This is a genomic window from Actinomadura kijaniata, assembly GCF_014138665.1.
GTDB lineage: Bacteria > Actinomycetota > Actinomycetes > Streptosporangiales > Streptosporangiaceae > Spirillospora > Spirillospora kijaniata.
The window spans coordinates 1-53,792 of sequence record NZ_JACJIA010000009.1; the positions used below are offsets into that span (position 1 = coordinate 1).

The following is a 53,792-nucleotide window of genomic DNA, read 5'->3' on the forward strand; positions in this document are numbered from 1 at the left end:
TCCAGCGACGGCATGTCCATCGAGATGCGCGACACCGACGAGGACGTCTTCCGCGCGGCGGAAGAGCTCGGCATCGACCTCTCCCGCCGCCCCAATGAGGGCGCGATGAGCGTCGACGAGGTCTGATCAACTCAAGGGGAAACAAGTTGCTTGACGTCAACTTCTTCGACGAGCTTCGCATCGGCCTCGCGACCGCCGACGACATCCGCCAGTGGTCGCACGGCGAGGTGAAGAAGCCGGAGACGATCAACTACCGGACCCTCAAGCCGGAGAAGGACGGGCTCTTCTGCGAGAAGATCTTCGGCCCGACCCGGGACTGGGAGTGCTACTGCGGTAAGTACAAGCGCGTCCGGTTCAAGGGCATCATCTGCGAGCGCTGCGGCGTCGAGGTGACCCGCGCCAAGGTGCGCCGTGAGCGGATGGGCCACATCGAGCTGGCCGCGCCGGTCACGCACATCTGGTACTTCAAGGGCGTTCCGTCGCGCCTGGGCTACCTGCTGGACCTGGCCCCGAAGGATCTCGAAAAGATCATCTACTTCGCGGCCTACATGATCACCAGCGTGGACGCCGAGCGTCGCGACCGCGACCTGCCGACGCTGGAGGCCCACATCTCCGTGGAGCGCCAGCAGATCGAGCAGGCCCGCGACGCGCAGATCGAGGCGCGCCAGCAGAAGCTGGAGGCCGACCTGGCCGAGCTGGAGGAGGCCGGGGCCAAGGCCGACCAGAAGCGCAAGATCCGCGACGGTGCCGAGCGCGAGATGAAGCAGCTGCGCGACCGCGCGCAGCGCGAGCTCGACCGGCTCGACGAGGTCTGGAGCCGTTTCAAGAACCTCAAGGTCCAGGACCTGGAGGGCGACGAGCTGCTGTACCGGGAGATGCGCGACCGGTTCGGCAAGTACTTCGAGGGCGGCATGGGCGCCGCGGCCATCCAGGCCCGGCTCCAGAACTTCGACCTCGACGCCGAGGCCGAGAAGCTCCGCGAGATCATCCGCACCGGCAAGGGCCAGAAGAAGGCCCGCGCCCTCAAGCGGCTCAAGGTCGTCTCGGCGTTCCTCAACACCCGCAACAGCCCGCTGGGCATGGTGCTGGACTGCATCCCGGTGATCCCGCCGGACCTGCGTCCGATGGTGCAGCTGGACGGTGGCCGCTTCGCGACCTCCGACCTGAACGACCTGTACCGCCGCGTGATCAACCGGAACAACCGGCTCAAGCGCCTCCTCGACCTCGGCGCCCCCGAGATCATCGTGAACAACGAGAAGCGCATGCTTCAGGAGGCCGTGGACGCCCTGTTCGACAACGGCCGTCGCGGCCGTCCCGTCACCGGTCCGGGCAACCGCCCCCTGAAGTCCCTCAGCGACATGCTGAAGGGCAAGCAGGGCCGGTTCCGCCAGAACCTGCTGGGCAAGCGCGTCGACTACTCCGGCCGTTCGGTCATCGTCGTCGGCCCGCAGCTGAAGCTGCACCAGTGCGGTCTGCCCAAGCAGATGGCGCTGGAGCTGTTCAAGCCGTTCGTGATGAAGCGCCTGGTCGACCTGAACCACGCGCAGAACATCAAGAGCGCCAAGCGCATGGTCGAGCGCGCCCGCCCGGTCGTGTGGGACGTGCTGGAAGAGGTCATCACCGAGCACCCGGTGCTGCTCAACCGCGCGCCCACGCTGCACCGTCTGGGCATCCAGGCGTTCGAGCCGCAGCTGGTCGAGGGCAAGGCCATCCAGATCCACCCGCTGGTCTGCACCGCGTTCAACGCGGACTTCGACGGCGACCAGATGGCGGTGCACCTGCCGCTGTCGGCCGAGGCCCAGGCCGAGGCCCGGATCCTGATGCTGTCCACCAACAACATCCTGAAGCCGTCGGACGGCAAGCCCGTCACCATGCCCACCCAGGACATGGTGATCGGCCTCTACTGGCTGACCACGCTGAAGGAGGGCGCTCCCGGCGAGGGCCGCGCGTTCGGCTCGATCGCCGAGGCGATCATGGCCTACGACCGCGGCGAGCTGACGCTCCAGGCCAAGGTGCAGCTCCGCCTGAAGGACGTCCCGCCGCCGCGCGGCTGGCAGGCGCCCGAGGGCTACGAGCCGGGCCAGCCGTACCGCCTGGAGACCACGCTCGGCCGGGCGCTGTTCAACGAGACCCTGCCCGCGGACTTCCCGTTCGTGGACGCGGAGATCGGCAAGAAGCAGCTCTCGGCGATCGTGAACGAGCTGGCCGAGACCTACCCCAAGGTCGAGGTCGCCAACGCGCTGGACGCCCTCAAGAGCGCCGGTTTCCACTGGGCCACCCGGTCCGGTGTGACCATCTCGATCGAGGACGTCGTGACCCCGCCCAACAAGGGCGAGATCATGCTCTCCTACGAGGCCCGCGCCGACAAGGTGCAGCGCGAGTTCAACCGCGGTCTGATCACCGATGACGAGCGCAAGCAGGAGCTCATCGAGATCTGGAACAAGGCCACCGCGGACGTCGCGATGGACATGGAGAAGGCGTTCCCGAAGGAGAACCCGATCTGGATGATGATCCAGTCGGGCGCCCGCGGTAACCCGCTCCAGCTCCGGCAGATCGCCGGTATGCGCGGTCTGGTGTCGAACCCGAAGGGTGAGACCATCCCGCGTCCGATCAAGTCGTCCTTCCGCGAGGGCCTGTCGGTCGTCGAGTACTTCATCTCGACGCACGGCGCCCGCAAGGGTCTGGCCGACACCGCGCTGCGGACCGCCGACTCGGGTTACCTGACCCGTCGTCTGGTGGACGTCGCGCAGGACGTCATCGTGCGCGAGGAGGACTGCGGCACCGACCGCACCATCCCGTTCGAGGTGGCCGAGCGGCTGCCCGACGGCACCCTGGCCAAGCAGGCCGACGGCTCCCTGGTCAAGCTGGCGACCAGCGAGACCAGCCTGGTGGGCCGCACCATCGCCGAGGACGTCGAGGTCGACGGCACGGTCATCTTCCCGGGCGGCACCGACCTGTCCGACTCGGTGATCACGCGGCTGGTCGAGGCCGGGGTGGAGAAGGTCCGCACCCGCAGCGCCCTGGTCTGCGAGGCCAAGATCGGTGTCTGCGCCGCCTGCTACGGCCGCTCGCTGGCCACCGGCAAGCGCGTGGACGTCGGCGAGGCCGTCGGCATCATCGCCGCCCAGTCCATCGGTGAGCCCGGTACGCAGCTGACCATGCGCACCTTCCACACCGGTGGTGTCGCGGGTGGTGACATCACCCACGGTCTGCCGCGTGTCCAGGAGCTGTTCGAGGCCCGCATCCCCAAGGGTGTGGCCCCGATCTCCGAGGTCGCCGGCCGCGTCAAGATCGACGAGACGGAGAAGACCCGCAAGGTCGTCATCGTCCCGGACGACGGCTCCGAGGAGATCGCCTACCAGGTCCCGATGCGGTCCCGGCTGGCGGACGGCGTCCGCGAGGGCGCGCACGTCGAGGTCGGCCAGCAGCTGATCTTCGGTGCCCAGAACCCGCACGAGGTCCTGCGCATCCTCGGCCCCCGCGCCGTGCAGCTGCACCTGGTCCACGAGGTCCAGGAGGTCTACCGCTCGCAGGGTGTGTCGATCCACGACAAGCACATCGAGATCATCGTTCGCCAGATGCTCAAGCGGGTGAACATCCTGGAGTCGGGCGACACCGACCTGCTCCCCGGCGACCTGGTCGAGCGTCCCCTCTTCGAGGAGACCAACCGCGCCGTGGTCGCCGAGGGCGGTCAGCCCGCGGCCGGCCGTCCGGTGCTGATGGGTATCACCAAGGCGTCGCTGGCGACCGAGTCCTGGCTGTCGGCGGCCTCCTTCCAGGAGACCACCCGGGTCCTCACCGAGGCGGCCATGCACGCCAAGAGCGACCCGCTGCTGGGCCTCAAGGAGAACGTCATCATCGGTAAGCTCATCCCGGCCGGTACCGGCATGCCGCAGTACCGCAACGTCCGGGTCGAGCCCACCGAGGAGGCGAAGGCCGCGGTGTACTCGGTCGGCTCCTACGACGACGGCGCCGACTACTCCTTCGGCCAGGGGTCCGGCGAGGCCGTGCCGCTGGAGGAGTACGACTTCGGTCAGTACAACCGCTGACGCGTGACCCGCTGGGACGCGTGACCGGCTGAAGGGCCCCCTCCGAGGGATCGGAGGGGGTCTTCGGCGTTCCGGGGCCGGAACGGGACGTGGCGTTCGTCATGGGGAGAGCAAGGATTTGTGGGGCGGAAGGTGGACCCGGACGGAGAAGATCGAGATCATGGGGCGAGTCGGCCGCTCCGTGCCGGCAGGTGGTGATTTGCGATACCACCGGCTATCGGGGCAGGCTGGTAGACCGGTGGAACCGCCGGGCGGTCGCGTCCGTCAGGTGAGGAGACCGGTGACAGGGCCTGGGGACGGCGTTACGCGCCACGCGTCCCCGGGCGCAGAGACAGGCACGACCCGGGGCGGACGCCCGGGGCGACGGCGCTGAAGGAGCCCGACGATGACCGAGCACGACGGCACGCAGGGACCGCAGTGGCCGCAGCCCGACGACAAGGAACAGGCCACCGAGGGTCCGGCGCCGGAGCAGCAGGACCAGCCGGGGCGGCCGATGCGGCCGGCCGGTGACCGGACCGTGGTGTTCGGCGCGCCGCAGCTGGGCGGCGCCCAGCAGCCGCCCGCCCCGCCGCAGCACCCGGGCCAGCAGCCCGGCGGCCAGCAGCCTCCCGCGCAGCACGACCCCTACGGCGGCCAGCAGGAGCACCAGGCGCCGCCGCCCGCGACGCGCGTCGAGCCGACGCCGTACGCCGGGCAGCAGGACCAGCCGCCCGCGCCGCCGGCCGAGCAGTTCGCGCCGCCGCAGCCGGAGCAGTCGCCGTTCGCCCAGCCGCCCGCCTACGGGCAGCCGCACGAGCAGTACGGGCAGCAGCACGGGCAGCAGTACGGCCAGCAGCCCGGACAGCCGCATGAGCAGTACGGGCAGCAGCCCGAGCAGTACGGCCAGCAGCCCGCCTACGGGCAGCCGGAGCAGTCGCAGTACCCGCAGCAGCCCTACGCCCAGCAGGGCTACGGGCAGCCCGACCCCTACGGCCAGGGCTACGGGCAGCAGCAGCCGCCGCAGCAGGACCAGTTCCCGCCCGCGTTCCAGCAGCCGCCCGGCCAGCACCAGCAGCACGCGCCGCAGCCGGAGGGCGGGCCGCAGCAGGGGTCCGACGAGCGCACGATGATCGTTCCGGGTCCGGGCGCGGAGCCCGAGCGGCCCCGGCCCGTGGTGGACGACGAGGCCACGCGGCACTGGTCGCCGGGCACCGACATCCCCGTCGCCTCCGGTCCCGCGCGCGAGCACGCCGACCACCAGCAGCAGGGCCAGCAGGGGCAGCAGGGCCAGCAGGGTGGCGACAACGAGCGCACCATGATGGTCCCGCCGCCCGAGTCGGGCTTCGGCGCCCAGCCCGCCCCGCCGCCGATGGGCGACGAGCCCTCGCCGTTCGGCGCGCCCGAGCAGCAGGGTGAGGACGCCCGGCCCACGCAGGCGTTCGACCCGTCGGCGCACCAGCCGGGCGGCCAGGCGCAGGGGCAGGGCCTCGGCGACCAGACCCGCATGGACGTGGGCCAGCAGCAGTGGGGCGCGCAGCAGCAGTACGGCCAGGGCGAGGGCCAGCCGCCGCAGGCGCAGTACGGGCAGCAGGGCTTCGGCCAGCAGGACCAGTACGGACAGCAGCAGGGGTTCGGCCAGCAGCAGTACGGCCAGCAGCCCTACGGGCAGCCCGACCAGCAGCAACAGCAGCAGCAGTGGGGCGCGCAGCAGCAGTACGGCCAGGGCGAGGGGCAGCCCCCGCAGGCGCAGTACGGACAGCAGGACCAGTACGGACAGCAGCAGGGCTTCGGCCAGCAGCAGGCGTTCGGGCAGCAGTCCTACCCCGGGTACGAGAACGCCGCCCAGGGCGGCGAGTCCGGCGGCAAGGGCAACAAGAAGCTCATCATGATCGTCGCCGCGGTCGTCGCGCTCGTGGTGATCCTGGTCGTGGCCTTCCTGGCGTTCGGCTAGCAAAGGAACGAAAGATCTTCCGCCCGGCGGGGCGTGATCACGGGACGCCGACGGGTTCTCCGGTCTCCGGACGGGAACATCCGTCGGCGTCCGGCCGTTGGGAGTGGCGTGAAGATGGTTCGCCAGGGCCCCGTCGGCTTGCGCCGGAGGGCCCCGACGCGATAGTGGACGCTCCGCTTTGACCTTTCGCGCGACGGTCGGTAACCTTTCTACTCGTGCCCGCAGTATGCGGGCCGCTCTGCGTGCGCGTGGGCAGGACGCCGATTTGACGGCCACGCCCGGCGCCGCAACTTACTCCCCGGCTTGATTCGGCCCTGCATGGGCCGGGCGGTCCGTGTCAGGTCCACGACAGGACGACACGCCCGACCGCGTGGGTCGGAGAGGTCGGGAAACCGGCAGGTCACAGCCTCAGACGAGGTGGTGATGACGGGTCTCACGCCGTGAGGCCCAGGCAGAACAAGACTTACCGGCTCGGTACGAGGAAGACGGAGACGCGGTGCCCACGATCCAGCAGCTGGTCCGAAAGGGCCGCCAGGACAAGGTGACCAAGAACAAGACGCCGGCGCTCAAGGGCAGCCCCCAGCGCCGGGGTGTCTGCACGCGCGTCTACACGACGACGCCCAAGAAGCCGAACTCCGCGCTTCGCAAGGTCGCTCGTGTCCGGCTGACCAGCGGGATCGAGGTCACGGCCTACATCCCCGGCGTCGGGCACAACCTGCAGGAGCACTCGATCGTGCTCGTGCGCGGCGGCCGTGTGAAGGACCTCCCGGGCGTTCGGTACAAGATCATCCGGGGTTCGCTCGACACCCAGGGTGTGCGGAACCGCAAGCAGGCGCGCAGCCGCTACGGCGCGAAGAAGGAGAAGTAATGCCGCGCAAGGGCCCGGCTGGCAAGCGCCAGCTCATCGCTGACCCGGTGTACAACTCGCCGCTGGTCACCGCGCTGATCAACAAGGTGCTCCTGGACGGCAAGCGCTCCATCGCGCAGTCCATCGTGTACGACGCCCTGGAGGGTTGCCGGGAGAAGACCGGCAACGACCCGGTCGTCACCCTGAAGCGCGCGCTGGACAACGTCAAGCCGACCCTGGAGGTCCGCAGCCGCCGTGTCGGTGGCGCGACCTACCAGGTCCCGGTCGAGGTGCGTCCGGCCCGCTCCACCACCCTCGCGCTGCGCTGGCTGGTGCTCTACGCCCGGCAGCGTCGCGAGAAGACCATGACCGAGCGCCTGATGAACGAGCTGCTCGACGCCTCCAACGGCCTCGGTGCGTCCGTTAAGAAGCGCGAGGACACGCACAAGATGGCGGAGTCCAACAAGGCTTTCGCCCACTACCGCTGGTAACCCGGCGGTTCCTGACTTACGACGAGACGACGCGAGGACACAGTGGCTACCAAAACCGGTGTAGACCTGAGCAAGGTCCGCAACATCGGCATCATGGCCCACATCGACGCGGGCAAGACCACGACGACCGAGCGCATCCTGTACTACACCGGGATGAGCTACAAGATCGGCGAGGTCCACGACGGCGCGGCCACCATGGACTGGATGGAGCAGGAGCAGGAGCGGGGGATCACCATCACCTCCGCGGCCACCACCTGCACCTGGCCGGTCGAGGACGTCAAGCACACCATCAACATCATCGACACTCCGGGCCACGTCGACTTCACGGTCGAGGTGGAGCGCTCGCTGCGCGTCCTGGACGGTGCCGTCGCGGTGTTCGACGGTGTGGCCGGTGTCGAGCCGCAGTCCGAGACCGTGTGGCGCCAGGCCGACCGGTACAACGTGCCGCGCATCTGCTTCGTCAACAAGCTGGACCGTGTCGGCGCGGAGTTCCACCGCTGCGTCGACATGATCAAGGACCGTCTGCAGGCCACCCCGCTGGTCATGCAGCTGCCGATCGGTGCCGAGGCCGACTTCAAGGGCGTCATCGACCTGGTCCGCATGAAGGCCCTGGTCTGGAACGAAGAGGCCAAGCTCGGTGAGATGTACGACATCGTCGACATCCCCGACACGCACGTCGAGGCCGCCCGCGAGGGCCGCGACAACCTGATCGAGACGCTCGCCGAGGGCGACGACGAGATCATGGAGATCTACCTGGAGGGCGGCGAGCCCACCATCGAGCAGATCTACCCGGCGGTCCGTCGCGCCACCATCGCCGGCAACCTGACTCCGGTGCTGTGCGGCACCGCGTTCAAGAACAAGGGCGTGCAGCCCCTGCTGGACGCGATCGTGCGCTACCTGCCGTCGCCGCTGGACGTCGAGGCCATCGAGGGCCACGCCGTCCGCGACGAGGAGAAGGCGCTCGTCCGCAAGCCGAGCGAGGACGAGCCGTTCTCCGCGCTGGCCTTCAAGATCGCCTCTGACCCGCACCTGGGCAAGCTGACCTTCGTGCGCGTCTACTCCGGCGTTCTGGAGTCCGGGTCGACCGTGATGAACTCCGTCAAGGAGCGCAAGGAGCGGATCGGCAAGATCTACCGGATGCACGCCAACAAGCGTGAGGAGATCGACCGCGTGGGCGCCGGCGACATCGTCGCCGTCATGGGTCTGAAGCAGACCACCACCGGTGAGACCCTCTGCGACGAGAAGGACCCCATCGTCCTCGAGTCGATGAACTTCCCGGCGCCGGTGATCCACGTCGCGATCGAGCCGAAGACCAAGGCCGACCAGCAGAAGCTGGGCACCGCGATCCAGCGCCTGGCCGAGGAGGACCCCTCCTTCCAGGTGCGCACCGACGAGGAGACCGGCCAGACCGTGATCTCCGGTATGGGCGAGCTCCACCTGGAGATCCTCGTCGACCGGATGAAGCGCGAGTTCAAGGTCGACGCCAACGTCGGCAAGCCGCAGGTGGCCTACCGCGAGACCATCACCAAGAAGGTCGAGAAGGTCGAGTACACCCACAAGAAGCAGACGGGTGGCTCCGGCCAGTTCGGCCGCGTGATCATCGACCTCGAGCCGCTGGGCGAGGGGAACGACGGTTACGAGTTCGAGAACAAGGTCACCGGTGGCCGCATCCCGCGGGAGTACATCCCTTCGGTGGACGCGGGATGCCAGGAGGCCGCCGAGTTCGGTGTTCTCGCCGGCTACCCCATGGTGGGCGTGAAGGTCACCCTTCAGGACGGTGCCTACCACGAGGTGGACTCCTCGGAAATGGCGTTCAAGGTCGCCGGTTCCATGGCGTTCAAGGAGGCCGCCCGCAGGGCCGGGGCGACCATCCTCGAGCCCATGATGGCGGTCGAGGTCACCACGCCCGAGGAGAACATGGGCGACGTGATCGGAGACATCAACAGCCGCCGCGGTCAGGTCCAGCAGATGGACGAGCGCGCCGGCATGCGGGTCGTCAAGGCTCTCGTCCCCCTGTCCGAGATGTTCGGCTACGTGGGTGATCTGCGCAGCAAGACCCAGGGCCGGGCTGTTTTCACCATGCAGTTCGACTCCTACGCCGAGGTTCCCAACAACGTCGCGCAGGAGATCATCTCCAAGGCGCGGGGCGAGTAAGTACCCGGCCTGTCACAGATCACCAGGCAGCACATCGAAGCGGCCGCCAGTCGGCCGAGGATCGCAACAAGGAGCAACAGTGGCGAAGGCCAAGTTCGAGCGGACCAAGCCGCACGTGAACATCGGCACCATCGGTCACATCGACCACGGTAAGACCACCCTTACCGCGGCGATCACCAAGGTGCTGCACGACAAGTACCCGGACATCAACCCCTTCACGCCGTTCGAGGACATCGACAAGGCGCCGGAGGAGCGCGAGCGCGGTATCACCATCTCCATCGCGCACGTCGAGTACCAGACCGAGTCGCGCCACTACGCCCACGTCGACTGCCCCGGTCACGCCGACTACATCAAGAACATGATCACCGGTGCCGCCCAGATGGACGGCGCGATCCTGGTGGTCGCCGCGACCGACGGCCCGATGCCGCAGACCAAGGAGCACGTCCTCCTGGCCCGCCAGGTCGGCGTTCCCTACATCGTCGTCGCGCTGAACAAGTGCGACATGGTGGACGACGAGGAGATCCTGGAGCTCGTCGAGCTCGAGGTCCGCGAGCTGCTGTCCGAGTACGAGTTCCCGGGCGACGACGTCCCGGTCGTGCGCGTGTCCGCCTTCCAGGCCCTGCAGGGCGACGAGAAGTGGGCCGAGTCCATCCTCGAGCTGATGAACGCGGTCGACGAGAACGTCCCCGAGCCGCAGCGTGACACCGACAAGCCGTTCCTGATGCCGATCGAGGACGTCTTCTCGATCACCGGCCGCGGCACCGTGGTGACCGGCCGCATCGAGCGCGGTGTCGTGAACGTCAACGAGGAAGTCGAGATCATCGGCATCCGCGAGGAGCACTCGAAGACCACCGTCACCGGTGTCGAGATGTTCCGCAAGCTGCTGGACCAGGGCCAGGCCGGTGACAACGTCGGTCTGCTGCTGCGCGGCATCAAGCGCGAGGACGTCGAGCGCGGCCAGTGTGTCATCAAGCCGGGCACCAACACCCCGCACACCGAGTTCGAGGCGCAGGTCTACATCCTGTCCAAGGACGAGGGTGGCCGCCACACCCCGTTCTTCAACAACTACCGTCCGCAGTTCTACTTCCGGACCACGGACGTCACCGGCGTGGTGCACCTTCCCGAAGGTGTCGAGATGGTCATGCCGGGCGACAACACCGAGATGCGCGTCGAGCTGATCCAGCCCGTCGCCATGGAGGAGGGCCTGAAGTTCGCCATCCGTGAGGGTGGTCGGACCGTCGGCGCCGGTCGCGTCACCAAGATCCTCAAGTAACACCCTCGTGCAATGCGGCGGGCCCCGGCCGCCGGAAGATCGGCCGGGCCCGCCGCACCACGAAGTCCAGAAGTAACAGCGGCACTACCAGTAAAGGACACCGAGGCCACCATGGCGGGACAGAAGATCCGCATCCGGCTCAAGGCCTACGACCACGAGGTCATCGACACCTCCGCGAAGAAGATCGTTGAGACGGTGACGCGGACGGGCGCCAAGGTCGCGGGCCCGGTGCCGCTGCCGACCGAGAAGAACGTGTACTGCGTCATCCGCTCGCCGCACAAGTACAAGGACAGCCGCGAGCACTTCGAGATGCGCACGCACAAGCGGTTGATCGACATCATCGACCCGACGCCCAAGACCGTCGACTCGCTGATGCGACTCGACCTGCCGGCCGGCGTTGACATCGAGATCAAGCTCTAAGGGACGCACCCAGATATGAGTACGCAGAGGAAGGGCGTCCTGGGCGAGAAGCTCGGCATGACCCAGGTCTTCGACGATGAGGGCCGGATCGTTCCGGTGACCGTCGTCCAGGCCGGGCCGTGTGTCGTGACCCAGCTCCGCACCCAGGAGACCGACGGATACACCGCCGTTCAGATCGGGTTCGGGCAGATCGACCCCCGCAAGGTGAACAAGCCTTCCGCGGGTCACTTCGCCAAGGCCGGCGTCACGCCGCGCCGCTACCTGGCGGAGCTGCGGGTCGACGACACCACCGAGTTCGAACTCGGCCAGGAGATCAACGCCGGCGTCTTCGAGGCCGGCCAGAAGATCGACGTGACCGGCACCTCCAAGGGCAAGGGCACCGCTGGTGTCATGAAGCGCCACGGCTTCCGTGGTCTGGGCGCTTCGCACGGTACCCAGCGCAAGCACCGCTCGCCGGGCTCGATCGGCGGCTGCGCGACCCCCGGTCGCGTGTTCAAGGGCCTCCGCATGGCGGGACGGCACGGCAACGCCCGTACCACCGTGCAGAACCTGACCATCCACGCCATCGACGCCGAGAAGAACCTGCTCCTCATCAAGGGCGCGGTTCCCGGCCCCAACGGCGGTCTGGTCCTGGTCCGCGACGCAGTGAAGGGGACCGGCAAGTGACCACCAAGCTCGACATCGACCTGCCCTCCGAGATCTTCGACGCGAAGACCTCCGTCCCGCTGATCCACCAGGTCGTGGTGGCGCAGCTGGCCGCGGCTCGTCAGGGCACCCACTCCACCAAGACCCGGGGCGAGGTCTCCGGTGGTGGCAAGAAGCCGTACCGGCAGAAGGGCACCGGCCGCGCGCGCCAGGGTTCGACCCGCGCGCCGCAGTTCGCCGGTGGTGGCACCGTCCACGGCCCGCAGCCGCGCGACTACTCGCAGCGGACGCCCAAGAAGATGAAGGCCGCCGCCCTGCGTGGCGCCCTGTCCGACCGCGCCCGCTTCGGCCGGGTCGTGATCGTCGACAACCTCATCGAGGGCGACGCCCCGAAGACGAAGACCGCTCTGGCGAACCTGCGTGGCGTCACCGACGCCCGGCGCGTCCTGGTGGTCCTCGACCGTGAGGACGAGGTCACCTGGAAGAGCCTGCGCAACGAGCCGAGCGTGCACATCCTCGTCTCCGACCAGCTCAACACCTACGACGTGATGGTGAACGACGTCGTGGTCTTCACGCAGAAGGCCTACGACGAGTTCGTCTCGCGCGCGGCGAAGAAGTAAGGAGGGTCCGGAATGAACAAGATCGCCGACCCCCGTGACATCATCATCGCGCCGGTCGTCTCGGAGAAGAGCTACGGCCTTCTCGACGAGAACAAGTACACGTTCGTGGTCCGTCCGGACGCCAACAAGACGCAGATCAAGCAGGCCGTCGAGGCCGTGTTCGGCGTCAAGGTGACGAACGTCAACACGATCAACCGGCAGGGTAAGCGCAAGCGCACCCGGTTCGGCTACGGCAAGCGCAAGGACACCAAGCGCGCCATCGTCAGCCTGGCCGAGGGCGAGCGGATCGACATCTTCGGTGGCCCGGCCTAAATAGCCCGGCCCGCCCGGAGATCAGAAAAGGGATGAACGAAAAAGATGGGCATCCGTAAGTACAAGCCGACGACTCCCGGTCGTCGCGGGTCCAGCGTGGCCGACTTCGTCGAGATCACGCGCCGCGAACCGGAGAAGTCGCTGCTGCGTCCGCTCCCCAAGAAGGGCGGCCGTAACAACCACGGCCGGATCACCACCCGCCACCAGGGTGGCGGCCACAAGCGCGCCTACCGGGTGATCGACTTCCGTCGTCACGACAAGGACGGGGTCCCCGCCAAGGTCGCGCACATCGAGTACGACCCGAACCGCACCGCGCGCATCGCGCTGCTGCACTACGCCGACGGCGAGAAGCGCTACATCCTCGCGCCGCAGGGCCTGAAGCAGGGCGACCGCGTCGAGAACGGCCCCGGGTCGGACATCAAGCCGGGCAACTGCCTGCCGCTGCGCAACATCCCGACCGGTACGGTCGTCCACGCCATCGAGCTCAAGCCCGGTGGCGGCGCGAAGATCGCCCGTTCGGCCGGTGTCGGCGTCCAGCTGCTGGCCAAGGAGGGCAAGTACGCCACCCTGCGTATGCCCTCCGGCGAGATGCGCATGGTCGACGTCCGCTGCCGCGCCACCGTCGGTGAGGTCGGCAACGCCGAGCAGTCGAACATCAACTGGGGCAAGGCCGGCCGTATGCGCTGGAAGGGCAAGCGCCCGACCGTCCGCGGTGTGGCCATGAACCCGATCGACCACCCGCACGGTGGTGGTGAGGGCAAGACCTCCGGTGGTCGCCACCCGGTCAACCCCAAGGGCAAGAAGGAAGGCCGCACCCGCCAGGCCAACAAGGCCAGCGACCGGCTGATCGTCCGTCGGCGCAGCAAGAAGAAGCGGTAGGAGTAGCCCGACATGCCACGTAGCCTTAAGAAGGGCCCCTTCGTGGACGACCACCTGATGAAGAAGGTGGAAGTCCAGAACGACAAGGGGACGAAGAACGTCATCAAGACGTGGTCCCGGCGCTCCATGATCGTGCCGGACATGATCGGTCACACGATCGCCGTGCACGACGGCCGCAAGCACGTGCCGGTGTTCATCACCGACGCCATGGTGGGCCACAAGCTGGGCGAGTTCGCGCCGACGCGGACGTTCCGCAGCCACGTCAAGGAAGACCGCCGCAGCCGCCGAGGCTGAGCAGGCAGAAAGATCGTAGGAGAGAGGGAACAGCGATGGAAGCCAGGGCCCAGGCGCGGTTCATCCGCGTCACGCCCAGGAAGGCCCGCCGCGTGGTGGACCTCATCCGCGGCCTGCCTGCCGCGGAGGCTCAGGCGGTGCTGCGGTTCGCCCCCCAGGCTGCGAGTGAGCCGGTGGGCAAGGTGCTGGCGAGTGCCATCGCCAACGCCGAGCACAACTTCAAGCTCGACTCGGACACGCTCGTCGTGAGTCGTGCGTGGGTGGACGAGGGCCCGACCCTCAAGCGTTTCCGCCCCCGCGCCCAGGGCCGGGCTTACCGCATCAACAAGCGCACCAGCCACATCACGGTGGTCGTTGAGTCGCGGGACGAGGCGTCGGCGGCCGGCGGTAAGAAGACGAGGAGGGCCCGGTAGTGGGTCAGAAGATCAACCCGCACGGGTTCCGGCTCGGCATCACCACCGACCACAAGTCCGTGTGGTTCGCCGACAAGCTGTACAAGGACTACGTCAAGGAAGACGTCCAGATCCGGCGCATGCTGCAGAAGGGCATGGACCGGGCGGGCATCTCCAAGGTGGCCATCGAGCGCACCCGTGACCGCGTCGAGGTGAACATCCACACCGCGCGTCCGGGCATCGTGATCGGCCGCCGTGGCGCCGAGGCCGAGCGTCTCCGGGGCGACCTGGAGAAGCTGACCGGCAAGCAGGTCCGGCTGAACATCCTCGAGGTCAAGAACCCCGAGGTCGACGCCCAGCTGGTCGCTCAGGCCGTGGCCGAGCAGCTGTCCAGCCGTGTCGCGTTCCGTCGCGCCATGCGCAAGGCCATCCAGTCCGCCATGAAGTCCGGCGCCAAGGGCATCAAGGTCCAGTGCTCCGGTCGTCTGGGCGGCGCCGAGATGTCCCGGTCCGAGTTCTACCGCGAGGGCCAGGTCCCGCTGCACACGCTGCGCGCCGACATCGACTACGGGTTCTACGAGGCCCGTACGACCTTCGGCCGCATCGGCGTCAAGGTGTGGATCTACAAGGGCGACGCCGCGCAGACCCGCGCCGAGCGTGAGGCCCAGGCCGCCCAGCAGCGCGCCGCCGGTGGCGGTCGCGGTGGTGAGCGTCGCGGCGGCGAGCGCCGCGGTGGCGGCGGCGGCGAGCGTCGTGGCGGTGGCCGCGGCGGTCGTGGCGGTCGCGGCGGTGAGCGCGGCGGCGAGGGCGCGCCCAAGCAGCAGCAGAACACCGAGCAGCCGGCCCCCGCCGCTGAGGCTGCTCCGACTGGTGAGGGGAGCTGAAACCGATGCTGATCCCTCGTAAGGTCAAGCACCGCAAGCAGCACCACCCGAAGCGCCGGGGAATGGCCAAGGGCGGCACGAAGGTTACCTTCGGTGAGTACGGCATCCAGGCCGTCGAGGGCGCCTACGTGACCAACCGCCAGATCGAGGCGGCTCGTATCGCCATGACCCGCCACATCAAGCGTGGCGGCAAGGTCTGGATCAACATCTTCCCGGACCGCCCGCTGACCAAGAAGCCCGCCGAGACCCGCATGGGTTCCGGTAAGGGTTCGGTCGAGTGGTGGGTGGCCAACGTGAAGCCGGGCCGCGTGATGTTCGAGATCTCCTACCCGAACGAGCAGATCGCTCGGGAGGCGCTCACCCGCGCGATCCACAAGCTGCCGATGAAGTGCAAGATCGTGAAGCGAGAGGCGGGTGAGTCCTGATGGCCAAGGGTCTTACCGCCGACGAGCTGCGGACCGAGCCTGAGGACGTCCTGGTCACCAAGCTGAAGGAAGCCAAGGAGGAGCTGTTCAACCTCCGCTTCCAGGCCGCTACCGGCCAGCTGGAGAGCCACGGGCGGCTGCGCACCGTGAAGCGCGAGATCGCTCGCATCTACACCGTGATGCGTGAGCGCGAGCTCGGCATCGTCACGGTCGCCGAGGACGCCGCGGAGGGCAAGGACAATGGCTGAGCAGACCGAGAAGCGGAGCACCCGCAAGGTCCTCGAGGGCCTGGTGGTCAGCGACAAGATGGACAAGACCGTGGTCGTGTCCGTCGAGGACCGGGTCAAGCACGCGAAGTACCACAAGGTGATCCGCCGGACCACCAAGTACAAGGCGCACGACGAGGCCAACGAGTGTGGCGTCGGCGACCGCGTCCGTCTCATGGAGACCCGCCCGCTGTCAGCGAACAAGCGCTGGCGCGTGGTGGAGATCCTTGAGAAGGCCAAGTAATTACTGGTTCCGCCAGGCTGGGCCCAATCGATGAACCGAAGGCCCAGAACCGGTGTGACGAACAGGAGTTGACGTGATCCAGCAGGAGTCGCGACTCAAGGTCGCCGACAACACGGGTGCGAAGGAGATCCTTTGCATCCGGGTTCTCGGCGGCTCGGGTCGGCGCTACGCGGGAGTCGGCGACATCATCGTCGCGACGGTGAAGGACGCCCTTCCCGGCGCTGGCGTTAAGAAGGGTGACGTCGTCAAGGCGGTCGTCGTGCGCACCCGCAAGGAGCGCCGGCGTCCGGACGGCTCCTACATCCGCTTCGACGAGAACGCGGCCGTCCTGATCAAGGACGGCGGAGACCCCCGCGGCACCCGAATCTTCGGCCCCGTGGGCCGTGAACTGCGCGAGAAGAAGTTCATGCGCATCATCTCGCTCGCGCCGGAGGTGCTGTGATGAAGATCAAGAAGGGTGACGAGGTCATCGTCATCGCCGGCAAGGACAAGGGCGCGACGGGCAGGGTGCTGCGCGTCGACCCGCGCTCCGAGCGCGTTGTCGTCGAGGGCGTCAACATCATCACCAAGAACATCAAGGCCGACGCCGCACGGGCCGGCAAGGAGAGCGGCCAGGTCAAGGTCGAGGCGCCGCTGCACGTCAGCAACGTCGCCCTGGTCGAGGACGGCAAGCCGGTCCGCGCGGGCTACCGCGTCGACGAGGACGGCACCAAGGTCCGCGTCTCCCGCCGTTCCGGCAAGGAGATCTGACGATGACCGAGACCGTTACCGAGCGCCCCGTCCCGCAGCCGCGCCTGAAGCTTCGCTACCGCGAGGAAATCGTGAAGGCGATGCAGGAGCAGTTCGGCTACTCCAACGTGATGCTGGTTCCCGGTCTGACCAAGATCGTGGTCAACATGGGTGTCGGCGACGCCGCCAAGGACGCCAAGCTCATCGAGGGCGCCGTCCGCGACCTGACCGCGATCACCGGCCAGAAGCCGGCCGTGAACCGCGCCAAGAAGTCGATCGCCCAGTTCAAGCTGCGCGAGGGCATGCCGATCGGCGCCCACGTGACGCTGCGCGGCGACCGGATGTGGGAGTTCCTGGACCGTCTGCTGTCCACGGCCCTTCCCCGCATCCGTGACTTCCGCGGCCTGTCGCCGAAGCAGTTCGACGGCAACGGGAACTACACCTTCGGTCTGACCGAGCAGGTCATGTTCCACGAGGTCGACCCCGACAAGATCGACCGCGTGCGTGGCATGGACATCACCCTGGTCACCACGGCCAAGACCGACGATGAGGGCCGGGCGCTGCTGAAGCTCCTGGGCTTCCCGTTCAAGGAGAACTGAGCGAAATGGCGAAGAAGTCCCTGATCGCCAAGGCGGCCCGCAAGCCCAAGTTCGGCGTGCGCGCGTACACTCGTTGCTCGCGCTGCGGGCGTCCCCGCTCCGTCTACCGGAAGTTCGGCCTGTGCCGTGTCTGCTTCCGCGAGATGGCGCACCGGGGCGAGCTGCCCGGCATCACCAAGTCCAGCTGGTAAAGGGCGTGTTCGGCCCCCCGAACCGTGCTGAACGGCCAGGGGGGCCGCCCTTTGCAGCCTGTGTAATAACCACCGGGCACCTGACGAAGGTGCCCATGACCACGCCAAAGGTCCGACAAGGAAACCGTGGCGAGGGAGGGCCTGTAGGCCATGACGATGACCGACCCGATCGCAGACATGTTGACGCGTCTGCGTAACGCGAATTCGGCGTACCACGACAGCGTGGCGATGCCGTACTCGAAGATCAAGGCGCACATCGCCGAGATCCTCCAGCAGGAGGGCTACATCTCGGGCTGGAGCGTGGAGGACGCCGAGGTCGGCAAGAAGCTCGTGATCGAGCTCAAGTTCGGTCCGACCCGTGAGCGTTCGATCGCCGGTATCAAGCGCGTCTCGAAGCCGGGTCTGCGCGTGTACGCGAAGAAGGACAACCTGCCCAAGGTCCTGGGCGGCCTGGGCGTCGCGATCATCTCGACGTCCTCCGGCCTCATGACCGACCGGCAGGCCGGCAAGCGCGGCGTGGGCGGCGAAGTCCTCGCCTACGTCTGGTAGAGGGGAGGGCTTAACAAATGTCTCGCATTGGACGTCTCCCCGTTACCGTGCCCAGCGGCGTCGAGGTGAAGATCGACGGGCGTGAGGTCACCGTCAAGGGCCCCAAGGGCACCCTGTCGCACACCGTGGCCGAGCCGATCGAGGTGAAGCTGGAGGACGGTACCGTCACCGTCGCCCGGCCGAACGACATCAACACCGTTCGCGCCCTGCACGGGCTCACCCGCTCGCTGATCAACAACATGGTGGTCGGCGTGACCGAGGGGTACAAGAAGACCCTCGTGATCCAGGGTGTCGGTTACCGCGTGGTGGCCAAGGGGCAGAACCTGGAGTTCTCGCTCGGCTACAGCCACCCGATCGTGGTCGAGCCCCCGGAGGGCATCAAGTTCACGGTCGAGAAGCCGACCCAGCTCGTTGTCGAGGGCATCGACAAGCAGAAGGTCGGCGAGGTCGCCGCCAACATTCGTAAGCTGCGCAAGCCCGACCCCTACAAGGGCAAGGGCGTCCGCTACGAGGGCGAGCAGATCCGCCGCAAGGTCGGAAAGGCTGGTAAGTAGTCATGGCAGGCACCAAGACCCTGGCCGGCAAGGCCACGTCGGCGCGGGCCAAGTCCCGCAAGCGCCGGCACCTGCGGGTCCGCAAGAAGGTCGTCGGTTCCACCGCACGCCCTCGCCTGGTCGTGACCCGCTCGACCAAGCACGTGTTCGTCCAGGTCATCGACGACAGCAAGGGCCACACCGTGGCCTACGCCTCGACGATGGAGGCGGACCTGCGCGCCGACTCCGCCGACAAGACCGCCAAGTCCCGCAAGGTCGGCGAGCTCGTCGCCCAGCGGGCCAAGGAGGCCGGCGTCACCGCTGTGGTCTTCGACCGTGGCGGCAACAAGTACCACGGCCGCGTCGCCGCTGTGGCGGACGGCGCGCGCGAGGGGGGCCTGAAGCTCTGATGGGCCTCACGACCGAAGAGAAGAGGAACCACTGATGGCAGCGCAGAGGCGCGGTGGCGGTCAGGGTGGCGACCGTCGCGACGGCCGCCGCGACGACCGCCGCGGTGGCGCCGACAAGGGTCAGTCGTACATCGAGAAGGTCGTGGCGATCAACCGGGTCGCCAAGGTCGTCAAGGGCGGTCGCCGTTTCAGCTTCACCGCCCTGGTGATCGTCGGTGACGGCAACGGCACCGTCGGCGTCGGCTACGGCAAGGCCAAGGAGGTGCCCGCGGCGATCGCCAAGGGTGTCGAGGAGGCCAAGAAGCACTTCTTCAAGGTGCCGCGGATCCAGGGCACCATCCCGCACACCGTTCAGGGTGAGGCGGCGGCGGGCGTGGTCCTGCTGCGTCCGGCCGCTCCCGGTACCGGTGTGATCGCGGGTGGCCCGGTGCGCGCGGTGCTGGAGTGCGCCGGCATCCACGACGTGCTGAGCAAGTCGCTGGGCACCGACAACGCGATCAACATCGTGCACGCGACCGTCGCCGGTCTGAAGGCCCTCAAGCGGCCCGAGGAGATCGCGGCCAAGCGCGGTCTGCCGATCGAGGACGTCGCCCCCGCCGCGATGCTGCGGGCGCGCGCGGCCGGCTCCGAGCCGCGGCAGGAGGTCGCCGCCTCATGAGCCAGCTGAAGATCACGCAGATCAAGTCCGTGATCAGCGAGAAGCAGAACCAGCGTGACACGCTGCGCACCCTGGGCCTCAAGAAGATCGGGCAGAGCACCGTTCGCGAGGACAACCAGCAGATCCGCGGCATGATCCGGACGGTGGCGCACCTGGTCACCGTCGAGGAGGTCGACTGACATGGCGGACGCCAACGAGGGCACCCCCCTCAAGGTGCACGACCTGCGTCCGGCCCCGGGTGCCAACCGCGCCAAGACCCGCAAGGGTCGCGGTGAGGCGTCCAAGGGCAAGACCGCCGGTCGCGGCACCAAGGGCACCAAGGCCCGCAGCACCGTCCCCGTCGGGTTCGAGGGCGGCCAGATGCCCCTGATCCGTCGGGTCCCGAAGCTCAAGGGCTTCAAGAACCCCAACCGGGTCGAGTTCCAGGTCGTGAACCTGGACAAGCTCGCCGCCCTCTACCCCGAGGGTGGCGAGGTGACCGCCGAGGACCTGGCGGCCAAGGGCGCGGTTCGCCGCAACCAGCCGGTCAAGGTCCTGGGCACCGGCGAGATCTCGGTCGCGGTGCAGGTGAAGGCGCACGCCTTCTCCGCCTCCGCGAAGGAGAAGATCGCCGCTGCCGGCGGCACCGCCGAAGAGCTGTAAGCAACACCATGAAGCCGAGGCCGTGTTCGCCTTGCGCTGAGGGCCGAAAGGTCCGCGCGCCGGAGAACACGGCCTCGGCGTCATCTGCTGTTAGAGTCTCACCGGCGATGGTGCTCCCACCGACGGACTTCCGACGGAACCGCGCCGCCGCCTCTGGAATTGGAACCGGCCCCTCGGCTGCCATGGATACGTCAGTCGCGCAGGAGGAATGGTGCTGACCGCGTTCGCTCGGGCTTTCCGTACGCCCGACCTGCGTAAGAAATTGTTGTTCACGCTGTTCATCATCGTGGTGTTCCGGATCGGCTCGTTGCTGCCGTCTCCCGGCGTGAACACCAAGGTGCTGGCGGAGACCGCCGAGGCGGCCAAGAACAGCAACAACCTCTACGGCCTCGTCGACCTGTTCAGCGGTGGCGCGCTGCTCAAGCTGTCGGTCTTCGCGCTGGGCATCATGCCCTACATCACCGCGAGCATCATCCTGCAGCTGCTGACGGTGGTGATCCCGAGGCTGGAGGCCCTCAAGAAGGAGGGCCAGGCCGGGACGACGAAGATCACTCAGTACACGCGTTACCTGACGATCGGCCTGGCGATCCTGCAGGCGACCGGCATCGTGGCGATGGCCTCGACCGGTCAGCTGTTCCAGGGCGTGGCCGGCGGCGGTGACATCCTGTACAAGACCGACCTGTTCACCATCATCACCATCGTGGTGGTGATGACCGCGGGCACCTCGGTCATCATGTGGCTGGGCGAGCTGATCACCGACCGCGGCGTCGGCAACGGCATGTCCATCCTGATCTTCACCCAGGTCGTCGCCATCTTCCCCGCCCAGTTCTGGAGCATCTACACCCAGAAGGGCGCCTTCGTCTTCACGCTGGTGCTCATCGTCGGTCTGGCGATCATGGCGGGCGTCGTGTTCGTCGAGCAGGCCCAGCGCCGCATCCCGGTGCAGTACGCCAAGCGCATGGTGGGCCGCCGCATGTACGGCGGGACCTCCACCTACATCCCGCTGAAGGTGAACCAGGCGGGCATCATCCCCGTGATCTTCGCCTCGTCGCTGCTGTACCTGCCGGTGCTGGCGACCCAGCTGTGGCCGAACACCAAGTGGCTGCAGAAGGTCCAGCCCTACCTTCAGCAGGACAACCCGTGGCACATGGGCGTGTTCTTCGCCTTCATCATCTTCTTCACGTACTTCTACGTCGCCATCACCTTCAACCCCACTGAAGTCGCCGACAACATGAAGAAGTATGGTGGGTTCATCCCAGGCATCCGTCCGGGTCGGCCGACCGCCGAGTACCTCGACTACGTGCTGACCCGGGTCACCACCCCCGGTGCGCTCTACCTGGGACTCGTCTCGCTGATCCCCATGGTCGCGTTCGCCCTTCTGAAGGCGACCAACGACTTCCCGTTCGGCGGGACGAGCATTCTCATCATCGTCGGCGTCGGACTGGATACCGTGAAGCAGATCGAATCTCAGCTCCAGCAGCGCAACTACGAGGGCTTCCTCCGGTAAATGCGTATCGTGCTGGTGGGCCCCCCCGGAGCGGGCAAGGGGACGCAGGCCCAGTTCATCGCCTCGCATCTGTCGATCCCGAAGATCTCGACGGGTGACATCTTCCGCGCCAACGTCAGCGGCGGCACCGAGCTCGGCCGCAAGGCCAAGGAGTTCATGGACCGCGGCGACCTGGTCCCCGACGAGATCACCATCGAGATGGTCCGGGACCGGCTGGCCGAGGACGATGCCACCGACGGGTTCCTGCTCGACGGATTCCCGCGCAACGTGCCCCAGGCCGAGACGCTCAAGAAGATGCTCGCCGAGATGGACACCCGTCTCGACGTGGTGCTCGAACTCGTCGTCGACGAGGAGGAGGTCGTCCGGCGGCTGTCGGGCCGCCGGACCTGCGCCGGCTGCGAGAAGATCTGGCACGTCGACTTCGACGACAAGCAGGACGACATCTGCGACGACTGCGGCGGCCGGCTGTTCCAGCGGGACGACGACAAGGAAGAGGTCGTCCGGCACCGCCTCGAGGTCTACCAGGAACAAACGGCTCCGCTGGTGCAGTTCTACGCTGACGAGGGCATTCTGGTCGGCATCGACGCGACCGGCCCGGTCGAGGAAGTCACCCAGCGCGCTCTGGCCGCCCTGCGTCCGTACGAGAAGTGACCCCCTCGGCCCGCTACTGAGGGGGAGAGATGTTCCGACGCCGTAAGCCCGCCATCCAGATCAAGACGGCCGAGCAGGTCGAGCTGATGCGGAAGGCGGGCCTGCTGGTCGGTCAGACGCTGGGGCTGCTGCGCGACGCGGTCAAGCCGGGGATCACCACCCTGGACCTGGACCGCCTCGCCGAGGCCCACATCCGCGACAACGGCGGCATCCCGTCGTTCAAGGGCTACCACGGCTTCACCGGCACGATCTGCGCCTCGGTCAACGAGGAGATCGTGCACGGCATCCCGCGCCCCGACAAGGTGCTGGGCGAGGGCGACATCATCTCCATCGACTGCGGCGCGATCGTGGAGGGCTGGCACGGCGACTCGGCGATCACGGTTCCGGTGGGGGAGATCACCCCCGGGCTCCGCAGGCTGCTGGACGTGACCGAGGCGTCGATGTGGCACGGCCTGGCGGCCGGGGTCGCGGGGGCGCGGCTGACGGACATGTCGCACGCGATCGAGGCGTACGTCCGCTCGCAGGGCGACTACGGGATCGTCGAGGGCTACGGCGGTCACGGCATCGGCACCGAGATGCACATGGACCCGCTGATCCCCAACCACGGCGCCCCGGGCCACGGCCCGGTGCTGGAGGTCGGGATGTGCTTCGCGGTGGAGCCGATGGTCAACCTCGGCACCAAGGACACCGAGGAGCTGGACGACGGCTGGACGGTCGTGACGACCGACGGCAGGTACTCCGCCCACTTCGAGCACACCTTCGCCGTCACCGAGAACGGCCCCCGCGTGCTCACGGCCCTCGACGAGGGCAGCGAGTGGTTCGCCAAGCTGAAGGCGTGACGGCGTTTCGCGTGCTCGCGGCTCTTGACGAGGACCGGGAGTGGTTCGCGAAGCTGGGGTAAGTAAGAGCCACACCCTCCGAGCCACACCCCACCCTCCGAAGGGACCGGTCCATGGCACCGAACCCTGACATCCGGGCCTCGGACGCCGACCGCGACCGGGTCGCGTCGGCGCTCCGTGAGCACTGCGCCCAGGGCCGCATCACCATCGACGAGCTGAACGAGCGACTGGAGTCCGTCTACGCCGCCCGCACGCTGGGGGACCTGGAGGCGGTCACCGCGGACCTGCCCGAGGAGGACCTGTACCAGCTCCCGGTCCCGGCGGCGCAGAAGACCACCGGCGGGCTGCCGGCGCCGCGTTCCGGCGCGGGGGCGCTGGAGCGGTTCGGCGGGCGGGGCGCGTGGGCGACCTGGGCGGCGGTCAGCGGGATCAACCTGGCGATCTGGGCGATTCTGCTGGTGGCCGTCGGTCCGGTGTACCCGTGGTGGATCTGGGTGGCCGGGCCCTGGGGCGCGGCGCTGCTGATCGGATCGCTGCTGGGGTCCGGGCGGCGCGACTGAGACCGGACGCGGAAGGGCGGCGGGGAGGACCCCGCCGCCCTTCCGCGTTCCCGGGCCCTACTCCACGTCCATCAGCGGGCGGTAGTTGCCGGTCGGGACGAAGTGCGTGGTCGCCACCCCGGTGTCGGTGACCAGGTGGACGGCGAACCCCGCGGGCTCCCCGGTGACCGCGGCGCGGCCCGGCCGGGTCAGGTCCAGGAACAGCTGCCGGTAGGTGCTGGGGCAGGTGACGGCGGTGCGGCCCGCGACCGTGCCCACCGCGCCCCGGTGCACGTGCCCGCTGACCAGCCGCACGACCTGGGGGTGGCGCTCGATCACCCGCACGAACGCCGCGGCGTCCCGGAACCGCATGTCGTCGATGAAGCGGATGCCGATCGGGAACGCCGGATGGTGCGTCGCGATCACGGTCGGGACGTCGGGCGCGGCGGCCAGCGTCGCGTCCAGCCAGGCGATCTGCTCGTCGTCCATCGTCCCGTGCGAGCCGCCCCGCACCGAGGTGTCGCAGCAGACCAGGCGGGTCCCGGCCACGTCCACGGCGTACCGGACGGGCGCGTCCGGCGCGGTGCCGCTCTCGTGGACGGCCGGGTGGTCCTTGAACGCGGCGCGCAGGGCGTCCCGGTCGTCGTGGTTGCCGGGCACGGGGTAGACGGCCATCGGCAGCGGCGACAGCAGCGCGTGCAGCCGCGCGTACTCGTCGGGCCGCCCGCCGTCGGCCAGGTCCCCGGTCAGCACGACGGCGTCGGGCCGGGCGGGCAGCGACAGGAGGCTCGACACCGCCGCCCGCAACGCGCGCACCGGCCCGGAACCGTCGTCGACCTCGCCGTCGGGTCCCGCCGCCAGGTGGATGTCGCTGAGCTGCGCAATGATCGCCATTGATCCTCCCCCAAGGCCAAGCACATCACGGACCGCCGCTCAGGGCACCCCCGCCGCCGGGCCGCGCCGCCCCGGACGAGTGCTGGCACGATCTTTGCGCCGGATTGCCCCCCTGTCGACTCGCCGCCGGGGACAACAGGATCACTTGCTCCGGCGCGGCGCGGAGCCCGGAGGGGCCGGACGGGGGAGGCATGGCGAGCGGAGCGGGCGGGGCGAGCGGCGGGGAACGGCGCCCGCGATGGCGGGCGCGGCGGTCCCGGTACGCGCTCGTGGCGGTCGCGGGGGTTGTGGGAACGGCGCAGATGGTGTTCGGATGCGCGCTGATCGGCTCGCAGAGGGCCGCACAGCCCCGTTCGGGACTCGTGTTGCCCACCACGCCCGCCGCGCCGCTCTCCGGGCCGCAGAGCGCCGCGCCGGACGCGCCGCGGCCGTTGCCGGGGTTCCCGGGCCGGGCGCTGCCCACGTCGCTCTCCATCCCCTCGATCGGGGTGAACTCCCCGCTGGTGCGCGTCGGCCGGGAGGGGAACGGGGCGATCGCCGCCCCGCCGCTGGAGCGGCCCGGCGCGGCGGGCTGGTACGGGTACGGGCCGACGCCGGGGGAGCCGGGCGCGGCGGTGATCGTCGGGCATCTGGACACCCGCACCGGACCGGCGGTGTTCGCGCGGCTGGGCGAGCTGAGGCCCGGCGCGCTCCTGGGGGTGGCGCGGGCGGACGGGACGGTGCCGGTGTTCCGCGTCACCTCCGCCGAGCGGGTCCCGAAGAACGCGTTCCCCGCCACGCGCGTCCACGCGTCCGCCGACGGCCGCCCCGCGCTGCGGCTGGTCACCTGCGCGGGCCGGTACGACCCGCGGCGGCACCTGTACGCCGAGAACCTGGTCGTCTACGCGACGTTCACGGCGTCCTACCGCCTGGCGGACCTGGTCCCCTCCTGACCCGATCTTTGCGTCCCGCCGGTCTGCCCGGACCGCCCCGCCGGGGAGAACGAGATCATGATGCGCAGGCTGGTAGCGGCGGGCACGTGCGCCGTCGCGGCGCTGGGCGCGGGCGTCCCCGGCGTGGCGCTGGCGGAGGGCGGGGCCGTCACCGTGGCGCCGCGGTCGGTCCGCGCGGGGGACCAGGTCATCATCAGGGTCGGGATCGCCGACTGCGGTGACGGCGTGGCCTTCGCGAAGTCCCGCGCGTTCGCCGAGCCCGTCGAGCTCGGCCCGGCGGGACTCACCACGCTCACGGGGCTGGCGTCGGTGCGCCGCACCGCCGAGCCGAGGCGGTACGACGTCACGGTCGAGTGCCTTGAGGAGGACCTGAAGGGGTCCCTGCTCGTCCTGCGCGCCCCGAAGCCGAGGACCCGCACCGTGGTGCGGCACGTGCCCCGGCACGACGGGAGCGGCGGGCTCGACGGGAGCGGCGGGCTCGGCGACTTCGAGGGGACCGCCGACACCCACGTCGGTCCCGCGACCGGCGGAGGGGGGCTGGCCGCGCGGGAGAGGACGGACGGCCGGCCCGGCGCCGCCGCGCTCGGGCTGGCGGGGATCGTCGTGCTCGGCGGGACCGCGTTCGCGGTGCGCTCGGCGCGCTCGGCGCGGCGGCGGAACACCGGGGAGTGAGCCGGCGGGTCAGGCCACGTGGGGGATGACCGCGTTCAGCGCCGAGGTCACGTCCTCGGGCTTGGGCGCCACCGACGGGACCACGTCGCGCAGCGCCAGCCAGCCGTTGATCGCCTGGGCGGTGGGCTTGGCCTCCACCAGCAGGTGGTCGTCCACGCCGAACCATTCGGCGACCTTGGACCAGCGCCACAGCCGGTGCCCGGCGGTGGACAGCTCGGCCGCCGGGAACCCGCCCGGCCCGCGCGCCCCGGTGATCGACATGCGGACGAAGTCGGGGGTGCGCCCCACGCGGTCGGCGATGTCGCGGATCGTCAGCAGCGGATCGACCTCGACCTGGCGGACCCGCACGCCCTCGGCGGCGGTCTCGACATGCGCGACCACCTCCATGATCGCCTCGGCGAGGGTGTTGCCCTCCCAGGTGCAGGAGGCGTTTCCGGGGCGGTCGGCGTGCTGCGGCTCGGTGATGATCGAGACGGTGACCCGGCCCCGCGTCCGGTGCCACAGCGGGTCCAGCTCCTCCTCGTAGAGCGGACGGCTGAGGATCAGCGCGAAGTCATAGCTCGGCATCCGATCCTCCCCGGGGCGATTCCTTCTCCTGGAAAGGTACAACGCCCGAGCGAGGTATGCTGGTGTCGGGAGCAGTCTCCGGAACGGGCCATGCGTTGGTTTCGCATTAGGCGGTCCGGTGACGTACACTTCTGTGTCGGTCCGTTTTCGGCCGCCTTCATCCCTCTCGCACGACCCTCCTCCGGGAGGGGAGCGTCGGTTGTGGTGCGGCCGTCTTCCTCGGTTTCCCTCCATGGGTCTTCCGGGCGTATTCGGGCCGAGTCCAATGAGCCGACAGTGAAGCGCGGAGGACATGCCCAAAAAGGAAGGCGCCATCGAGATCGAGGGCACCGTCATCGAGTCCCTCCCGAACGCGATGTTCCGGGTGGAGCTCGACAACGGGCACAAGGTGCTCGCCCACATCTCCGGCAAGATGCGGATGCACTACATCCGTATCCTGCCGGACGACCGCGTCGTCGTGGAGCTGAGCCCCTACGACCTCACGCGCGGTCGGATCGTTTACCGCTACAAGTAACAGCCCACTGGGGTTGCCTCTCCCGTGCGTGGCGGCGCGGGGGTGACCCTGTGTCCATAGGAGACCCAGTGAAGGTCAAGCCGAGCGTCAAGAAGATCTGCAACAAGTGCCGCGTCATCCGCCGGCACGGCCGGGTCATGGTCATCTGCTCCGACCCGCGCCACAAGCAGCGTCAGGGCTGACGCTCCCGCAGCGTGATCCCGCCCCCGGGCGGGACGAAGATCAACGTATCGCAGCCTTCGCACGGTCGCCGTACGACACCGAACCGGCAGGTCGGGTCGTACGGCTTCACGTGTGAGGGGGCCCACCCCCGGAGCCGGAGGCCGGGGCCGCCACCCGCGAGGGTGTGTGCGGACGCGATGCGCCAATACCTCCGCACAACGAAGGGAACGCCAGCACATGGCACGCCTCCTCGGCGTCGATCTCCCGCGCGACAAGCGTCTGGAGATCGCTCTCACCTACATCTTCGGGATCGGCCGCACCCGCGCGCTGGAGACCCTGGCCGGCACCGGCGTGGACGGCAACCTGCGCGTCCACCAGATCGGCGACGACGAGCTCGTGAAGCTCCGTGACTGGATCGAGGCGAACTACAAGGTCGAGGGTGACCTGCGCCGCGAGGTCCAGGCCGACATCCGTCGCAAGATCGAGATCGGTTGCTACCAGGGCATCCGGCACCGTCGTGGTCTTCCCGTCCACGGTCAGCGCACCCAGACCAACGCGCGCACCCGCAAGGGCAAGAAGAAGACCGTGGCCGGCAAGAAGAAGGCCGGCAAGAAGTAGCAGTCCGCCCGGACCCGGTCCGGTACGGATCGACGACCTGAAGAGTAGAGAGAGCAGATGCCTCCTAAGAGCCGTGTCGGCGCCAAGAAGGTGCGCCGCAAGGAAAAGAAGAACGTCGCCCACGGGCACGCTCACATCAAGAGCACGTTCAACAACACGATCGTCTCGATCACCGACCCCAACGGCAACGTGATCTCCTGGGCCTCCTCGGGCCACGTGGGCTTCAAGGGCTCGCGCAAGTCCACCCCGTTCGCCGCGCAGCAGGCCGCCGAGTCCGCCGCGCGCCGGGCGATGGAGCACGGCATGCGCAAGGTCGACGTCTTCGTGAAGGGCCCGGGCTCGGGCCGCGAGACCGCCATCCGTTCGCTCCAGGCGACCGGCCTCGAGGTGGGCTCGATCCAGGACGTCACGCCCGTTCCGCACAACGGCTGCCGGCCGCCCAAGCGCCGCCGCGTCTGATAGCCGTAGGGGAGATCTAGAACAATGGCTCGTTACACCGGTGCGGACTGCAAGCTCTGCCGCCGCGAGAAGATGAAGCTGTTCCTCAAGGGCAGCAAGTGCGAGGGCCCCAAGTGCCCGATCGAGATCCGTCCTTACCCCCCGGGTGAGCACGGCCGCGGTCGGCCGAAGGAGACCGAGTACCTCCTGCAGCTCCGTGAGAAGCAGAAGGCCAAGCGCATCTACGGCGTGCTGGAGAAGCAGTTCTCCAACTACTACGTCGAGGCCAACCGCCAGGGCGGCAAGACGGGTGAGAACCTGCTCACCCTGCTGGAGCGCCGCCTGGACAACGTGGTGTACCGCGCTGGCTTCGCCAAGTCCCGTGACATGGCCCGCCAGCTGATCCGCCACGGTCACATCCGGGTGAACGGCAAGAAGGTCGACATCCCGTCGTACCTGGTCCGCGAGGCCGACATCGTCGACGTCAAGACCAAGTCCCGGGAGATGACCCCCTTCCAGGTCGCCAAGGCCGAGGTCGGCGAGCGTCAGGTTCCGGCCTGGCTGGGCGTGGACGGCGAGCGCATGCGCGTCCTCGTCCACTCGCTGCCGGTCCGCCAGCAGATCGACGCTCCCGTCCAGGAGCAGCTGATCGTCGAGCTTTACTCCAAGTAAGGCTCTCCGGGCCCGGCGACGGGCCCGCCTTCCATCGCCGGGCGGACGCGCAGCGATCGTGCGTCCGCTTCGGCGATACTGGGAAGAACTCCAACGCGGTCGTCATATAGCGGGCACCGCGGAAAGAAGGCAAACCCATGCTCATCGCACAGCGTCCCAATCTCACCGAAGAGCAGGTCGACGAGTTCCGTTCGCGGTTCACCATCGAGCCGCTGGAGCCGGGCTTCGGCTACACCATCGGCAACTCGCTGCGTCGCACCCTGCTCAGCTCGATCCCCGGTGCCGCCGTCACCAGCATCCGCATCGAGGGCGTGCTGCACGAGTTCTCGACCGTTCCGGGCGTGAAGGAGGATGTCACCGACATCATCCTGAACCTCAAGGAGCTGGTCGTGTCCTCCGAGCACGACGAGCCGGTGGTCATGTACCTGCGCAAGCAGGGCCCGGGCGAGGTCACCGCGGCCGACATCGCGCCGCCGGCGGGCGTCGAGGTCCACAACCCGGACCTGCACATCGCCACGCTGAACAACAAGGCCAAGCTGGAGATGGAGCTGACGGTCGAGCGCGGCCGCGGCTACGTCTCGGCCGCCCAGAACAAGCAGCCGGGCCAGGAGATCGGCCGGATCCCGATCGACTCCATCTACAGCCCGGTGCTGAAGGTCACCTACAAGGTCGAGGCGACCCGGGTCGAGCAGCGCACCGACTTCGACCGCCTCATCCTGGACGTGGAGACCAAGGCGTCGCTGCTGCCGCGCGACGCGGTGGCCTCCGCCGGCAAGACCCTCGTCGAGCTGTTCGGCCTGGCCCGGGAGCTCAACGTCGAGGCCGAGGGCATCGACATGGGCCCGTCCCCGACGGACGCCGCGCTCGCCGCGGACCTGGCCCTGCCGATCGAGGAGCTGAACCTGACGGTCCGCTCCTACAACTGCCTCAAGCGCGAGGGCATCCACTCGGTCGGCGAGCTCGTCGCCCGTTCCGAGCAGGACCTGCTGGACATCCGCAACTTCGGCGCCAAGTCGATCGAGGAAGTCAAGCAGAAGCTCAACGACATGGGCCTGTCGCTGAAGGACTCCCCGCCCGGGTTCGACCCGAGCGCGGCGGCCGACAACTACGGCGACGACGACGGCGCCTACGCCGAGACCGAGCAGTTCTAGCAGACACACCAAGTACCCGGGACGCGTTCCCGTCCCGGGTCCGCGACTGACGTCGGTACCTGACACGGCCGGCGCAGGAAGGACAGAGCAATGCCTCAGCCCACCAAGGGTGCCCGCCTCGGCGGCAGCGCCGCGCACCAGCGCCTGATCCTGGCCAACCTGGCCACGGCGCTGTTCGAGCACGGCCGCATCACCACCACCGAGGCCAAGGCCCGGCGGGTGCGTCCGCTGGCGGAGAAGCTGATCACCAAGGCCAAGAAGGGCGACCTGCACAACCGTCGCCAGGTGGCCCGGGTGATCCGGGACAAGGGCGTGGTGCACCACCTCTTCACCGAGATCGCGGAGCGCTACGAGAGCCGTCCCGGTGGCTACACCCGCATCACCAAGATCGGTCCGCGCAAGGGCGACAACGCCCCCATGGCCGTGATCGAGCTGGTGACCGAGCCGATGGCCGCGCAGTCGTCGGCCACCAAGGCCGAGACCCCGGCCGAGAAGCCCGCCGAGACCCCGGCCGAGGAGACCACCGAGGCCAAGGCCGAGGCTCCCGCCGAGGAGACCGAGCAGGCTCCGGCCGAGGAGAAGGCCGACAAGGAGTAGGGCTCCGGCGAAGGCCCGCCGTTCCGTTACGGGACGGCGGGCCTTTTCTTTGCCAGACTTGATCTCAGGTTGGTCTCGCCGCCCCGCGCGCGGCCGTCCACCCCTTCCTCCAGAACCCCTTCTTTCCAGGACAAGGACACCCCGCCCGCCATGACCGCACTGGTACGCCTCCGCCTCGACATCGGCTACGACGGGACGGACTTCGCCGGCTGGGCCCGGCAGCCCGGCCAGCGCACCGTCCAGGGGGTCATCGAAGACGCCCTGGGGCGGCTGCTGCGGCTGGACCCGCCGCCGATGCTGACCGTCGCCGGGCGCACCGACGCCGGCGTCCACGCGCGCGGCCAGGTCGCGCACGTGGTGGTGCCGGCCGCCGCCTACGCCACGATCAACGGCACCATGCCGCGCCGCCTGGCGGGCCTGCTGCCGCCGGACGTGCGCGTGTGGCGGGTGTCGGTGGCCCCCGAGGGCTTCGACGCGCGGTTCTCGGCGCTGTCGCGGCGGTACGTGTACCGGGTGTGCGACGACCCGGTGGGCGTGGACCCGCTGCGCCGCCACGACGTGCTGTGGTGGCCGCGCCCGCTGAACCTGGACCGGATGAACATGGCCGCCCGGCTGCTGGTCGGCGAGCACGACTTCGCCGCGTACTGCCGCAAGCGGGAGGGCGCGACGACGATCCGGGAGCTGCTGCGGTTCGAGTGGACGCGGGAGGCGCCGCGGCTGGCGGCGGCGACGGTGAAGGCCGACGCGTTCTGCCACTCGATGGTGCGGGCCCTGGTGGGCGCGCTGCTGGTGGTCGGGGACGGCCGCCGCGAGGTGGACTGGCCCGCGCAGGTGCTGACGGCCGGGGTGCGGGACTCGGCGGTGAACGTCGCCCCCGCGCACGGCCTCACCCTGGAGGAGATCGAGTACCCGACCGAGGAGACCCTGCTGGCCCAGCGCGCGCAGGAGACCCGGCGCGTCCGCACCCTGGCCCCCCAGCCGGAGCACTGATCCGGGCGGACGTCACTCGTCCAGGGGCGCCAGCATGTGCCGGATCCAGGGGGCGAAGCCCAGGCGCTCGTACAGCCGTATCGCGTCGCGGTTGGCCTCCACGACCCCGATCGACCAGTGCGTGACGCCGCGTGCGCGCAGCTCCCGCTTGCACGCCTGCAGGAGCGTCGAGCCGGTCCCGCCGCCCCGCGCCCGGTCGGAGACCACCAGGGAGTGGACCTCGCCGTGGGACGGGCCGAGGTCGAAGGTCGGCCCCGAGGGCAGGAGCTGGCAGAGCAGGTAGCCGATCAGCTCGCGCGTCCCGGCGGGGGCGGCGCGGTGCGCCAGGAACAGCAGGGCGCTCCCCTCCCCGAGCCAGGTCCGGTACTGCTCGGAGCACAGGGCCCAGGACTCGCCCGGCCCGCGCACCGGCCACCGCTCATCGGTCACCTCGCGGTGGTGGTCGAGCATGGCGAGCCACAGCGGCTCCAGGCCGGCGACGTCGTCCACGGCCCCGGCGGTGATCTCAACATCCATGATCACAACATAGGCCGACCGGGCCGCCCCGCGGTTCCCGCTCAGCGGCCCGCGCGGGTCTCCACCGAACGGGTCGCGTACCCCAGGACCTGCTGGGCCGCGGCCTTCAGGGCCGTGTCGCCGGGCTTGGCCTTCTTGCCGTTGGCGTACTGGGCGTAGGCGTAGACGAGGTAGCGGCCCCGGACGGTGCTGAGCGCGTAGCCGCCCGCCTGGTCGACCTCCGGGGAGCGCTTGCCCGCCAGCCCGCGGAACCACTCGTAGGCGCTGGGGTCCCCGGCGCGGCTCACCTTCCCGGCGGCGGCGCGGTCGGGCAGCACGGCGATGCCGGTGGTGACGGCGAGGGCGCGGTCGGAGTCCAGGTAGGTGGCGCGGACGACGCGGCGGCAGTCGTGCTGCTTCAGCGCCTGGGCCATCGCGCCGTTGGCGGTCAGCGTGCAGACGTCGTTGAGGGAGAAGCGGTCGCGCAGGTAGGGGCGCCCGCCGAGCGTGACCTGCCGGTCGGGGAACGCCTCGGGCACGGTGAGCGGCCGGGTGTCGCTCTTCTCGCTGTTGATGTCCACCGGCGCCGGCTTGACGGCCGTGGACGGCTTGGCCGGGGAGGGCGCGGCCGGGCTCCTGGTGGCCCGGGTGGTCTTCCCGTCGGCGTCGTCGCCGCCGCCCGCCAGGGCGAAGCCGGAGACCGCGACGACCAGCGCGACGGCCGCGCCCGCGCCGATCAGCAGCGGACGGCGGCGGTTGCCGGGGCTCTTGGCGGGGCCGTCGCTGAGCGGGCCGGTGCCGAAGCGCGGGGTGTCGCCGAAGCCGGGCACCAGCGCGTTGGGGTGCGTGGACGTGCCGTCGGCGGGCCGCGGCGGTGGGGGCTGGGGCGCGGCGGGCGGTGCGGGTGGCACGCGCGGCATGTCGACGACGGTCGGGGCGTCCGACCAGGGCGGCGGGGGAGCGGCGGGCCGTCCGGCGGCGGCCGGGGCGGGCGCCGGCTCCGGGGCCGGTTCGGGCTCGGGGGCCGGTTCGGGCTCGGGGATCGGCTGGGCCTGCGGGATGGGCGCCGCGCTGTCGGCGGGCGGGGTGACGCCCGGCGGCAGGTAGGCGTCCGGCGTCAGGACGGGCTCGGAGTCGGCCGCCTCGGGCTCGGGAGCCTCCGGCGCGGGCTCGGCCGGCTCGGGCTCGGGGTCGGCCGGTGCGGGGTCGGTCGCCTCTGGCTCGGCCGGTGCGGGGTCGGCCGGGGGCTCGGGCTCCATGACCGGGATGCCGTCGGGGTCGGTGTCGGGGAACGACGACACGGCGGGCCGGGGCGGCGGCGGGACCGCGCCGCGGGTGTCGACGGTGGGGGCGCCGCGTCCGGCCACCAGCGCGCCGGGGGCCGGTTCCGCCGCCGGGGCCGCGCCGTTGGCGCCGTCCTCGTCCTCCGAGGCCCACCAGGGCTTCTGGAGGGGCGGCAGCGGCAGCGGGGGCGCGGCGTCCTGCTCGGCGGAGGTCTCCTCCGGAGAGGGGGTCTCCGGCGTCGCCTCGTGGGCGTCCGCGCCCGAGCCGCCGAAACTGGGCGGGGCCGGGGAGGACGGAGCGGACGTCGCCCCGTCGATCTCCCCGGTGCGCTCCCGGGCCTCGTCAGATCCAGACATAGCCAGACAGAGTATTCATACCGCTCATTTTTTGAAGGGTTTGCCTTCGGTTTCCCGATAGGCCAGGGCGAAGCCGAGACCGCTGCCCTTGATCATTTGCTGGCCGAACGCCGAGACCAGCTTGTGCGCGGTGGCCGGGATCTTCTTGCCGTCCGGGCGCTGCACCCAGGTCATCACCAGGTAGTGGCCGCGGACCTCGGCGGTGCCGAGCGCCTCGCCGGTGCCGATCTTCTTGGTGATCCCGGCGCCGGGCAGCGGCTGCAGGAACGAGTCCTTGGCGAGCGCGGCGCGCTGGGCGTACTTGGCGTGGTTCTCGGTCTTGAGGTTCAGCACCCCGACCGTCCCGACCAGCTTGCCGTCGCCGCGCGCGTAGGTGGCGCGCAGCGTCTGCGTGCAGCCGGCCTTCTTCACCGCGGCGACCAGCTTGGCCCCGGTGACGGTGCCGGCGCAGCCCTTGGTGGCCCTCACGGCGGTCCGCGCGTACTTGACGCCGCCGGAGCCCTTGAACGCCGCCTTGGCGAACACCTCGCCCGGCGTGAGCGGCATCGGGTCGGTCTGGCGGCTCTGCAGCTTGACCGGCTCCAGCTTCGGCGCGGTGGGGCTCGGGGAGGCGGCGGGCTGCTTCGGCTTGGCGCCGTTGCCCGTGGCGGCCGTGCCCTTGGGGTCGGACTTCTTGGGCGGGTCGAAGATCCCGGCCGCGCCCGCGCCGATCCCGGCCAGGATCGCCCCGGCGAGGATCGCGCCGCCGATCACCAGCGGCAGGTTGCGTCCCCTCTTGGAACCGCCCTCGTCGGCGAGCGGCCCGTGGCCGCCGGGCCCGCCGGGCCCGTCGCCGAAGGACGCGTGGGGGTCGCCCTGGGGAGGCGGCCCGAACGAGGACCCCTGCTGGCCGAACCGGTCCTGCCCGAACTGCTCCTGCCCGAACTGCTCCTGACCGAACTGCCCCTGCCCGAACGCGGGCTGCTCCGCCCCGAAGGAGTCCCGGCCGAAGGCGTCCTGGCCCGGAGCCCCCTGGCCGAACGACTCCTGCCCGAAGCCGCCGCCCTGCCCGAAGGAGCCGGGGGCGGGCTGCGCCTGCTCGGCGGGCGGCTCGGCGCTCCACGTCCGGCCGGGGTCGCCGTACTGGTCGTTGCCGTACCGGTCGTCGTGGTGCGGGTCGTTGCCGTACTGCTGGTCGGAACCGCCGCCGAATCCACCGGCGTCGTTCCCGAACTCCTGGCCGGTGCCGCGCGGCTCGTGCGACGACGGCTCGGGGAACGCGCCGCCGGATCTGCCTCTATCGCCCGGGTAACCCATGGTTCTGGACCCTACCGTTCCTTCCTCAGGGCTCTGGACCGCCGGAACATCCACCATGACAGGGGGACGAACCGGGCGTCGGAGTTTCGCGGAAGGTCACATCCCGTTCGTCCGGTCAGTTCGTCCGGTCAGGTGGCGCGGCCGTCACTTCCAGCCGAAGTTCTGCGTCCACAGCGGTCCGCCGTTCCCGCCCGCCATGCCGACGCCGATGGCGCGCAGCTTGCAGTTGAGGATGTTGGCGCGGTGGCCGGGGCTGTTCATCCAGCCCTTCGTCACGGCGGCGGCGGTCGGGTAGCCCTTGGCGATGTTCTCGGCGCCGGGGCTGGGGTAACCGGCCTTCTCCATGCGGGCCCACGGGCTGGCGCCGTTGCGGGAGGTGTGGCTGAAGTAGTTGTTGGCCGCCATGTCGGCCGAGTGGCGGCGCGCCGAGAGGACCAGGCGGTTGTCGGCGCGCAGCGCGGGGCAGCCGGCCTTGGCGCGCTCCTTGTTGGTGAGCGTCACCACGGCGGCCTCGGAGGCGTTCATGCCGCCGGTCGGGACCGCGGGCGTCTTCGGCTTCGAGGGCCGGGTGGAACGCGTCGGGGTCGGGGCGGGCTTGCGCGTGGGCTGCGTGCGGACCGCCTTGGGCGACTTGCCGGCCGCCGGCCGCTTGGTCGGCGTGCCGGTCGGCCGGGGGGAGCCGGTCGGCGTCTCCCGCGGGGCCTGCTCGACCGTCTCGGTGGGGCTGGAGGAGGCGGTGGGGCCGCCCGCCGCGGTGGAGCGGGTCTCCGGCTCCGACAGCGCCAGCCGGCCGATGCCGACGCCCGCGCCGATGACCAGCACGCCCCCGGCGGCCAGCGCCAGGACGAGGGGGGACCGGCGACGGCGCGACGGCTCCCCGGGGCCGGGGCCGAACGGCTCGGAACCGGGGCCGAACGGCTCGGGCCCGGCGGCGGAGCCGAGGCGGCGGGGCGCCGGACGGCGGGACGGGGATCGGCGGGGAGCGGACAACGTGACCTCCGGAGGTGGGGCCAGCCCGGTGGCTGGGGTTCCGGTCGGCACCGCACCATACCTGCACAAGATCCCACAAGTGGGGCAAAATCCCGTAATCGCAGGTCACCGGGGACGCTCCGATGGACTTCCGCCCCGCCGGGCACGGGCATCGGGCCGCGTGAGGCATACTGTGAGGTGGCTGGGAGACTGTCACAACGTTCCGCTTTTGACCCGCGCACGCGTGCCTGGGTATCCTGCGGGTTTGTTGTATGCGATGACGCCTGCCCTGTGGGCGGCGCGTCGCAGGCTATGTGATCGGTGTGCCTGGATCCGCTGACTCGGCGGCTCCGGCCCCGGCCTCCCGGAGCGCCAGGTCGGACCAGATTCTGATCGGCGCGAACAGGAATCCGCTGAGTCGACAAGAAACGAAGGCCAACCACCGTGCGCACGTACACCCCTAAGCCCGCTGACGTACAGCGTCAGTGGTACGTCATCGACGCGACCGATGTCGTGCTGGGCCGGCTCGCCAGTCAGGTCGCGCAGTTGCTGCGGGGTAAGCACAAGCCGATCTACGCGCCCCACCTCGACACCGGTGACTTCGTGATCGTCATCAACGCCGACAAGGTGGCGCTGTCCGGCAACAAGCTGGAGCAGAAGCGCGCTTACCGCCACAGCGGCTACCCGGGCGGTCTCCGTTCGGTGGCCTACAGCGACCTGCTGGCCAAGAACCCCGAGCGCGCGGTCGAGAAGGCGATCAAGGGCATGCTGCCCAAGAACTCCCTCGGCCGGAAGATGTTCGGCAAGGTGAAGGTCTACGCCGGTCCCGAGCACCCGCACGCGGCCCAGAAGCCCGTGCCGTTCGAGATCACGCAGATCAGCCAGGTCAAGAAGTAAGACCGCCCGTACGGATCCCCGTACGTCGCGGCAAGCCGTGCCGATCGGCACGCATCCGAAACAGTGGCCGCCGGGGTGCCCGCAGACGCGGGTCCGCCTCCCTGGCTAGAAGACCCTCTGAGGAGAACCGTGGACGAGTCCACCGGCACCGAGACGCCCGAGGGCGTCGAGTTCGACTCGTACGAGGACGCGCCGTCCGAGTACAGCACCGAGACCCCCGAGACCGCCGGCGAGGGCCTCCTGGGCCAGCCGGTCGCCACCGGCCCCGCGGCCGGCACCGGCCGCCGCAAGCAGGCCATCGCGCGGGTCCGCATCGTCCCGGGCTCCGGCCAGTGGACCATCAACGGCCGCACGCTGGACCAGTACTTCCCGAACAAGGTCCACCAGCAGATCGTGAACGAGCCGTTCGTCCTGCTCGGCCTGGAGAACCAGTTCGACGTCATGGTCCGCGTCGGCGGCGGCGGCGTCACCGGCCAGGCCGGCGCCCTGCGCCTGGGCATCTCCCGCGCCCTGCAGACCGCCAACCCCGAGCACCGCCCCGCGCTGAAGAAGGCGGGCTTCCTGACCCGCGACGCGCGCGTGCCCGAGCGGAAGAAGGCCGGTCTCAAGAAGGCCCGCAAGGCGCCGCAGTACAGCAAGCGTTAATCACCACGGTACGAGCCGTCGCATCCCCGGACTTTCCCGCGGCCGACCCGATACGGTCGGCGGCACGAGGATGCGGCGGCTCGTCCGCTTCTTCACGGCTTTCGCGCACTAGATTCGACCGCGTGGAGCGTTCCGGGGGCTCACAGGCCTCCGACGCGTCCCCGCGGTCTTTCGCTTTCTCCGGGAGTTGAACTGTGGGTCGTCTGTTCGGAACCGATGGCGTACGCGGGCTGGCCAACCGTGACCTGACCGCGCCGCTGGCGATGAACCTGTCGGTCGCCGCCGCGCGGGTGCTGGGCGAGGCCGGGGCGTTCGAGGGGCACCGGCCGGTGGCGGTGGTGGGCCGCGATCCGCGCGCCTCCGGCGAGTTCCTGGAGGCCGCCGTGGTGGCGGGCCTGGCCAGCGCCGGGGTGGACGTGCTGCGGCTGGGCGTGCTGCCCACGCCCGCCGTCGCGTTCCTCACGCACGCGCTGGACGCCGACCTCGGCGTGATGCTGTCGGCGTCGCACAACCCGGCGCCCGACAACGGCATCAAGTTCTTCGACCGCAGCGGCCACAAGCTGCCCGACGAGATCGAGGACCGCGTCGAGGCCGCGCTGGGCACCGGCTGGGAGCCGCCGACCGGGTCGGGCGTGGGACGCGTCCGCGAGGCGCACGGCGCGGTGGAGCAGTACGTCGCGCACCTGCTGTCGACGCTGCCGGTGTCGCTGGACGGCCTGAAGGTCGTGGTCGACTGTGCCAACGGCGCCTCCTACGAGGTGGCCCCCGAGGTGCTGCGCCGCGCCGGGGCCGAGGTGATCACCATCGGGGCGGCCCCCGACGGCCTGAACATCAACGCCGGGGTCGGCTCCACCCATCTGGACGCGCTGAAGCGGGCGGTCCGGGAGAGCGGCGCGGACGCGGGCATCGCCAACGACGGCGACGCCGACCGCTGCCTGGCCGTCACCGCCACCGGCGAGGAGGTCGACGGCGACCAGATCATGGCGATCCTGGCCACCGAGCTGCGCGAGGCCGGGAAGCTGGCGGGCGACACGGTCGTGGCGACGGTGATGTCCAACCTCGGCTTCAAGATCGCGATGCGGGACGCGGGGCTGACCGTCATCGAGACCGCCGTGGGCGACCGCTACGTGCTGGAGGTGATGCGGGAGCGCGGCTTCAACCTCGGCGGCGAGCAGTCCGGCCACGTGATCATGCTGGACCACGCCACCACCGGCGACGGCGTGCTGACCGGCCTGCACCTGCTGGCCGCGATCGCCCGCCGCAAGCGCCCGCTGGACGAGCTGGCCAAGGTGATGACCCGCCTTCCGCAGGTCCTGGTGAACGTCAAGGGCGTCGACAAGTCCCGGGCCAAGACCTCGCCGGAGCTGACCGCCGCCGTGGCCGAGGCCGAGGCCGAGCTGGGCGACACCGGCCGTGTCCTGATCCGGCCGTCCGGCACCGAGCCGATGGTCCGGGTGATGGTGGAGGCCGCGACCTCCGACCAGGCGACGGCCGTGGCCGAGCGCCTCGCCGGGGTCGTCCGCACGGCCCTTTCCTGACCGGCCTCCCGAGCCGACGCGCGAGCCCCGCTCCGTCCGGAGCGGGGCTCGCGCGCTATTCGGTGATCTCCAGCTTGCCGACCTTCAGGTGCTTGATCTCCACGGTCCCGGCCTCGAAGTGCTCGACGACCGCCCGCTTGACCACCAGCTTCCCGATGGCCACGGCCCCGATCGCGAGCGCGCCCAGGGCCATGGAGCCCAGCGCCAGCGACCCGAACGCGTTGCCCAGCCGCAGCGAGAACCCGGTGGCCTCCGCCCCGGTCACCTCCGCCCCGGTGGCGCGGGCGCCCACGCCCCGCTCGGCCCGCACGCGCGGCAGCGCCTCCTTGCCCTTCTCGGCGCCGCCGTTCTCGGCGCCGTCGCGCTGTCCGTCCGGCGAGGGGCCCTGCTGGTTCGATTCGGTGCTCATGGGCTCAGACTACGCAGCGGCGCGCAGCCGGGGCGCGAGGCGTTCCAACTGGTCGACGGCCCCGGTCAGGTCGCCGGCCAGCGGGTGGAGGAGCACGTGGTCGGCCCCGGCGTCCAGGTGGTCGCGCAGCCGCCGGGCGACGGCGTCCTCGTCGCCCCAGGCGAGGACGGCGTCCACGAGCCGGTCGCTGCGCTCGCCCGCCAGGTCGGCGTCGCCGTAGCCGAGCCTGCGGTAGCTGGCGATGTAGGGGCTCCCGGCCGTGCCGACGGAGCGCATGATCGCGCGCAGCGTCTCCCGGGCGCTCCCGGGGTCCTCGTCGAGGACGAGGGCCTGGTGGGGGACCAGCAGCGGCCCGGAACCCAGCGCCTCGCGGGCGATCCGGGTGTGCTCGACCGGCTGGAGGAAGGGGTGCGCGCCGTCGGCGCTCTCCCGGGCCAGGCCGAGCGCCTTCGGCCCGAGGGCGGCCAGGACGCGCGGGTACCCCACCTCGGGCAGGATCGTCGCGGCGGCCCGGTCCATGGCCGCCAGGTAGTCCCGCAGGGCGGCGAGCGGGCGTGGCCCGCCCTGGCCGCCCAGCCCGAGGACCAGCCGTCCCGGGTACGCCTCGGCGAGCGCGGCCGCGCCGCCGTGCGCCGCGCCCGGCGAGCGCTGGGTGACGTTGGCGATGCCCGCCCCGGCGACGAGCCGTTCGGTGGCGGCCAGCAGGACACCGAGCTGGGTGAGGATCTCCCGGCTGCTGATCGGATGGCCCGCCGGGGTCTCCCCGGTCCAGAAGGACCCGTAGCCGAGCGCCTCGATCCGCGCGAACTGCTCGCGCTGCACGGCCACGGGCGTGGCCAGCAGGGTCGCCGGGGCGATCCACACGCCGAACCGCCCCAGCCGCCGTCGTACCTCCGTCACGGACATCGTCCCGCCTCCCCACGGTAAGCGGAGGAAGCCTCCGCTTGGATGTCCGCTACGATACGGAGGCAGTCTCCGGTTGGCAATCCCGAGGAGGAACGTGCGAGCCGACGCGCGGCGCAACCGCGAACGCATCCTGGCCGAGGCGCGGGCCGCCCTGGTCGAACGCGGCATCGACGCCTCGCTGGAGGAGGTCGCCGCCCGCGCCGGCGTGGGCATCGGCACCCTGTACCGGCACTTCCCCAGGCGGGAGGACCTGCTGGAGGAGCTGCTGCGGGAACGCTTCGACGCCGTCGCCGACCTCGGCCGCGAGCTGCTCGACGACCCGTCCCCCCGGGACGCGCTGGCCGCGTGGGTGCTGGCGTTCGCGGAGATGAACACCACCTACCGCGGGCTGACCGACGTCCTGATCACGACGCTGCGCGACGAGACCTCGGCCCTGCACGCCTCCTGCGAGGCCATGCGCGCGGCGGGGACGGCCCTGCTGCTGCGCGCCCAGGAGACCGGTCAGGTGCGCGCCGACCTCGAACCGACCGAGCTCCTGGTGCTCGTCTCCGGGGTCACCTGGGCGCACGAGAAGACGGCCGGGCAGGTGCCGCACCGCCTCGACCGTCTGCTGGGGCTGCTGTTCGGTGGGCTCAGCAGCGGCTGAGGAAGTCCTGCAGGGCGGAGTGGTCGGCGCGGGTCACCGGCAGGCCGTACTCGTCGGCGACCGCGACGTACCGCACCGCGTAGGCGCACTGGTAGCTCTGCTGCGGCTTCCACTCGCCGGGGCCCTTGTCGCTCTTCTGGCGGTTCGGGACGCCCCACACGGCCAGCAGGTTGTCCAGGTCGTTGGCGAACCGCTCGCGCTGGTCCCCGCTCCAGCGCGAGGCTCCCATCCGCCAGGCCAGCGCGAGCGGGTAGACGTGGTCGATCTGCACCTCGGCCGCCCTGGACTTGGTGAAGTCGATCCGCTTGCCGCTGTAGGGGTCGTCCAGCACGCCCGCCACGATGTCGCAGCGGCCCTTGCGCTGCGTCTGCCTCAGGTCGCGGGCGAGCACGTCGTTGCGCTGGCCGCAGCCGTTGCGGTCGACGTCCTTCCACCGGGAGCCGAACCTCTCGCGCTCGTACCCCGTGCGGCTCCCCTCGGCCGCGATCCGCAGCCCGGACAGGTCCCGCCGCGCCTCGGCGACCGCCTTCGGCTCGGGCCTGCGCTCCGGGGCGCCGGCCGTCCCGGTGTTCCGCTCCTGCCCGTCGCAGGCCCCCAGGAACGCCGCACCCGCCAGCGCGACCGCCACGGCGCCCGCGCGCCGTCCGGCCGAGTCCGCCCACCTCATCTGTCACCCTCCCTGCCCAGAAGACCCTATGCCCGGACTGGGGGGATTAATCGCGCCCCGGAGGGTCGTCCCCGGGCGCGACCGCCGGTGCGGCACGATGAGACCGTGCTGCACCTGAGAACGATCGTCCCCACGGATCGTACGGACGCGGTCTGCCGGCTGCTCGCCGACGCACCCGGCGTGACCAACGTCGTGGTGCTGCCGGGCGCCGCCCGCGCCCCCGCCGGGGACGTCGTCATGGCCGACATCGCCCGCGAGGCCGTGAACGAGGTGATCGACGAGCTCAAGGGGATGGGCCTGCGCCGCGACGGGGCGATCACCCTGGAGCACATCGACCTGGCGCTGTCGGATCACGCCGACCGCGCCGAGCGCGCCGCCCCCGGCTACGACGAGGACGCGGTCGTCTGGGAGGAACTCGACGAGCGCACCGCCGACGACGCGCGGCTGTCCTGGTCGTTCCTGGCGTTCCTGGCCATCGCCACCCAGCTGGCCGCGATCGCGGCGCTGACCGACTCCACGATCCTGGTGGTCGGCGCGATGGTGGTCGGCCCGGAGTTCGGCGCGGTCGCGGCGATCTGCTACGGGCTGCTGCGGCGGCGGCCGCGGCGGGTCGGCACGGCGCTGCGCACGCTGGTGATCGGGTTCGTGGTGGCGATCGCGGTGACGTACGTGTGCGCGCTGGTGAGCCGGTGGATCGGGGTGATCGAGCTGGACCGGCTGCCGACCCAGCGGCCCAACACCGCGTTCATCTACAGCCCGGACCGGTGGTCGTTCATCGTGGCGCTGCTGGCGGGCGCGGCCGGGGTGCTGTCGATGACGGCGGGCAAGTCGGCGGCGCTGGTCGGGGTGTTCATCTCGGTCACCACCGTCCCGGCCGCCGGGAACCTGGCGGTCGCGCTGGCCCTGAAGCACCGCAGCGAGATCGACGGCTCGCTGCTCCAGCTCGGCGTCAACCTCGCCGGGATGGTCATCGCGGGGACGGTCGTGCTGCTGCTGCAACGCGCCGTGTGGGCGGCGGTGCTGCGCGGCCGCCGCCGCCGGGCCGCCCGCGCCGGGACCTGAGCCCGCCGCGGATCCGGACCCACCCCCCTTGAGGGGGAGACGGGTCAGCCGTATGGCCGATGCCCGGACCGCCGTCAGGCACTAGGTTCGGACGCATGCCGATCATCGCTGCCCAGGGGCTGACGATGAGGTTCCCCGGCGTCACCGCGCTGGACGACCTCACCGTCGCCGTCGAACCGGGCGTCACCGGGCTGGTCGGGGCCAACGGCGCGGGCAAGTCCACCCTCATCAAGATCCTGCTGGGGCTGCTGCCGCCGACCTCCGGCGCCGCGCAGGTCCTCGGCCTGGACATCGCCCGCGACGGGGCGCGCATCCGGGAACGCGTCGGTTTCATGCCCGAGTACGAGGCGCTGCCGCCGGACGTGTCGGCCACCGAGTTCGTGGTCCACATGGCGCGCATGTCGGGCCTGCCGCCCACCGCCGCCCGCGAACGCGCCGCCGACACGCTGCGGCACGTCGGGCTGTACGAGGAGCGGTACCGGCCGATCGGCGGCTACTCCACCGGCATGCGCCAGCGCGTCAAGCTCGCCCAGGCCCTCGTCCACGACCCGCAGCTGGTGTTCCTGGACGAGCCGACCAACGGCCTGGACCCGGCGGGCCGCGACGACATGCTCGGCCTGATCCGCCGGATCGGCGCCGAGTTCGGCATCAGCGTGCTGGTCACCTCGCACCTGCTGGGCGAGCTGGAACGCGTCTGCGACCACGTCGTCATCATCGACGGCGGCAGGCTGCTGCGCTCCCAGGCCGTGGAGGCCTACACCGCCGCCAGCGGCTCCCTGGTCGTGGAGGTCGAGGAGGGCCGCGACCGGCTCGGGCAGCGCCTGCACGACCAGGGCGTGGCGGTGCGCCCCGAGGGCCGCCTGCTGGTGGTCGACATCGCGGACGAGGAGACCTACGACCGCATCCGCGACGGCGTGGCCGACCTGGGGCTGCGGCTGGTCCGGCTGGAGCAGCGCCGCCACCACATCGAGGAGGTCTTCGCCGTGGGGTCCGAACAGCCGCACCCGGTTCCGCAGGGGGCTCCCCGATGACCGTCAGCACCATCCACGACATCGGCTACCGGCACTACGAGGGACGCCGGCTCGGCCGCGGCTACGTGCTGCGCTCGCTGTTCGTGCACAACCTGCGCGCCGCGTACGGCCTGGGCCGCCCGGCCCGCGCGAAGGTGATGCCGTTCCTGCTGCTGGCGGTCATGATGCTGCCCTCGGTGGGCAGCGTCGCGGCGGTCGCGATCACCAAGGAGCCGCGCGGGCTGATCCCCTACGCCGCCTACGCCAACATCCTCCAGGTCGTCATCGCGATCTTCCTGGCGACGCAGGCGCCGGTGCTGGCCTCCCGCGAGCTGCGCTTCCACGTGGTCCCGCTGTACTTCTCCCGCCCGGTCGGGCACCTGGACTTCGTGCTGGCCAAGCTCGCGGCGATGACGACGGCGCTGCTGGCGCTGCTCACCCTGCCGGTCACGCTGCTGTACGTCGGCGGGCTGGTCACCAAGGTCCCCGACTCCGGCGAGCACCTGGTGCGGTACCTGACGGCGCTGGTCGGCTGCGCGCTGTTCGCGGTGGTGCTGGCCTCGATCGGGCTGGTGGTGTCGGCGTTCACGCCGCGCCGCGGCTTCGGCGTCGCCGCCGTGATCGCGGTCTACATGCTGACCAGCGCGTTCGTGGTGATCGTGCAGGGGCTGGCGGAGATGCGGACGAACTTCACCCTCGCCGGGTGGGTCGGGCTGCTGACGCCGTTCAACCTGGTGGACATCGTCCAGGTCCGGCTGCTGGGGGCCCCGAGGTCGTCGGCGGCGATGCCGGAGGGCACGCTCGCGGGCATGGTCGCGCTGGCGGTGTGCGTCGCGCTCGTCGCCGGGTCCACCGCCGTCCTGTACGCCCGGTTCCGGAAGGCGGGGCTCTCATGAGCGTGCTGACGTTGGAGAACGTGTCGCGCTGGTACGGCAACGTCGTGGCCGTCAACGGCGTCTCCATGACCATCGGCCCCGGCGTCACCGGCCTGCTCGGCCCCAACGGCGCGGGCAAGTCCACCCTCATCCACATGATGGGCGGCTTCCTGGAGCCCTCGGCCGGGTCCGTCACCCTCGACGGCACGCCGATCTGGCGCAACCCCGACGTCTACCGGCGCCTCGGCCTGGTCCCCGAACGCGAGAGCGCCTACGACTTCCTCACCGGCCGCCAGTTCATCCTGGCGATGGCCAGGCTGCACAAGCTGCCCGACCCCGACGCCGCCGCGCGGCGGGCCATCGACCGGGTGGAGATGGAGTACGCCGCCGACCGGCAGATCGGCAACTACTCCAAGGGCATGAAGCAGCGCATCAAGATGGCCTCGGCGCTGGTCCACGACCCGCCGGTGCTGCTGCTGGACGAGCCGTTCAACGGCATGGACCCGCGCCAGCGGCTCCAGCTGATGGACCTGATCCGGAAGATGGCCGCCGAGGGCCGCACGATCCTGTTCTCCTCGCACATCCTGGAGGAGGTGGAGCGGCTCGCCGGGCAGATCGAGGTGATCGTCGCCGGGCGGCACGCGGCCTCGGGGGACTTCCGGGAGATCCGGCGGCTGATGACCGACCGGCCGCACCGGTTCCTGGTGCGGTCCGGCGACGACCGGGCCCTGGCCGCGGCGATCATCGCGGACGGCTCGGCGCGCGGCGTCCACCTCACCCCCAAGGGCCTGGAGATCGAGGCGACGGACTTCCAGCGGTTCACCTGGCTGCTGCCGCGGCTGGCGCGGGACGCGGGTATCCGGCTGTGGGAGGTCTCCCCGTCCGACGAGTCCCTGGAAAGCGTCTTCTCCTACCTGGTAGCGCGGTGATCAGCACATGAATCCGACGATCGCGATGATCACGTTCCGGGCGATGCTGGGCCGCCGCCGCGCCCTGCTGCTGTTCGGGCTGCCGCTGGTGCTGCTGGCGATGGCCGCCGCGCTGCGGTTCACCGACCTCGCCGACCTGGACACCACCGCGACGATCCTGCAGCGCTTCGGCATCGCCACGCTGCTGCCGCTGCTGGCGCTGATCGCCGGGACGGGCGTGATCGGCCCGGAGATCGACGACGGCCAGATCATGTACGTGCTGACCAAGCCGATCCCGCGCCAGGTGATCGTGCTGACGAAGCTCGTGGTGGCGATCGTGCTGGTCACGCTGTTCGCGACGGTCCCGACGCTGGTGGCGGGCCTGCTGATGTCGGGGATGACGGCGCAGCTGGCCCCGGCGTTCGCGGCCGGGGTGCTGGTCGGCGGGATCGCCTACAGCGCGCTGTTCGTGGCCCTGGCGGTCGTCAGCCGCAACGCCGTCACGATCGGCCTGCTGTACGCGCTGGTCTGGGAGAGCCTGCTCGGCAACTTCGCCCCCGGCGCCCGCTCGGCGTCGGTCCAGCAGTGGGCGCTGTCGGTGACCGACGCCCTGACCGACGCGTCGGTGGTCCGCTCCACGGTGGACCTGCCGCTGGCCGCCGCGCTGCTGGCCCTGGTCACCGCCGCCGGAACGGCCCTGGCGGTGGTCCGCCTGCGCTCGCTGACCGTCGCCAGCGCCGAGTGACCCGTCAGGACGGGGTGATCGTCGTGCGGGTGCCGGCGGGCTCCTCGGCCACCACCCACACCAGCGGCAGGTAGGTCGCCGGGAACGGGGGCGTGCGGCGGGCCGGCCCCCGGACGTGCAGGAACGGGCGCGGGCCCCGCGCCTGGTGGTCGCCCAGCTCGCCCGCCGTCCGCAGCGTCGTCACCCCCGGGCCCGCGGCGGCCACCAGGTGCCAGCGGTCCTTCGCGAGCCACCAGACCGCGGCGGCCATGCCGGACTCCCCGGTGGAGTAGTCGCTGTTGGTGCCGCCCCGCTGGGTCAGGGTGCGGCCGGTGGGGGACAGCAGGACGGCCGAGCCCGGGGCGTTCCAGGGCGACTCGGTGTCCACGACCGTCAGCGACGCCGGGCCGCCCCCGTCGGGGAGGTCACCGGTCCACAGGCGGCCGACGCGCAGGTCGCCGGAGTCCGACAGCGACGCCGCGCCCTGGCAGGCGACGGCGTGGGACGCGATGTTCTGGAAGCGCTCGTCGCCGGCCGCCGCGCCCCGGAACCACACGCGGGGGGCCGCCGCGTCCGGGTTGTGGCTGGCGAACTGCAGGACCCGGCGCGGCCAGCCGCCCGTCACGGGCCGGTGCGTCATGCGGAACAGCAGGTAGTTCTGGCAGCGCGGCGTGAACCAGCGCCACTCCACCGGGTCGGTCAGGCCGTCGCGGACCGCCAGCGGCCGCCACTGCGGGGCCGCGCCGGGCACCGCCAGGGACGGGTCCATCAGCCACGGCGGGAGCAGGTAGCGCCAGGTGCCGCCCAGCATGATCAGGCCGCCGAAGTCGGAGTCGAGGCGGCGGACGCTCTCCACGCCGCGCGACAGCCGCCGTTCGAAGTACTGGGCGACCATCGGGGCGTCGCGGTAGCCGGGGGAGTCGCGCAGCACCACGACGGCCGCGCCGTCCACCGCGCCCGCGTACAGGACGACGATCGGGCCCGACGGCGGGTCGCGGCGGTGGGCCCGCCAGGCCGCGGCCGCGCGGGACAGCAGCGCGCGGTCGCCGCGCGACCCGCCCCGCGTCGGCCAGTGCGCCAGCGTCGGCGTGGCCGTCCGCTGCCAGTCCGCGTCGTCCACCAGCAGCGGGACCTCGCCGCCGTCCTGGGCCCAGGGGCGGGCCACCAACGCGGCCGCCACGACCGGGACCAGCAGGACCGCGGCCCAGAGCCGGGGCGGGCGCGGGGGCGGGCGCAGGCGCACCAGCAGCGGGTCGAACGCCCGCAGCTCGGCCCGCTGGGAGGCGGCGTCCAGCCGCGTCGCCAGGTCCATCGCCGTCGCCGTGCGGTCCACGTCCCAGGCGCTCACCATCAGGTGCTCCGACACCTCGGCCGCCGCCTCCGGGGACGTCAGGCCCTCGACGCGGTGCAGGACGTAGACCAGGCGCTCGTGCGGGGAGAGCGTCCGCAGCGCGAGCCGGGCCGGGCCCGGCGGCAGCGGGTCGGGGCGGAACAGCAGCCGGTGCGGACGCAGCCGGGGGCGGGGCGGCGACGCCAGGAGGACGGCCGCCAGCCGCGCGCGGAGCCGGGGATAGGGGGCGCCGGGCCGCACCGACCGCACCGCCCGCCGCGCCCGCGCCAGCACCACGTCCGGCGGGCCGCCGTCGTCCAGCGCCAGGTACGCCACCCGCAGCAGGTCGGCATACCGCTCCCGGAACGCCGCCGACCGCATGCCTCCATTGTGCTCAGATCCGGCGCAACCGCACCCGCCGGACGCTGTGGTCCTGGCCCTTGTGCAGCACCAGCGTGGCGCGGGCGCGGGTCGGCAGGATGTTGGAGACCAGGTTGATCTCGTTGATGTCGCGCCACACCCGCTGGGCGAACGCCGCCGCCTCGTCCTGGTCGAGCTTGGAGTACCGGTGGAAGTAGGAGCGGGGGTCGGCGAACGCCGTGCGGCGCAGCGCGAACAGCCGTTCCACGTACCACTGCCGGATGTGCTCGACGCGGGCGTCCACGTAGATCGAGAAGTCGAAGAAGTCGGAGACCCCGAGCGACCCGGCGGGCGGGGCCTGCAACACGTTCAGCCCCTCGACGATCAGGATGTCGGGCCGCCTCACCGTCTGCCGGACGTCGGGCAGGATGTCGTACTCCAGGTGGGAGTAGACCGGGATCGGCATCTCCTCGGCGCCCGACTTGATCGATGAGACGAACCTCACCAGCGCCCGCCGGTCGTAGGACTCGGGGAACCCCTTGCGGTCCATCAGGCCGCGCTCCTGGAGCACGGCGTTGGGGTACAGGAAGCTGTCGGTCGTCACCAGCTCGACGCTGGGGTGCTCGGGCCAGCGCGCCAGCAGCGTCCGCAGCAGCCGCGAGGTGGTGGACTTGCCGACCGCGACGCTGCCCGCGACCCCGATGATGAACGGCGTCGGCTGCACCGGCCCGCCGAGGAAGCCGCTCACCGTGTCGCGCAGGCCCCCGTCCGACAGGAAGAACAGGTTCAGCAGCCGCGACAGCGGCAGGTAGACCTCCTCGACCTCGGTGATGTCGATCGGGTCCTTCAGGCCGCGCAGCGCGTCCAGCTCGTCGGGGGTGAGCGGCAGCGGAGTGTTGGCGCGCAGCGCCCGCCAGGCGTCGCGGGAGAGTTCCACGTAGGGGCTCGGCACGCTGTCCCATCCGCTCGTCATGCACTGAACATTAACCACCCGTGCAGGTGGCGCTCGGTGTTTTCACCGGCGGTACACGGTATAGCCATGGCGATGAGGCCGCTGCAGGTAGGTCAGCACGTCCGACAGCCAATAGGCTGCACGCCATGTGCGGAATCGTGGGTTACGTCGGCACCAGGCCGGCGCTTGACGTCGTGGTCGAGGGACTGGCGCGGCTGGAGTACCGCGGGTACGACTCGGCGGGTGTGGCGGTCCTGGCCGACGGCGGGTCGGACGAGCGGGAGCTGGTCACCGCCAAGCGCGCCGGGAAACTGGTGAACCTGCGCAACGCCCTGGACGAGACGCCGCCGCCCGCCGGGACGCTCGGCATGGGCCACACGCGGTGGGCGACGCACGGCGCGCCCAACGACCGCAACGCCCACCCCCACCTGGACTGCTCGGGCAAGGTCGCCGTCATCCACAACGGCATCATCGAGAACTTCGCCGCGCTGCGCGCCGAGCTGGAGGAGAACGGCCACAAGCTCGTCTCCGACACCGACACCGAGGCCGTCGCCCACCTGCTGGAGGACGAGCTGCGCGGCGGCGGCACCCTGGCCGACGCGATGCGCCGCGTGTGCGGCCGGCTGGAGGGCGCGTTCACCCTGGTCGCCGTGCACACCGGCGACCCGGACCTGGTGGTCGGCGCGCGCCGCAACTCCCCGCTGGTCGTCGGGGTCGGCGACGGCGAGAACTTCCTGGCCAGCGACGTGGCGGCGTTCATCGCCCACACCCGCGACGCGATCGAGCTGGGCCAGGACCAGGTCGTGGAGCTGCGCGCGTCCGGGGTGACCGTCACCGACTTCGAGGGCCGCCCGGCGGAGGTGAAGGAGTACCACGTCGACTGGGACGTGTCGGCCGCGGAGAAGGGCGGCTACGACTACTTCATGCTCAAGGAGATCGCCGAGCAGCCGCGCGCCGTCGCCGACACGCTGCTGGGCCGCATCGCCGCCGACGGCCGCCTGGTCCTGGACGAGATGCGCATCACCGACCAGGAGCTGCGCGAGGTCGACAAGATCATCATCGTGGCGTGCGGCACCTCCTACCACGCCGGGCTGATCGCCAAGTACGCCCTCGAGCACTGGGCCGGGCTGCCCTGCGAGGTGGAGCTGGCCAGCGAGTTCCGCTACCGCGACCCGATCCTGTCGCGCTCCACGCTGGTGATCGCGATCTCCCAGTCGGGCGAGACGATGGACGCGCTGATGGCCGTCCGGCACGCCCGCGAGCAGCACGCCAAGCTGCTGGGCATCTGCAACGTCAACGGCTCCACCCTGCCCCGCGAGTGCGACGGCGTGCTCTACACCCACGCCGGGCCCGAGGTCGCGGTGGCGTCCACCAAGGCGTTCCTCACCCAGCTCGTCGCGGTCTACCTGATCGCCCTCTACATCGCGCAGGTGCGCGGCACCAAGTGGGGCGACGAGGTGTTCGCGATGATCCAGCTCCTGGCGCAGATGCCGGAGAAGGTGGAGAAGGTCCTGGAGACCATGGAGCCGGTGCGCGAGCTGGCCCGGTCCCTGGCCAACGAGCGCAGCGTGCTGTTCCTGGGCCGCCACGTGGGCTTCCCCGTGGCGCTGGAGGGCGCGCTCAAGCTCAAGGAGCTGGCCTACATGCACGCGGAGGGCTTCGCGGCGGGCGAGCTCAAGCACGGCCCGATCGCGCTGATCGAGGAGGGCCTGCCGGTGATCGTGGTGGTGCCGCCGCGCGCCCGCGCCGTGCTGCACGACAAGATCGTCTCCAACATCCAGGAGATCCGCGCCCGCGGCGCCCGCACCATCGTGATCGCCGAGGAGGGCGACGAGACGGTGGAGCCGTTCGCCGACACGCTGATCCGCGTCCCGGCCGTGCCGACGCTGTTCCAGCCGCTGGTGACGACCGTCCCGCTCCAGGTGTTCGCGTGCGAGCTGGCCACCGCCAAGGGCCACGACGTGGACCAGCCGCGGAACCTCGCCAAGTCCGTCACCGTCGAATAGCCGCGATGCGATAGCGGAATGGCGGATTCGCCGGAACCACCCGCCACCTCCCGAGCGTCGTACCGGAGAGCCGGTGCGGGAGGTGGCGGGTGGACGCTTACTACGGCGACGCTGAGCATCACTACGGCGGGTCCGGGCACGGGATCGAGGCGTACGGTGTCACGCGCGCGTTCGGCACCGTCCCCGCGCTGCAGGGCGTCGACCTCACCGTGCCCTACGGGCAGGTCACCGCGCTGGTCGGGCCGAACGGCGCGGGCAAGACCACCCTGCTGCTGATCCTGGCGACGCTGCTGGCCCCCGACGCGGGCCGGATCACCGTCGCCGGGCACGACCTGGCCGCCCATCCCGAGCGGGCGCGCACCGCGATCGGCTGGATGCCCGACCAGTTCGGGGTGTACGACCAGCTCACCGTGGACGAGTACCTGGCGTTCTTCGCCGACGCCTACCGGCTGCCGCCCGCCGAGAAGTCCCGCCGCATCCGCGCGCTGCTGGCGCTGGTGCACCTCGACGAGTACCTCGGACGGCCCGTGCACGTGCTGTCGCGCGGGCAGAAGCAGCGGCTCGGCGTCGCCCGCGCCCTGATCCACCGGCCGCGCGTGCTGCTGCTGGACGAGCCCGCCTCCGGCCTGGACCCCCGGTCCCGCGTGGAGCTGCGCGACCTGCTGCGCTCGCTGGCCGCCGACGGCGTCGCGGTGCTGGTGTCCAGCCACGTCCTCAGCGAGCTGGAGGAGATCGCCGACCGGGTGGTGCTGGTGGACCGGGGCCGCACCGTCGGCGCGCACGCCGTCGCCGACCTGGCCGGGACCGGACGCGTCCGCTGGCGGGTGCGCGCCCTGGACCCCGACGCCCTGGACGCGGCGCTGGCGGGACGGCCCGACGCCGGCGAGGTGGTCCGGCTGCCCGCGGGGGCGGAGGTGGGGCCGTTGACCGAGCCGGAGGCCGCGCGGATGCTGACGGAACTGGTGGGGGCGGGCGTGCCCGTGGTGGGTTTCGGCCCGGCGAGCGGCGCGCTGGAGGCGGCCTACCTGGCGATGACGCAGGACCGCCGCTGAGAGGGGAACGGGGACGCATGATCAGTCCGCACGGAGTCGGCCTGGTGGCGCGGCAGGAGGTCCGCGCCCGGCTGCGGACCGGCCGCTGGAAGGCCCTGCTGGCGACCTGGCTCGTGGCCGTCAACGGCCTGGCGCTGCTGTTCCGCCTCTCGCTGGAGCAGGGGTTCTCCAGGAACGACGCGCCGGCGCAGATGTTCGGCGGGGTGCTGCTGCTGGTGCTGGTGATGACGCTGCTGGTCACGCCCGCGCTGACGGCCCAGTCGATCAATGGCGACCGGGAGCGCGGCACGCTGGCCGCCCTGCAGATCACCCGGCTGTCGCCCGCCGACATCGCGGTCGGCAAGCTCGCCGCCGCCTGGGGCACCGGGCTGCTGGTGCTGGCGCTGACGCTGCCGTGCGTGATGCTGCCGGTCCTGGAGGGCGGGGTCGGCGTGGGGCGGGCCGTGGTGTCGCTGGCGGTGGTCGCGTTGCTGATCGGCGTCGTGTGCGCGCTGGCGCAGGCGTGGTCGGCGCTGGTGACGCGCAGCATCACCTCGGTGCTGCTGTCCTACCTCACGGTGTTCGTGCTGCTGGTGGGGACGCCGGTGCTGTTCGGGCTGGGGGTGGCGCTGACTTCCGAGCAGGTGGAGCGCGGGGACCACGCTTACCAGCGCGAGCGCCCCGACCGGGTGTGGTGGCTGCTGGCCCCCAACCCGGTCGTGGTGCTCGCCGACGCCGCCCCGGACGTGCGGCCACGCCTGGAAACGATCACCCGGTACGGCCCCGACGGCCGCCCGTACACCGACGTCATCGAGGTGAGGTCGCGCACCGACATGCTCGGCGGGATCGGCCGCGTGGTCCGGGACACGCGCGAGCGGAAGCTCCCCGGACCCGACGAGCCGGGCGGCCCGGTGTGGCCCTACGGGCTGGCGTTCAACGTGCTGCTGGCGGGGGGCGCGTTGTGGACGACGGTCCGGCGTCTACGCACTCCGGTCCGGACCCTCCCCTCCGGCGTCCGCCTGGCCTGACCCCGCCTTCACCCGCAGGGCGAACGCCCGCCACTCGGCCAGCCCGAACGCCAGCGCGGGACCGGGGCCCCGCGTCCCGATGGGAACGTTGTCGCGGACGCCGATCGTGCGCGGCCCGAGCCGGGCGACCTCGACGCACGTGTTGGTGGGACCGCACCGGGTGCTGCGCCGCCACCCGGGGGAGGGCGGGGCGCCGTCGGCGGGCGGCGGGTCCGGGAG

General features: G+C 70.8%; 65 protein-coding genes (1 of these 65 running past the window's edge). 53 read left to right on the forward strand and 12 right to left on the reverse strand.

Translation table 11 applies throughout. The features are described 5' to 3' along the window. Nucleotides 1-146 precede the first annotated feature (146 nt). The 31 genes from HNR61_RS29625 (at nt 147) to HNR61_RS29775 (ending at nt 23,993) form a co-directional block, all read left to right on the forward strand. On the forward strand, nt 147-4,049 hold the full coding sequence (locus tag HNR61_RS29625) for a DNA-directed RNA polymerase subunit beta' (protein WP_182846489.1): 3,903 nt from the start codon (nt 147-149) through the stop codon (nt 4,047-4,049). Between the two features lie 385 nt (nt 4,050-4,434). After that, nucleotides 4,435-5,979 carry a hypothetical protein gene (locus HNR61_RS29630; protein ID WP_182846490.1) on the forward strand — a complete coding sequence of 515 codons (1,545 nt, stop codon included), beginning with the start codon at nt 4,435-4,437 and terminating at the stop codon, nt 5,977-5,979. Nucleotides 5,980-6,475: 496 nt separating this feature from the next. After that, the gene (gene rpsL / locus HNR61_RS29635; protein WP_067832642.1) at nt 6,476-6,847 is read left to right on the forward strand and encodes a 30S ribosomal protein S12; all 372 of its coding nucleotides are present in this window, start codon (nt 6,476-6,478) and stop codon (nt 6,845-6,847) included. After that, nucleotides 6,847-7,317 (forward strand): 30S ribosomal protein S7, encoded by a 471-nt coding sequence (rpsG, locus tag HNR61_RS29640; protein ID WP_067832644.1) that lies wholly within the window; start codon nt 6,847-6,849, stop codon nt 7,315-7,317. The genes rpsL and rpsG overlap by 1 nt, the downstream gene beginning before the upstream one ends. 42 nt (nt 7,318-7,359) lie before the next feature. Then, complete coding sequence (fusA, locus tag HNR61_RS29645; protein ID WP_067832647.1) at nt 7,360-9,471, forward strand: elongation factor G; 2,112 nt, start codon at nt 7,360-7,362, stop codon at nt 9,469-9,471. Between the two features lie 79 nt (nt 9,472-9,550). Next, entirely contained in the window at nt 9,551-10,744 is a 1,194-nt protein-coding gene (gene tuf / locus HNR61_RS29650) for an elongation factor Tu (RefSeq protein WP_067832650.1), read from the forward strand. A 111-nt stretch (nt 10,745-10,855) separates the two neighbouring features. Further along, nucleotides 10,856-11,164, forward strand: coding sequence for a 30S ribosomal protein S10 (gene rpsJ, locus HNR61_RS29655; protein WP_018657599.1), 309 nt, complete (start codon nt 10,856-10,858; stop codon nt 11,162-11,164). A 15-nt stretch (nt 11,165-11,179) separates the two neighbouring features. Further along, the gene (rplC, locus tag HNR61_RS29660) at nt 11,180-11,830 is read left to right on the forward strand and encodes a 50S ribosomal protein L3 (RefSeq protein ID WP_067822881.1); all 651 of its coding nucleotides are present in this window, start codon (nt 11,180-11,182) and stop codon (nt 11,828-11,830) included. Further along, nucleotides 11,827-12,429, forward strand: a complete 603-nt coding sequence (rplD, locus tag HNR61_RS29665) for a 50S ribosomal protein L4 (protein ID WP_067822878.1) — start codon at nt 11,827-11,829, stop codon at nt 12,427-12,429. The genes rplC and rplD overlap by 4 nt, the downstream gene beginning before the upstream one ends. Nucleotides 12,430-12,441: 12 nt before the next feature. Beyond that, on the forward strand, nt 12,442-12,741 hold the full coding sequence (gene rplW, locus HNR61_RS29670; protein ID WP_067822876.1) for a 50S ribosomal protein L23: 300 nt from the start codon (nt 12,442-12,444) through the stop codon (nt 12,739-12,741). Between the two features lie 45 nt (nt 12,742-12,786). After that, nucleotides 12,787-13,620: a 50S ribosomal protein L2 gene (gene rplB, locus HNR61_RS29675; RefSeq protein ID WP_067822873.1), complete on the forward strand. Its 834-nt coding sequence runs from the start codon at nt 12,787-12,789 to the stop codon at nt 13,618-13,620. A gap of 12 nt (nt 13,621-13,632) precedes the next feature. After that, the gene (rpsS, locus tag HNR61_RS29680; protein WP_067822870.1) at nt 13,633-13,914 is read left to right on the forward strand and encodes a 30S ribosomal protein S19; all 282 of its coding nucleotides are present in this window, start codon (nt 13,633-13,635) and stop codon (nt 13,912-13,914) included. Between the two features lie 35 nt (nt 13,915-13,949). Then, nucleotides 13,950-14,327, forward strand: coding sequence for a 50S ribosomal protein L22 (gene rplV, locus HNR61_RS29685; protein ID WP_067822867.1), 378 nt, complete (start codon nt 13,950-13,952; stop codon nt 14,325-14,327). Further along, entirely contained in the window at nt 14,327-15,190 is an 864-nt protein-coding gene (gene rpsC / locus HNR61_RS29690) for a 30S ribosomal protein S3 (protein WP_182846491.1), read from the forward strand. The genes rplV and rpsC overlap by 1 nt, the downstream gene beginning before the upstream one ends. A 5-nt stretch (nt 15,191-15,195) precedes the next feature. Continuing rightward, nucleotides 15,196-15,615, forward strand: coding sequence for a 50S ribosomal protein L16 (rplP, locus tag HNR61_RS29695; protein WP_067822861.1), 420 nt, complete (start codon nt 15,196-15,198; stop codon nt 15,613-15,615). Then, entirely contained in the window at nt 15,615-15,863 is a 249-nt protein-coding gene (gene rpmC, locus HNR61_RS29700; RefSeq protein WP_067822858.1) for a 50S ribosomal protein L29, read from the forward strand. The genes rplP and rpmC overlap by 1 nt, the downstream gene beginning before the upstream one ends. Further along, a complete protein-coding gene (gene rpsQ, locus HNR61_RS29705; RefSeq protein WP_067822855.1) occupies nt 15,856-16,125 on the forward strand; it encodes a 30S ribosomal protein S17 in 270 nt (89 codons plus the stop codon). The genes rpmC and rpsQ overlap by 8 nt, the downstream gene beginning before the upstream one ends. Before the next feature lie 73 nt (nt 16,126-16,198). Next, nucleotides 16,199-16,567 carry a 50S ribosomal protein L14 gene (gene rplN / locus HNR61_RS29710; RefSeq protein ID WP_021596728.1) on the forward strand — a complete coding sequence of 123 codons (369 nt, stop codon included), beginning with the start codon at nt 16,199-16,201 and terminating at the stop codon, nt 16,565-16,567. Beyond that, nucleotides 16,567-16,875, forward strand: a complete 309-nt coding sequence (gene rplX, locus HNR61_RS29715) for a 50S ribosomal protein L24 (protein WP_067822853.1) — start codon at nt 16,567-16,569, stop codon at nt 16,873-16,875. Before rplN ends, rplX begins: the two co-directional genes overlap by 1 nt. Nucleotides 16,876-16,877: 2 nt before the next feature. Next, complete coding sequence (gene rplE / locus HNR61_RS29720; RefSeq protein ID WP_067822850.1) at nt 16,878-17,453, forward strand: 50S ribosomal protein L5; 576 nt, start codon at nt 16,878-16,880, stop codon at nt 17,451-17,453. A 5-nt stretch (nt 17,454-17,458) separates the two neighbouring features. After that, complete coding sequence (locus tag HNR61_RS29725; RefSeq protein WP_018657585.1) at nt 17,459-17,644, forward strand: type Z 30S ribosomal protein S14; 186 nt, start codon at nt 17,459-17,461, stop codon at nt 17,642-17,644. A gap of 150 nt (nt 17,645-17,794) precedes the next feature. Then, nucleotides 17,795-18,193, forward strand: coding sequence for a 30S ribosomal protein S8 (gene rpsH, locus HNR61_RS29730; RefSeq protein ID WP_067487220.1), 399 nt, complete (start codon nt 17,795-17,797; stop codon nt 18,191-18,193). Between the two features lie 17 nt (nt 18,194-18,210). Continuing rightward, nucleotides 18,211-18,747 carry a 50S ribosomal protein L6 gene (gene rplF, locus HNR61_RS29735; protein WP_182846492.1) on the forward strand — a complete coding sequence of 179 codons (537 nt, stop codon included), beginning with the start codon at nt 18,211-18,213 and terminating at the stop codon, nt 18,745-18,747. Nucleotides 18,748-18,749: 2 nt separating this feature from the next. Continuing rightward, entirely contained in the window at nt 18,750-19,136 is a 387-nt protein-coding gene (gene rplR / locus HNR61_RS29740; RefSeq protein WP_182846493.1) for a 50S ribosomal protein L18, read from the forward strand. 34 nt (nt 19,137-19,170) lie between these two features. Beyond that, the gene (gene rpsE / locus HNR61_RS29745; RefSeq protein ID WP_067822838.1) at nt 19,171-19,794 is read left to right on the forward strand and encodes a 30S ribosomal protein S5; all 624 of its coding nucleotides are present in this window, start codon (nt 19,171-19,173) and stop codon (nt 19,792-19,794) included. Then, nucleotides 19,791-19,973, forward strand: a complete 183-nt coding sequence (gene rpmD / locus HNR61_RS29750; protein ID WP_067822836.1) for a 50S ribosomal protein L30 — start codon at nt 19,791-19,793, stop codon at nt 19,971-19,973. Before rpsE ends, rpmD begins: the two co-directional genes overlap by 4 nt. Nucleotide 19,974: 1 nt before the next feature. Further along, entirely contained in the window at nt 19,975-20,436 is a 462-nt protein-coding gene (gene rplO / locus HNR61_RS29755; RefSeq protein ID WP_067822833.1) for a 50S ribosomal protein L15, read from the forward strand. Nucleotides 20,437-20,647: 211 nt separating this feature from the next. After that, the gene (secY, locus tag HNR61_RS29760; protein WP_182846773.1) at nt 20,648-21,943 is read left to right on the forward strand and encodes a preprotein translocase subunit SecY; all 1,296 of its coding nucleotides are present in this window, start codon (nt 20,648-20,650) and stop codon (nt 21,941-21,943) included. Then, nucleotides 21,944-22,594 (forward strand): adenylate kinase, encoded by a 651-nt coding sequence (locus tag HNR61_RS29765; protein WP_067822830.1) that lies wholly within the window; start codon nt 21,944-21,946, stop codon nt 22,592-22,594. A 29-nt stretch (nt 22,595-22,623) separates the two neighbouring features. Then, complete coding sequence (map, locus tag HNR61_RS29770; protein WP_182846494.1) at nt 22,624-23,433, forward strand: type I methionyl aminopeptidase; 810 nt, start codon at nt 22,624-22,626, stop codon at nt 23,431-23,433. A 113-nt stretch (nt 23,434-23,546) separates the two neighbouring features. Further along, entirely contained in the window at nt 23,547-23,993 is a 447-nt protein-coding gene (locus tag HNR61_RS29775) for a DUF1707 SHOCT-like domain-containing protein (protein ID WP_182846495.1), read from the forward strand. A 57-nt stretch (nt 23,994-24,050) separates the two neighbouring features. On the opposite strand, the gene HNR61_RS29780 is transcribed toward HNR61_RS29775, so the two are convergent. After that, nucleotides 24,051-24,866, reverse strand: coding sequence for a phosphodiesterase (locus tag HNR61_RS29780; protein WP_067822821.1), 816 nt, complete (start codon nt 24,864-24,866; stop codon nt 24,051-24,053). Nucleotides 24,867-25,057: 191 nt separating this feature from the next. Here HNR61_RS29780 and HNR61_RS29785 point away from each other — a divergent pair, with 191 nt between their 5' ends. Continuing rightward, nucleotides 25,058-25,798, forward strand: coding sequence for a class F sortase (locus HNR61_RS29785; protein WP_246443965.1), 741 nt, complete (start codon nt 25,058-25,060; stop codon nt 25,796-25,798). 60 nt (nt 25,799-25,858) lie between these two features. After that, nucleotides 25,859-26,470 carry a hypothetical protein gene (locus tag HNR61_RS29790; protein WP_182846496.1) on the forward strand — a complete coding sequence of 204 codons (612 nt, stop codon included), beginning with the start codon at nt 25,859-25,861 and terminating at the stop codon, nt 26,468-26,470. Nucleotides 26,471-26,479: 9 nt separating this feature from the next. Here the strand turns inward: HNR61_RS29790 and HNR61_RS29795 are convergent, their stop codons facing one another. Then, nucleotides 26,480-27,037: a hypothetical protein gene (locus HNR61_RS29795; RefSeq protein WP_182846497.1), complete on the reverse strand. Its 558-nt coding sequence runs from the start codon at nt 27,035-27,037 to the stop codon at nt 26,480-26,482. A 292-nt stretch (nt 27,038-27,329) separates the two neighbouring features. Here HNR61_RS29795 and infA point away from each other — a divergent pair, with 292 nt between their 5' ends. The 8 genes from infA to truA all read left to right on the forward strand — a co-directional run bounded on the left by infA (nt 27,330) and on the right by truA (nt 32,179). Beyond that, the gene (infA, locus tag HNR61_RS29800) at nt 27,330-27,551 is read left to right on the forward strand and encodes a translation initiation factor IF-1 (protein WP_018657567.1); all 222 of its coding nucleotides are present in this window, start codon (nt 27,330-27,332) and stop codon (nt 27,549-27,551) included. Nucleotides 27,552-27,619: 68 nt separating this feature from the next. Continuing rightward, nucleotides 27,620-27,733 (forward strand): 50S ribosomal protein L36, encoded by a 114-nt coding sequence (gene rpmJ, locus HNR61_RS29805; RefSeq protein ID WP_021596712.1) that lies wholly within the window; start codon nt 27,620-27,622, stop codon nt 27,731-27,733. A 217-nt stretch (nt 27,734-27,950) separates the two neighbouring features. After that, nucleotides 27,951-28,331, forward strand: coding sequence for a 30S ribosomal protein S13 (rpsM, locus tag HNR61_RS29810; protein WP_067822810.1), 381 nt, complete (start codon nt 27,951-27,953; stop codon nt 28,329-28,331). Nucleotides 28,332-28,388: 57 nt separating this feature from the next. Further along, entirely contained in the window at nt 28,389-28,790 is a 402-nt protein-coding gene (gene rpsK / locus HNR61_RS29815) for a 30S ribosomal protein S11 (RefSeq protein ID WP_067486841.1), read from the forward strand. A gap of 24 nt (nt 28,791-28,814) precedes the next feature. Continuing rightward, on the forward strand, nt 28,815-29,441 hold the full coding sequence (gene rpsD / locus HNR61_RS29820; protein ID WP_067822807.1) for a 30S ribosomal protein S4: 627 nt from the start codon (nt 28,815-28,817) through the stop codon (nt 29,439-29,441). A 137-nt stretch (nt 29,442-29,578) separates the two neighbouring features. Next, a complete protein-coding gene (locus tag HNR61_RS29825; protein WP_182846498.1) occupies nt 29,579-30,592 on the forward strand; it encodes a DNA-directed RNA polymerase subunit alpha in 1,014 nt (337 codons plus the stop codon). 90 nt (nt 30,593-30,682) lie between these two features. Continuing rightward, entirely contained in the window at nt 30,683-31,189 is a 507-nt protein-coding gene (gene rplQ, locus HNR61_RS29830; protein ID WP_182846499.1) for a 50S ribosomal protein L17, read from the forward strand. 150 nt (nt 31,190-31,339) lie between these two features. Next, complete coding sequence (gene truA / locus HNR61_RS29835) at nt 31,340-32,179, forward strand: tRNA pseudouridine(38-40) synthase TruA (RefSeq protein WP_174567416.1); 840 nt, start codon at nt 31,340-31,342, stop codon at nt 32,177-32,179. A 12-nt stretch (nt 32,180-32,191) separates the two neighbouring features. Here the strand turns inward: truA and HNR61_RS29840 are convergent, their stop codons facing one another. The 4 genes from HNR61_RS29840 to HNR61_RS29855 all read right to left on the reverse strand — a co-directional run bounded on the left by HNR61_RS29840 (nt 32,192) and on the right by HNR61_RS29855 (nt 36,600). Then, nucleotides 32,192-32,695: a GNAT family N-acetyltransferase gene (locus HNR61_RS29840; RefSeq protein ID WP_182846500.1), complete on the reverse strand. Its 504-nt coding sequence runs from the start codon at nt 32,693-32,695 to the stop codon at nt 32,192-32,194. A 41-nt stretch (nt 32,696-32,736) separates the two neighbouring features. Next, on the reverse strand, nt 32,737-34,314 hold the full coding sequence (locus HNR61_RS29845) for a hypothetical protein (protein ID WP_182846501.1): 1,578 nt from the start codon (nt 34,312-34,314) through the stop codon (nt 32,737-32,739). A 24-nt stretch (nt 34,315-34,338) separates the two neighbouring features. After that, nucleotides 34,339-35,610: a hypothetical protein gene (locus HNR61_RS29850; RefSeq protein ID WP_182846502.1), complete on the reverse strand. Its 1,272-nt coding sequence runs from the start codon at nt 35,608-35,610 to the stop codon at nt 34,339-34,341. Nucleotides 35,611-35,754: 144 nt separating this feature from the next. Continuing rightward, nucleotides 35,755-36,600, reverse strand: coding sequence for a CAP domain-containing protein (locus HNR61_RS29855; protein WP_182846503.1), 846 nt, complete (start codon nt 36,598-36,600; stop codon nt 35,755-35,757). Nucleotides 36,601-37,023: 423 nt separating this feature from the next. Between HNR61_RS29855 and rplM the strand changes: the two genes are divergently transcribed. The 3 genes from rplM (at nt 37,024) to glmM (ending at nt 39,659) form a co-directional block, all read left to right on the forward strand. Next, on the forward strand, nt 37,024-37,476 hold the full coding sequence (gene rplM / locus HNR61_RS29860) for a 50S ribosomal protein L13 (RefSeq protein ID WP_067822787.1): 453 nt from the start codon (nt 37,024-37,026) through the stop codon (nt 37,474-37,476). A 129-nt stretch (nt 37,477-37,605) separates the two neighbouring features. Beyond that, nucleotides 37,606-38,121, forward strand: a complete 516-nt coding sequence (gene rpsI / locus HNR61_RS29865; RefSeq protein WP_067822784.1) for a 30S ribosomal protein S9 — start codon at nt 37,606-37,608, stop codon at nt 38,119-38,121. Between the two features lie 194 nt (nt 38,122-38,315). Then, nucleotides 38,316-39,659, forward strand: coding sequence for a phosphoglucosamine mutase (gene glmM / locus HNR61_RS29870; RefSeq protein WP_182846504.1), 1,344 nt, complete (start codon nt 38,316-38,318; stop codon nt 39,657-39,659). 55 nt (nt 39,660-39,714) lie between these two features. Here glmM and HNR61_RS29875 read toward each other — a convergent pair whose 3' ends face one another. Together HNR61_RS29875 and HNR61_RS29880 are read right to left on the reverse strand one after the other, a co-directional pair. Further along, the gene (locus HNR61_RS29875; protein WP_182846505.1) at nt 39,715-40,068 is read right to left on the reverse strand and encodes a hypothetical protein; all 354 of its coding nucleotides are present in this window, start codon (nt 40,066-40,068) and stop codon (nt 39,715-39,717) included. Between the two features lie 9 nt (nt 40,069-40,077). Then, nucleotides 40,078-40,974: a TIGR03620 family F420-dependent LLM class oxidoreductase gene (locus tag HNR61_RS29880; protein WP_182846506.1), complete on the reverse strand. Its 897-nt coding sequence runs from the start codon at nt 40,972-40,974 to the stop codon at nt 40,078-40,080. 94 nt (nt 40,975-41,068) lie between these two features. On the opposite strand from HNR61_RS29880, the gene HNR61_RS29885 reads away from it, so the two are divergent. Next, nucleotides 41,069-41,620, forward strand: coding sequence for a TetR/AcrR family transcriptional regulator (locus HNR61_RS29885; RefSeq protein ID WP_312898157.1), 552 nt, complete (start codon nt 41,069-41,071; stop codon nt 41,618-41,620). On the opposite strand, the gene HNR61_RS29890 is transcribed toward HNR61_RS29885, so the two are convergent. Further along, nucleotides 41,607-42,287 carry an HNH endonuclease family protein gene (locus tag HNR61_RS29890; RefSeq protein WP_182846508.1) on the reverse strand — a complete coding sequence of 227 codons (681 nt, stop codon included), beginning with the start codon at nt 42,285-42,287 and terminating at the stop codon, nt 41,607-41,609. The two genes, HNR61_RS29885 and HNR61_RS29890, sit on opposite strands and share 14 nt — an antisense overlap. Before the next feature lie 105 nt (nt 42,288-42,392). Between HNR61_RS29890 and HNR61_RS29895 the strand changes: the two genes are divergently transcribed. From HNR61_RS29895 to HNR61_RS29915, 5 genes are all read left to right on the forward strand, one after another. Continuing rightward, nucleotides 42,393-43,349: a DUF389 domain-containing protein gene (locus HNR61_RS29895; protein ID WP_182846509.1), complete on the forward strand. Its 957-nt coding sequence runs from the start codon at nt 42,393-42,395 to the stop codon at nt 43,347-43,349. A 95-nt stretch (nt 43,350-43,444) separates the two neighbouring features. Beyond that, nucleotides 43,445-44,380, forward strand: coding sequence for an ABC transporter ATP-binding protein (locus HNR61_RS29900; protein ID WP_182846510.1), 936 nt, complete (start codon nt 43,445-43,447; stop codon nt 44,378-44,380). Beyond that, nucleotides 44,377-45,255, forward strand: a complete 879-nt coding sequence (locus HNR61_RS29905) for an ABC transporter permease subunit (RefSeq protein WP_182846511.1) — start codon at nt 44,377-44,379, stop codon at nt 45,253-45,255. Before HNR61_RS29900 ends, HNR61_RS29905 begins: the two co-directional genes overlap by 4 nt. Further along, on the forward strand, nt 45,252-46,163 hold the full coding sequence (locus HNR61_RS29910; RefSeq protein WP_182846512.1) for an ABC transporter ATP-binding protein: 912 nt from the start codon (nt 45,252-45,254) through the stop codon (nt 46,161-46,163). The genes HNR61_RS29905 and HNR61_RS29910 overlap by 4 nt, the downstream gene beginning before the upstream one ends. A gap of 7 nt (nt 46,164-46,170) precedes the next feature. Beyond that, the gene (locus HNR61_RS29915) at nt 46,171-46,887 is read left to right on the forward strand and encodes an ABC transporter permease (protein ID WP_067822765.1); all 717 of its coding nucleotides are present in this window, start codon (nt 46,171-46,173) and stop codon (nt 46,885-46,887) included. 4 nt (nt 46,888-46,891) lie between these two features. On the opposite strand, the gene HNR61_RS29920 is transcribed toward HNR61_RS29915, so the two are convergent. After that, on the reverse strand, nt 46,892-48,577 hold the full coding sequence (locus HNR61_RS29920; RefSeq protein WP_182846513.1) for an RNA polymerase sigma factor sigma-70 region 4 domain-containing protein: 1,686 nt from the start codon (nt 48,575-48,577) through the stop codon (nt 46,892-46,894). 13 nt (nt 48,578-48,590) lie between these two features. Further along, entirely contained in the window at nt 48,591-49,529 is a 939-nt protein-coding gene (gene coaA / locus HNR61_RS29925; RefSeq protein WP_182846514.1) for a type I pantothenate kinase, read from the reverse strand. 125 nt (nt 49,530-49,654) lie between these two features. On the opposite strand from coaA, the gene glmS reads away from it, so the two are divergent. From glmS to HNR61_RS29940, 3 genes are all read left to right on the forward strand, one after another. Continuing rightward, entirely contained in the window at nt 49,655-51,514 is a 1,860-nt protein-coding gene (gene glmS / locus HNR61_RS29930; RefSeq protein ID WP_182846515.1) for a glutamine--fructose-6-phosphate transaminase (isomerizing), read from the forward strand. An 89-nt stretch (nt 51,515-51,603) separates the two neighbouring features. Further along, nucleotides 51,604-52,566 (forward strand): ABC transporter ATP-binding protein, encoded by a 963-nt coding sequence (locus HNR61_RS29935; RefSeq protein WP_182846516.1) that lies wholly within the window; start codon nt 51,604-51,606, stop codon nt 52,564-52,566. Between the two features lie 17 nt (nt 52,567-52,583). After that, complete coding sequence (locus HNR61_RS29940; protein WP_220509974.1) at nt 52,584-53,573, forward strand: ABC transporter permease; 990 nt, start codon at nt 52,584-52,586, stop codon at nt 53,571-53,573. On the opposite strand, the gene HNR61_RS29945 is transcribed toward HNR61_RS29940, so the two are convergent. Next, nucleotides 53,526-53,792: the 3' portion of a DUF397 domain-containing protein gene (locus tag HNR61_RS29945; RefSeq protein WP_182846776.1), read on the reverse strand. Its footprint extends 36 nt past the window's final position; only the last 267 of its 303 coding nucleotides appear in the window; its start codon lies beyond the right edge, outside the window; its stop codon occupies nt 53,526-53,528. The genes HNR61_RS29940 and HNR61_RS29945 overlap by 48 nt on opposite strands.

Coding starts and splice junctions, on each gene's coding strand:
- HNR61_RS29880 (WP_182846506.1), bottom strand. CDS start 40,974: ATGTCCGTGACGGAGGTACGACGGCGGCTGGGGCGGTTCGGCGTGTGG.
- truA (WP_174567416.1), top strand. CDS start 31,340: ATGACCGCACTGGTACGCCTCCGCCTCGACATCGGCTACGACGGGACG.
- rpmD (WP_067822836.1), top strand. CDS start 19,791: ATGAGCCAGCTGAAGATCACGCAGATCAAGTCCGTGATCAGCGAGAAG.
- HNR61_RS29725 (WP_018657585.1), top strand. CDS start 17,459: ATGGCGAAGAAGTCCCTGATCGCCAAGGCGGCCCGCAAGCCCAAGTTC.
- coaA (WP_182846514.1), bottom strand. CDS start 49,529: ATGACGAGCGGATGGGACAGCGTGCCGAGCCCCTACGTGGAACTCTCC.
- rpsH (WP_067487220.1), top strand. CDS start 17,795: ATGACGATGACCGACCCGATCGCAGACATGTTGACGCGTCTGCGTAAC.
- rplE (WP_067822850.1), top strand. CDS start 16,878: ATGACCGAGACCGTTACCGAGCGCCCCGTCCCGCAGCCGCGCCTGAAG.
- HNR61_RS29940 (WP_220509974.1), top strand. CDS start 52,584: ATGATCAGTCCGCACGGAGTCGGCCTGGTGGCGCGGCAGGAGGTCCGC.
- HNR61_RS29915 (WP_067822765.1), top strand. CDS start 46,171: ATGAATCCGACGATCGCGATGATCACGTTCCGGGCGATGCTGGGCCGC.
- rplV (WP_067822867.1), top strand. CDS start 13,950: ATGGAAGCCAGGGCCCAGGCGCGGTTCATCCGCGTCACGCCCAGGAAG.
- HNR61_RS29785 (WP_246443965.1), top strand. CDS start 25,058: ATGGCGAGCGGAGCGGGCGGGGCGAGCGGCGGGGAACGGCGCCCGCGA.
- HNR61_RS29905 (WP_182846511.1), top strand. CDS start 44,377: ATGACCGTCAGCACCATCCACGACATCGGCTACCGGCACTACGAGGGA.
- HNR61_RS29775 (WP_182846495.1), top strand. CDS start 23,547: ATGGCACCGAACCCTGACATCCGGGCCTCGGACGCCGACCGCGACCGG.
- rplC (WP_067822881.1), top strand. CDS start 11,180: ATGAGTACGCAGAGGAAGGGCGTCCTGGGCGAGAAGCTCGGCATGACC.
- rplF (WP_182846492.1), top strand. CDS start 18,211: ATGTCTCGCATTGGACGTCTCCCCGTTACCGTGCCCAGCGGCGTCGAG.
- rpmC (WP_067822858.1), top strand. CDS start 15,615: ATGGCCAAGGGTCTTACCGCCGACGAGCTGCGGACCGAGCCTGAGGAC.
- HNR61_RS29845 (WP_182846501.1), bottom strand. CDS start 34,314: ATGTCTGGATCTGACGAGGCCCGGGAGCGCACCGGGGAGATCGACGGG.
- glmS (WP_182846515.1), top strand. CDS start 49,655: ATGTGCGGAATCGTGGGTTACGTCGGCACCAGGCCGGCGCTTGACGTC.
- rpsK (WP_067486841.1), top strand. CDS start 28,389: ATGCCTCCTAAGAGCCGTGTCGGCGCCAAGAAGGTGCGCCGCAAGGAA.
- HNR61_RS29795 (WP_182846497.1), bottom strand. CDS start 27,037: ATGCCGAGCTATGACTTCGCGCTGATCCTCAGCCGTCCGCTCTACGAG.
- HNR61_RS29850 (WP_182846502.1), bottom strand. CDS start 35,610: ATGGGTTACCCGGGCGATAGAGGCAGATCCGGCGGCGCGTTCCCCGAG.
- rpsS (WP_067822870.1), top strand. CDS start 13,633: ATGCCACGTAGCCTTAAGAAGGGCCCCTTCGTGGACGACCACCTGATG.
- HNR61_RS29840 (WP_182846500.1), bottom strand. CDS start 32,695: ATGGATGTTGAGATCACCGCCGGGGCCGTGGACGACGTCGCCGGCCTG.
- rpsM (WP_067822810.1), top strand. CDS start 27,951: ATGGCACGCCTCCTCGGCGTCGATCTCCCGCGCGACAAGCGTCTGGAG.
- HNR61_RS29790 (WP_182846496.1), top strand. CDS start 25,859: ATGCGCAGGCTGGTAGCGGCGGGCACGTGCGCCGTCGCGGCGCTGGGC.
- rpsD (WP_067822807.1), top strand. CDS start 28,815: ATGGCTCGTTACACCGGTGCGGACTGCAAGCTCTGCCGCCGCGAGAAG.
- HNR61_RS29780 (WP_067822821.1), bottom strand. CDS start 24,866: ATGGCGATCATTGCGCAGCTCAGCGACATCCACCTGGCGGCGGGACCC.
- HNR61_RS29890 (WP_182846508.1), bottom strand. CDS start 42,287: ATGAGGTGGGCGGACTCGGCCGGACGGCGCGCGGGCGCCGTGGCGGTC.
- HNR61_RS29875 (WP_182846505.1), bottom strand. CDS start 40,068: ATGAGCACCGAATCGAACCAGCAGGGCCCCTCGCCGGACGGACAGCGC.
- HNR61_RS29825 (WP_182846498.1), top strand. CDS start 29,579: ATGCTCATCGCACAGCGTCCCAATCTCACCGAAGAGCAGGTCGACGAG.
- HNR61_RS29910 (WP_182846512.1), top strand. CDS start 45,252: ATGAGCGTGCTGACGTTGGAGAACGTGTCGCGCTGGTACGGCAACGTC.
- rplO (WP_067822833.1), top strand. CDS start 19,975: ATGGCGGACGCCAACGAGGGCACCCCCCTCAAGGTGCACGACCTGCGT.
- rplB (WP_067822873.1), top strand. CDS start 12,787: ATGGGCATCCGTAAGTACAAGCCGACGACTCCCGGTCGTCGCGGGTCC.
- map (WP_182846494.1), top strand. CDS start 22,624: ATGTTCCGACGCCGTAAGCCCGCCATCCAGATCAAGACGGCCGAGCAG.
- HNR61_RS29765 (WP_067822830.1), top strand. CDS start 21,944: ATGCGTATCGTGCTGGTGGGCCCCCCCGGAGCGGGCAAGGGGACGCAG.
- HNR61_RS29630 (WP_182846490.1), top strand. CDS start 4,435: ATGACCGAGCACGACGGCACGCAGGGACCGCAGTGGCCGCAGCCCGAC.
- rplW (WP_067822876.1), top strand. CDS start 12,442: ATGAACAAGATCGCCGACCCCCGTGACATCATCATCGCGCCGGTCGTC.
- rpsE (WP_067822838.1), top strand. CDS start 19,171: ATGGCAGCGCAGAGGCGCGGTGGCGGTCAGGGTGGCGACCGTCGCGAC.
- rplR (WP_182846493.1), top strand. CDS start 18,750: ATGGCAGGCACCAAGACCCTGGCCGGCAAGGCCACGTCGGCGCGGGCC.
- rplP (WP_067822861.1), top strand. CDS start 15,196: ATGCTGATCCCTCGTAAGGTCAAGCACCGCAAGCAGCACCACCCGAAG.
- HNR61_RS29900 (WP_182846510.1), top strand. CDS start 43,445: ATGCCGATCATCGCTGCCCAGGGGCTGACGATGAGGTTCCCCGGCGTC.
- HNR61_RS29920 (WP_182846513.1), bottom strand. CDS start 48,577: ATGCGGTCGGCGGCGTTCCGGGAGCGGTATGCCGACCTGCTGCGGGTG.
- rpsQ (WP_067822855.1), top strand. CDS start 15,856: ATGGCTGAGCAGACCGAGAAGCGGAGCACCCGCAAGGTCCTCGAGGGC.
- rplX (WP_067822853.1), top strand. CDS start 16,567: ATGAAGATCAAGAAGGGTGACGAGGTCATCGTCATCGCCGGCAAGGAC.
- rpsJ (WP_018657599.1), top strand. CDS start 10,856: ATGGCGGGACAGAAGATCCGCATCCGGCTCAAGGCCTACGACCACGAG.
- rpsG (WP_067832644.1), top strand. CDS start 6,847: ATGCCGCGCAAGGGCCCGGCTGGCAAGCGCCAGCTCATCGCTGACCCG.
- infA (WP_018657567.1), top strand. CDS start 27,330: ATGCCCAAAAAGGAAGGCGCCATCGAGATCGAGGGCACCGTCATCGAG.
- rplQ (WP_182846499.1), top strand. CDS start 30,683: ATGCCTCAGCCCACCAAGGGTGCCCGCCTCGGCGGCAGCGCCGCGCAC.